General features: G+C 42.9%; 46 protein-coding genes (2 of these 46 running past the window's edge). 41 read left to right on the top strand and 5 right to left on the bottom strand.

Translation table 11 applies throughout. The annotated features are described in order from the left end of the window. From AB5627_RS02175 to AB5627_RS02040, 28 genes are all read left to right on the top strand, one after another. Positions 1-264: the 3' portion of a MarR family winged helix-turn-helix transcriptional regulator gene (locus tag AB5627_RS02175; RefSeq protein WP_022287282.1), read on the top strand. Its footprint begins 192 nt before the window's first position; the window shows 264 of its 456 coding nt (coding positions 193-456); its start codon lies off the left edge, out of view; it ends in the stop codon at positions 262-264. A 15-nt stretch (positions 265-279) separates the two neighbouring features. After that, complete coding sequence (locus AB5627_RS02170) at positions 280-2,037, top strand: ABC transporter ATP-binding protein (protein WP_022287281.1); 1,758 nt, start codon at positions 280-282, stop codon at positions 2,035-2,037. A 16-nt stretch (positions 2,038-2,053) separates the two neighbouring features. Then, positions 2,054-3,832, top strand: coding sequence for an ABC transporter ATP-binding protein (locus tag AB5627_RS02165; RefSeq protein WP_333634983.1), 1,779 nt, complete (start codon positions 2,054-2,056; stop codon positions 3,830-3,832). A gap of 220 nt (positions 3,833-4,052) precedes the next feature. Beyond that, positions 4,053-5,327 (top strand): diaminopimelate decarboxylase, encoded by a 1,275-nt coding sequence (locus tag AB5627_RS02160; protein WP_022287279.1) that lies wholly within the window; start codon positions 4,053-4,055, stop codon positions 5,325-5,327. 197 nt (positions 5,328-5,524) lie between these two features. Then, positions 5,525-5,803, top strand: a complete 279-nt coding sequence (gene gatC, locus AB5627_RS02155; protein WP_038671608.1) for an Asp-tRNA(Asn)/Glu-tRNA(Gln) amidotransferase subunit GatC — start codon at positions 5,525-5,527, stop codon at positions 5,801-5,803. 40 nt (positions 5,804-5,843) lie between these two features. Then, entirely contained in the window at positions 5,844-7,277 is a 1,434-nt protein-coding gene (gene gatA, locus AB5627_RS02150) for an Asp-tRNA(Asn)/Glu-tRNA(Gln) amidotransferase subunit GatA (protein ID WP_117856442.1), read from the top strand. Between the two features lie 14 nt (positions 7,278-7,291). Then, positions 7,292-10,165 (top strand): Asp-tRNA(Asn)/Glu-tRNA(Gln) amidotransferase subunit GatB, encoded by a 2,874-nt coding sequence (gene gatB / locus AB5627_RS02145; RefSeq protein WP_022287276.1) that lies wholly within the window; start codon positions 7,292-7,294, stop codon positions 10,163-10,165. Positions 10,166-10,295: 130 nt separating this feature from the next. Then, positions 10,296-11,543, top strand: coding sequence for a glycoside hydrolase family 10 protein (locus tag AB5627_RS02140; RefSeq protein WP_368369645.1), 1,248 nt, complete (start codon positions 10,296-10,298; stop codon positions 11,541-11,543). A 204-nt stretch (positions 11,544-11,747) separates the two neighbouring features. Further along, positions 11,748-12,581, top strand: a complete 834-nt coding sequence (locus AB5627_RS02135; RefSeq protein ID WP_022287274.1) for a sulfide/dihydroorotate dehydrogenase-like FAD/NAD-binding protein — start codon at positions 11,748-11,750, stop codon at positions 12,579-12,581. Continuing rightward, a complete protein-coding gene (gltA, locus tag AB5627_RS02130) occupies positions 12,581-13,966 on the top strand; it encodes an NADPH-dependent glutamate synthase (protein ID WP_038671613.1) in 1,386 nt (461 codons plus the stop codon). Before AB5627_RS02135 ends, gltA begins: the two co-directional genes overlap by 1 nt. Before the next feature lie 94 nt (positions 13,967-14,060). Then, positions 14,061-14,393 carry a preprotein translocase subunit YajC gene (gene yajC, locus AB5627_RS02125; protein ID WP_022287272.1) on the top strand — a complete coding sequence of 111 codons (333 nt, stop codon included), beginning with the start codon at positions 14,061-14,063 and terminating at the stop codon, positions 14,391-14,393. Between the two features lie 108 nt (positions 14,394-14,501). After that, a complete protein-coding gene (locus tag AB5627_RS02120) occupies positions 14,502-14,906 on the top strand; it encodes a TIGR04086 family membrane protein (protein WP_022287271.1) in 405 nt (134 codons plus the stop codon). A 98-nt stretch (positions 14,907-15,004) separates the two neighbouring features. Beyond that, positions 15,005-15,148, top strand: a complete 144-nt coding sequence (gene scfA / locus AB5627_RS02115; protein ID WP_013498654.1) for a six-cysteine ranthipeptide SCIFF — start codon at positions 15,005-15,007, stop codon at positions 15,146-15,148. A 118-nt stretch (positions 15,149-15,266) separates the two neighbouring features. Further along, positions 15,267-16,640, top strand: coding sequence for a thioether cross-link-forming SCIFF peptide maturase (scfB, locus tag AB5627_RS02110; RefSeq protein ID WP_022287270.1), 1,374 nt, complete (start codon positions 15,267-15,269; stop codon positions 16,638-16,640). 396 nt (positions 16,641-17,036) lie between these two features. Next, positions 17,037-18,050: a hypothetical protein gene (locus AB5627_RS02105; RefSeq protein ID WP_337399290.1), complete on the top strand. Its 1,014-nt coding sequence runs from the start codon at positions 17,037-17,039 to the stop codon at positions 18,048-18,050. A gap of 164 nt (positions 18,051-18,214) precedes the next feature. Further along, complete coding sequence (locus tag AB5627_RS02100; protein WP_337399288.1) at positions 18,215-18,961, top strand: EAL domain-containing protein; 747 nt, start codon at positions 18,215-18,217, stop codon at positions 18,959-18,961. An 18-nt stretch (positions 18,962-18,979) separates the two neighbouring features. Further along, positions 18,980-19,714, top strand: a complete 735-nt coding sequence (locus AB5627_RS02095) for a hypothetical protein (RefSeq protein WP_207732694.1) — start codon at positions 18,980-18,982, stop codon at positions 19,712-19,714. A gap of 44 nt (positions 19,715-19,758) precedes the next feature. Then, positions 19,759-20,418 carry a signal peptidase I gene (locus AB5627_RS02090; protein ID WP_278644863.1) on the top strand — a complete coding sequence of 220 codons (660 nt, stop codon included), beginning with the start codon at positions 19,759-19,761 and terminating at the stop codon, positions 20,416-20,418. A gap of 21 nt (positions 20,419-20,439) precedes the next feature. After that, the gene (locus AB5627_RS02085; RefSeq protein WP_333634979.1) at positions 20,440-21,723 is read left to right on the top strand and encodes a hypothetical protein; all 1,284 of its coding nucleotides are present in this window, start codon (positions 20,440-20,442) and stop codon (positions 21,721-21,723) included. A 33-nt stretch (positions 21,724-21,756) separates the two neighbouring features. Further along, on the top strand, positions 21,757-22,008 hold the full coding sequence (locus tag AB5627_RS02080) for a hypothetical protein (RefSeq protein ID WP_022286673.1): 252 nt from the start codon (positions 21,757-21,759) through the stop codon (positions 22,006-22,008). A 36-nt stretch (positions 22,009-22,044) separates the two neighbouring features. Next, a complete protein-coding gene (locus AB5627_RS02075; protein ID WP_265290451.1) occupies positions 22,045-24,078 on the top strand; it encodes a DUF2357 domain-containing protein in 2,034 nt (677 codons plus the stop codon). Between the two features lie 54 nt (positions 24,079-24,132). Next, positions 24,133-24,783 (top strand): signal peptidase I, encoded by a 651-nt coding sequence (locus tag AB5627_RS02070; protein WP_022286675.1) that lies wholly within the window; start codon positions 24,133-24,135, stop codon positions 24,781-24,783. After that, entirely contained in the window at positions 24,755-25,207 is a 453-nt protein-coding gene (locus tag AB5627_RS02065) for a hypothetical protein (protein ID WP_022286676.1), read from the top strand. Before AB5627_RS02070 ends, AB5627_RS02065 begins: the two co-directional genes overlap by 29 nt. An 18-nt stretch (positions 25,208-25,225) precedes the next feature. Then, a complete protein-coding gene (locus tag AB5627_RS02060) occupies positions 25,226-25,453 on the top strand; it encodes a hypothetical protein (RefSeq protein ID WP_022286677.1) in 228 nt (75 codons plus the stop codon). 14 nt (positions 25,454-25,467) lie between these two features. Beyond that, a complete protein-coding gene (locus AB5627_RS02055; RefSeq protein WP_022286678.1) occupies positions 25,468-26,418 on the top strand; it encodes a hypothetical protein in 951 nt (316 codons plus the stop codon). A gap of 35 nt (positions 26,419-26,453) precedes the next feature. Beyond that, entirely contained in the window at positions 26,454-36,167 is a 9,714-nt protein-coding gene (locus tag AB5627_RS02050; RefSeq protein ID WP_368369644.1) for a hypothetical protein, read from the top strand. 26 nt (positions 36,168-36,193) lie between these two features. Further along, entirely contained in the window at positions 36,194-36,889 is a 696-nt protein-coding gene (locus tag AB5627_RS02045) for a hypothetical protein (protein WP_022286680.1), read from the top strand. A gap of 32 nt (positions 36,890-36,921) precedes the next feature. Then, positions 36,922-37,896, top strand: coding sequence for a hypothetical protein (locus AB5627_RS02040; protein ID WP_022286681.1), 975 nt, complete (start codon positions 36,922-36,924; stop codon positions 37,894-37,896). A gap of 94 nt (positions 37,897-37,990) precedes the next feature. On the opposite strand, the gene AB5627_RS02035 is transcribed toward AB5627_RS02040, so the two are convergent. From AB5627_RS02035 to AB5627_RS02015, 5 genes are all read right to left on the bottom strand, one after another. Next, entirely contained in the window at positions 37,991-38,236 is a 246-nt protein-coding gene (locus AB5627_RS02035; protein WP_022286682.1) for a TIGR03905 family TSCPD domain-containing protein, read from the bottom strand. A gap of 12 nt (positions 38,237-38,248) precedes the next feature. Beyond that, entirely contained in the window at positions 38,249-39,421 is a 1,173-nt protein-coding gene (locus tag AB5627_RS02030) for an NADP-dependent malic enzyme (protein WP_022286683.1), read from the bottom strand. Between the two features lie 91 nt (positions 39,422-39,512). Beyond that, a complete protein-coding gene (locus tag AB5627_RS02025) occupies positions 39,513-40,385 on the bottom strand; it encodes a PHP domain-containing protein (protein ID WP_038671635.1) in 873 nt (290 codons plus the stop codon). Between the two features lie 206 nt (positions 40,386-40,591). Further along, on the bottom strand, positions 40,592-41,563 hold the full coding sequence (locus tag AB5627_RS02020; protein WP_368369643.1) for an RluA family pseudouridine synthase: 972 nt from the start codon (positions 41,561-41,563) through the stop codon (positions 40,592-40,594). An 8-nt stretch (positions 41,564-41,571) separates the two neighbouring features. Continuing rightward, on the bottom strand, positions 41,572-41,988 hold the full coding sequence (locus AB5627_RS02015) for a hypothetical protein (protein WP_195221674.1): 417 nt from the start codon (positions 41,986-41,988) through the stop codon (positions 41,572-41,574). Between the two features lie 703 nt (positions 41,989-42,691). Here AB5627_RS02015 and uvrB point away from each other — a divergent pair. The 13 genes from uvrB to thrC form a co-directional block, all read left to right on the top strand. Continuing rightward, positions 42,692-44,662 carry an excinuclease ABC subunit UvrB gene (gene uvrB / locus AB5627_RS02010; RefSeq protein ID WP_117923498.1) on the top strand — a complete coding sequence of 657 codons (1,971 nt, stop codon included), beginning with the start codon at positions 42,692-42,694 and terminating at the stop codon, positions 44,660-44,662. A 106-nt stretch (positions 44,663-44,768) separates the two neighbouring features. Further along, complete coding sequence (uvrA, locus tag AB5627_RS02005; protein ID WP_022286688.1) at positions 44,769-47,591, top strand: excinuclease ABC subunit UvrA; 2,823 nt, start codon at positions 44,769-44,771, stop codon at positions 47,589-47,591. Between the two features lie 617 nt (positions 47,592-48,208). Beyond that, complete coding sequence (locus AB5627_RS02000; RefSeq protein ID WP_337399264.1) at positions 48,209-48,661, top strand: peptidase M50; 453 nt, start codon at positions 48,209-48,211, stop codon at positions 48,659-48,661. 167 nt (positions 48,662-48,828) lie between these two features. Then, complete coding sequence (locus AB5627_RS01995; protein WP_267302046.1) at positions 48,829-50,682, top strand: TIGR03960 family B12-binding radical SAM protein; 1,854 nt, start codon at positions 48,829-48,831, stop codon at positions 50,680-50,682. Continuing rightward, entirely contained in the window at positions 50,669-51,370 is a 702-nt protein-coding gene (locus AB5627_RS01990) for a TIGR03936 family radical SAM-associated protein (protein WP_368369642.1), read from the top strand. Before AB5627_RS01995 ends, AB5627_RS01990 begins: the two co-directional genes overlap by 14 nt. A gap of 191 nt (positions 51,371-51,561) precedes the next feature. Further along, positions 51,562-51,906: a 50S ribosomal protein L19 gene (gene rplS / locus AB5627_RS01985; protein WP_022286692.1), complete on the top strand. Its 345-nt coding sequence runs from the start codon at positions 51,562-51,564 to the stop codon at positions 51,904-51,906. 446 nt (positions 51,907-52,352) lie between these two features. After that, positions 52,353-53,213, top strand: a complete 861-nt coding sequence (locus AB5627_RS01980; RefSeq protein ID WP_368369641.1) for a DUF6291 domain-containing protein — start codon at positions 52,353-52,355, stop codon at positions 53,211-53,213. Between the two features lie 118 nt (positions 53,214-53,331). Next, positions 53,332-53,967 carry a signal peptidase I gene (lepB, locus tag AB5627_RS01975; protein WP_117856351.1) on the top strand — a complete coding sequence of 212 codons (636 nt, stop codon included), beginning with the start codon at positions 53,332-53,334 and terminating at the stop codon, positions 53,965-53,967. Then, positions 53,964-54,533, top strand: a complete 570-nt coding sequence (gene lepB / locus AB5627_RS01970; protein ID WP_368369640.1) for a signal peptidase I — start codon at positions 53,964-53,966, stop codon at positions 54,531-54,533. Before lepB (AB5627_RS01975) ends, lepB (AB5627_RS01970) begins: the two co-directional genes overlap by 4 nt. 20 nt (positions 54,534-54,553) lie before the next feature. Further along, complete coding sequence (gene ylqF, locus AB5627_RS01965; RefSeq protein WP_022286696.1) at positions 54,554-55,450, top strand: ribosome biogenesis GTPase YlqF; 897 nt, start codon at positions 54,554-54,556, stop codon at positions 55,448-55,450. A 1-nt stretch (position 55,451) separates the two neighbouring features. Continuing rightward, the gene (locus AB5627_RS01960; protein ID WP_368369639.1) at positions 55,452-56,066 is read left to right on the top strand and encodes a ribonuclease HII; all 615 of its coding nucleotides are present in this window, start codon (positions 55,452-55,454) and stop codon (positions 56,064-56,066) included. Continuing rightward, positions 56,044-56,436: a YraN family protein gene (locus tag AB5627_RS01955; protein ID WP_242988907.1), complete on the top strand. Its 393-nt coding sequence runs from the start codon at positions 56,044-56,046 to the stop codon at positions 56,434-56,436. Before AB5627_RS01960 ends, AB5627_RS01955 begins: the two co-directional genes overlap by 23 nt. A 148-nt stretch (positions 56,437-56,584) precedes the next feature. Beyond that, a protein-coding gene (thrC, locus tag AB5627_RS01950; protein ID WP_022286699.1) for a threonine synthase crosses the window boundary here: on the top strand, positions 56,585-57,671 show its 5' portion. The gene runs 404 nt beyond the window's last position; 1,087 of the gene's 1,491 nt are visible here — the first part of the coding sequence; it begins with the start codon at positions 56,585-56,587; the stop codon falls past the right edge of the window.

Below are 57,671 nucleotides of genomic sequence, written 5' to 3'. Positions count from 1 at the left end.
AAGGCGGCACTTGTGTCTTTCCATGTAGAAAAGCTTGTGGAAGCAGGCTTTGTTGAAAGGCAGGCGGTAAAGGGCGACAGAAGAAAATGCCGTCTGGTTTGCACAGAAAAGGCCCAGCCTGTTATAAAAGAGGGCAGGGAGCTACAAAAAAAGTTTGCACAAAAGCTTATCGCTGGCTTTTCGGACGATGACATGGCACATTTCAGAAAATGCCTGCATATCGTTAGCGACAATATAGACAGCATTCTTAAAGAATGTTTGTAGAAGGAGGTAGCAACTATGATAAAACTGCTTAAAAAGATGGGCAAGCGTGAGGTGCTTATGGCTGTTCTCTGTACGATCCTTGTGCTGGGACAGGTGTATTTTGACCTGACACTGCCTGACTATATGACAGACCTGACCATGATGCTCAACACGGCAGGCAGTGAAACTTCCGATATCCTGAACGTCGGACTTAAAATGCTGGGCTGCACCCTTGCAAGTGCCGCTCTTGCTATCGGCTGCGGCTATCTTTCCGCAAAGACTGCCTCAGGCTTCAGCTACACTGTAAGAGAAAAGCTTTTTAACCACGTTATGGATATGGGAAGCGAGGAGATGCAGGACTTTTCCATACCTAGTCTTATAACAAGGACAACAAACGACATTACACAGATACAGATGATAATATCAATGGGCTTGCAGATGATAATAAAATCTCCTATCATGGCGGTTTGGGCTGTTATAAAGATACTTGGCAAGAGCTGGGAGCTTTCAGCGGTGACTGCGGCGTTCGTTGTGGTGATATGCGTATTCGTTCTTGCAGTTATGGCGACCTGCATACCGAGATTCCGTATCGTTCAGAAGCTAACTGATAAAATAAACCGTGTGGCAAGAGAAAATCTCACAGGCATAAACGTTGTCCATGCTTTCAATGCTGAGAAATATCAGAACGACAAGTTCGATGTTCCAAGCAAGGATATGATGAACACACAGCTCAAAAACCAGAGAATGTTCGCACTTATGATGCCAGTTATGAATATCGGAATGAATGGTCTGACCCTTGCTATCTACTGGCTTGGAGCAGTGCTTATCCAGCAGATAGCCCTGACGGCTGTTCAGGACAGGATAACGTTTTTCAGCAACGTGGTGGTATTCAGCACATATGCCACATACGTTGTAATGTCATTTATGATGCTCGTTATGATATTCATGATGCTCCCTGCGGCTCAGGTATCTGCAGAGCGTATCAACGAAGTGCTTGAGCGTGACGTGAACATAAAAGAGGGAAGCGTCGGCGAGGGAAGAGAGCAGGGTACTGTTGAGTTCAAAAACGTTTCTTTCAGATATCCTCATGCCTCTGAGGACGAGCTGAGCAACATAAGTTTCAAGATAGAAAAGGGTCAGACCCTTGCCATAATCGGCGCAACAGGAAGCGGCAAGACAACGCTTATAAGCCTTATACCAAGATTTTATGACGCAACAGAGGGCGAAGTCCTCGTGGACGGCGTAAACGTAAAAAACTACAAGTTTGACACCCTTTATGACAAGCTTGGATATGTCACACAGAAGGCTGTGCTTTTTGCAGGAAGCATAAGAGAAAATGTTTTCTTTGGAGAGAGTGCCGCTCCTGAAACTGACGAGGAGCTTAAAAACGCTATCGAGCTTTCTCAGGCGGAGGAGTTTGTGAATAAGCTTCCTGACGGCACAGAGCATATGATATCTCAAATGGGCAGGAACGTTTCAGGCGGACAGAAACAGCGTTTGTCTATTGCAAGAGCGCTTTCAAGAAAGCCTGAGATACTTGTATTTGATGATTCTTTCTCAGCCCTTGATTACAAGACAGACGCAAAGCTCAGAGAGGGTCTTAACGAGAAACTTAAAGACACGACAAAGATAATCGTCGCACAGAGAATAAGCACTATCCGTCACGCAGACAAGATAATAGTCCTTGACCGTGGCGAAGCCGTGGGCATGGGTACTCATGATGAGCTTATGAAAAATTGCGACGTATACAAAGAGATAGCACTTTCACAGCTTAGTGCGGCAGAGCTTGCATAGAAAGGGGGACTGCACAATGAGAAAATACGAAAAGTCTAGTAAGGGCGAAATGGCGTCCGCTATGAAAAAAATAATAGAGTATATGAAAGGCAGTGTAGGTATCGTTGCCGTGGCATTGGTTCTTGCGGCGCTTGGTGCGGTGCTGACTATTATAGGGCCTGACAAGGTGGGCGAGATAACCGACCTTATAGCAGACGGACTTATGACAGGCATTGACCTTAAAGCGGTGGCAAGGGTAGGAATTTTCCTTGGAGCGATATATATTTCAAGCTCGCTTTTTACCTTTATTCAGCAGTATATAATGGCGACAGTCACCCTGAAAATGTCATACAGAATGAGAAGCGACCTTTCAAGAAAGATAAACTGCGTTCCACAGAAGTATTTCAACTCACATTCACAGGGTGATATACTCAGCCGTATCACAAATGATGTATCAACTTTACAACAGGGTCTTACAAACAGTCTTCCGACCATAATCAGTGCAGCGGCACAGTTTGTGGGCTGTCTTATAATGATGTTCGTTACAGAATGGCGACTTGCACTCATCTCACTGTTCATCACATTTTTGGGACTTTTCCTGATAGTTTTCATAATGTCAAAGTCACAGAAATTCTTCCTTGACAGACAGGAAAGCCTTGGTAAGCTCAACGGCTATGTTGAGGAGATGTATTCAGGTCACGAGGTAGTAAGGATATCCCGTGGAGCAGATAATGTAAAGGAACATTTTGGTGGACTTAACGAGGCGGTATACAACGCAAACTGGAAGTCACAGTTTCTTTCAGGCATGATGCAGCCGCTTATGAACGTTATCGGAAATATTGCATACGTTGCAGTATGCGTGTTCGGCTCAGTGCTTGCACTTAACGGCACTATAAAGTTCGGCGTTATAATCTCATTTATACTTTATGTAAGACTTTTCACATCTCCTCTTGGTCAGATAGCTCAGGGCATGACAAATATGCAGACAGCTTCCGCCTCGGCTCAGAGAATATTTGACTTTATCGAAAGCGAGGAACTTTCAGACGAGAGCGACAAGAGCAGTGAAGTCCCTGAGGTAAAGGGCAATGTAAGCTTTGAAAATGTTCGTTTCAGCTATCCTGATACTCCTGACAAGGTGATAATAAAGAACTTCTCCGCAGAGGTAAAGGCAGGTCAGAAGGTGGCTATCGTCGGACCTACCGGTGCAGGTAAGACCACAATGGTAAATCTGCTTATGAGATTTTTCGAGATAAATAGTGGAAGTATCTCCATAGACGGCACGCCTATATCACAGCTCAGCCGTGAAACGGTGCACAATATGTTCAGCATGGTTTTGCAGGACACATGGCTTTTTGAGGGCACTGTAAGAGAAAACCTTGTTTACAACATGGAGGGCATAAGCGACGAGTCCCTTGAAAGAGTGTGCAAAGCCTGCGGTCTGGATAAGTTCGTTCACACTCTGCCAAATGGCTTTGATACAGTGCTTTCTGAAAGCGTGGCTATATCAGCAGGACAGAAACAGCTTCTCACTATCGCAAGGGCAATGCTCCAGAATGCGCCTATGCTCATACTTGATGAAGCAACATCTTCTGTCGATACGAGAACGGAGCTTCTTATCCAAAGGGCAATGGATAAGCTCACAAAGGGCAGAACGAGCTTTGTTATCGCACACAGACTTTCGACTATCAAAAACGCAGACCTGATACTTGTTATGCGTGACGGCGACGTTATCGAAAGCGGAAACCATGAAACTCTTATGGCAAAGGGCGGATTTTATGCCGAACTTTATAACAGCCAGTTTGATCAGGCTTCATAAAGCAGGCTTTTATATGCAAAGCACACGGCTTTTACGACTGTGTGCTTTGTGCTTTTTTTACTAAAATGGGTGTGACAGTGGTGTGGCTGTATTGAAAAATGACAATAAAGTGTATTTTATTTCTTAAAATCAGATATTTCACTTGACTAATCCGTATTAAAATGGTATGATAAATATGTATTTTTATAAAATATATTATTTGCAGAAGGATTGATATATAATGAAAACACCATTTATAACCAAGGAAAAGGCTGAGGAGATAATCAAGCAGTATCCTACGCCTTTTCATATCTACGACGAAAAGGGTATCAGACAGAGAGCCAGAGATCTTTACAAGGCATTTAGCTGGAACAAAGGCTTCAAAGAGTATTTCGCTGTAAAGGCTACTCCTAACCCATTCATTTTGAAAATACTCAAGGAAGAGGGCTGCGGCGTTGACTGTTCTTCTCTTACTGAGCTTATGATGAGCGACTGCTGCGGATTCAGCGGAAGCGACATTATGTTTTCTTCAAACGTAACTCCAAAGGCGGATTTTCTCAAGGCAAGAGAGCTTGGCGCTTATATCAACCTTGACGATTTCACTCACATAGATTATCTTGACGACCTTTGCGGTATTCCTGAAACTATCTGCTGCCGTTTCAATCCGGGCGGACATTTCGAGATAGAAACTCAGATAATGGACAACCCTGGTGAGGCTAAGTACGGCTTCACAAGAGAGCAGCTTTTTGAGGGCTTCAAGATACTTCAGCAGAAAGGCGCAAAGCATTTCGGACTTCACGCTTTCCTTGCTTCAAACACTGTTTCAAACGCTTATTATCCAAAGCTTGCAAGAATACTTTTCGAGCTTGCTGTTGAACTTCATGAAAAGACGGGTGCAGACATCAAGTTCGTAAACCTTTCAGGCGGTGTTGGCATAGCATATGAGCCTGACAAGCCACAGAACGATATCTTCGCTATCGGCGAGGGCGTTCGCAAGGCATTTGAGGATATAATGGTTCCTGCTGGTCTTGGGGACGTTGCTATCTTCACAGAGCTTGGCAGATATATGCTCGCTCCGTTTGGTCATCTCGTTGCTACCTGCACACATCATAAGCATACTTATAAGGAGTATGTTGGACTTGATGCTTGTGCCTGCAACCTTATGCGTCCTGCTATGTACGGTTCATATCATCACATTACAGTTCTTGGCAAGGAGAATGCTCCGTGCGACCACAAGTATGACGTGACTGGCGGTCTTTGCGAGAACAACGATAAGTTTGCGATCGACAGAATGTTGCCTGAGATAGACACAGGCGACATCATCGTTATCCACGACACAGGCGCACACGGCTTCTCAATGGGTTATAACTACAACGGAAAGCTCCGTTCAGCAGAGATACTTCTCCACGAGGACGGCTCTTTCGATATGATAAGACGTGCCGAAACTCCTGCTGACTATTTCGCAACATTTGATTTCACTGATATTTTCGATAAATATACAAAGAATAATAAGTAATGACGCTTAGATCCACAGGGAATTTCTCTGTGGGTCTTGCTGTTTTTGGGCGTTTGGTGAGCAAATATTAAAAAAATCGGAATTTATGTGATTTTTGCTTGCAAAATAGTATGAGATGTAGTATAATATTAAATTGAATTGGTGTATTTTTGCACCTAAGGCGTTGCCTTAATATTAAGAAAGGTCAGGGATTATATATGGATTTGAACATGGTCAAGTATCTGGCAGAGCTTAGCAAGCTGGAATATTCCGATAAAGAGCTTGCAGCCACAGCCGAGCAGATGACTGATATTATTGATCTTATGGATACCGTAAAGGAAATCGACATTACCTATGACGATCTCAAGGACAATCATGATGTTTACCTCAACGATCTGAGAAAAGACGAGGTCATCGAATCTATGCCTACTTCAAAGGTCCTTTCAAATGCAGTGAATACAAACAACTGCTTTGTAGTGCCTAAGGTCGTAGAGTAAATTTAACAGGAAGGTAGTGTGAAATTTGGACGTTTCTTCAATGAAAATCCGTGATATGCGTAAGGCTCTTGACAGTAAGGAAATTTCCGCTAAAGAGCTTGCACAGACATATTTTGAGAGAATAAAGAAATATGACGATAAGGTAAAGAGCTTTATCACTGTTACAGAAGAAAAGGCTCTGGAGCAGGCTGAAAAGGCTCAGGGCGTTATCGATAAGGGCGAAGCAAAGGCTCTCACAGGAATACCTGTGGCAGTAAAGGACAATATTTGTACAGAGGGCGTAAAGACCACCTGTGCGTCAAAAATGCTTGAAAACTTTGTTCCGCCTTATAATGCGACCGTTATGGAAAAGCTCGACGCTGAGAATATCGTAATGCTCGGCAAGACTTCTATGGACGAGTTCGCAATGGGAGGTTCTACACAGACCTCCGCTTTTGCAAAGACAAAGAATCCTTATGATCTTGACCGTGTACCTGGCGGCTCATCCGGCGGATCTGCTGCGGCTGTCGCTGCGGGACTTGCTCCTGTTGCTCTTGGTACTGATACAGGCGGATCTATCAGACAGCCTGCTGCTTTTTGCGGCGTAACAGGTATCAAGCCAACATACAGCAGAGTTTCAAGATTTGGTCTTGTGGCTTTCGCATCATCTCTTGACCAGATAGGCTCTATCGGTCTTGACGCTCATGACTGCGCTATCCTTCTTAACGAGATATGCGGCTATGACTTCCATGACGGCACAAGCTCAAAGCTTGAAGTGCCTGACTTCACCGCAAAGATAGGCGAGTCAATGAAGGGCATGAAGATAGCACTCCCTAAGGAGTTCTATGCAGAGGGCATCAATGATGAGGTAAAGGCTGCCGTTTTAAAGGCTGCTGAGGAATATAAGGCAATGGGCGCTGAGCTTATCGAGTGTTCTATGCCGTCGCTTAAGTATGCTGTTCCTTGTTATTATCTTCTTGCCTGCGCTGAGGCGGCTTCAAACCTGTCAAGATATGACGGTATCAAGTATGGTCACAGAACGCTCACAGCCGACAGCTATGAGGAGCTTATAATCAAGTCACGTTCAGAGGGCTTCGGCGAGGAAGTAAAGAGAAGAATACTTCTTGGAAACTACTGCCTGTCAAGCGGATATTATGACGCTTATTATAGAAAAGCAATGGCTCTCAGACAGCTTATAAGAAAAGAATACAACGATATATTCGAGAAGTGCGACGTTATTCTTACGCCGACAACTCCTGCTGTTGCATACAGCCCTGAGATGACTTCCGACCCTGTTCAGATGTATCAGGCTGATATATGCACAGTTACAGTAAATATTGCAGGTCTGCCTGCAATATCAACTCCTTGCGGCTATGACAGCAAGGGTATGCCTATCGGTATGTCTGTTATAGGCAGAAAGTTCGACGAGGCAACTATCATCAAGACTGCCGACGCATATGAAAAGGGCTTCAAGCCTGTTGCGCCAAAGCTTTAAGGGAGGTAAGACAAATGGAAAAATGGAGAACGGTCATCGGCCTTGAGATCCACGCCGAGCTGCTTACCAAAACTAAGATCTTTTGTAACTGCTCCGCTGAGTTCGGAGGTGCGCCAAATACAAGATGCTGTCCTGTATGTACAGGTATGCCTGGTACTCTGCCTATCATCAATCAGCAGGCTGTAGAGTATGCTGTAAAGGCAGGATATGCGCTCAACTGCGGCATCAATAAGTTTTCAGTATTCGACAGAAAGAACTACTTCTATCCTGACCTGCCAAAGGCATATCAGATATCACAGCTTTACAGACCTATCGTAGGTCCTGGATATGTGCCTATCGAGGTGAACGGTCAGAAGAAGAACATCAGAATAAACCATATCCACCTTGAGGAAGACGCCGGTAAGCTCGTTCATGACGCTTTCAACGGAATCTCAATGGCTGACTATAACAGATGCGGTATCCCGCTTATCGAGATAGTTACTGAGCCTGATATAGCTTCAGCAGAAGAAGCAATGGCTTTCGTTGAGCAGATATCTCTGCTTTTACAGTATGCAGGCGTTTGCGACTGTAAAATGGAGCAGGGCTCACTGAGATGTGACGTTAATATCTCTCTTATGCGTCCTGACGCTACTGAGTTCGGCACTCGTGCGGAGATAAAGAACATCAACTCTATCAAGTCTGTTGGCAGAGCTATCAAGTATGAGGAAAAAAGACAGGCGCTTCTTCTTGAAGCAGGCAAAAAGGTCGTTCAGGAAACAAGACGTTACAACGCAAACAGAGATAAGACAACTTCAATGCGTACAAAGGAAAACGCTAACGATTATCGTTATTTCCCAGAGCCTGATATTCTTCAGGTAAACCTTACAGACGCTCAGCTTGATGAGATAAAGGCTAAGCTGCCTGAAATGCCAAGCAGCAGATTCAAGAGATACACTGAGGAATACGGTATTTCTGAGATAGACGCAAAAACGCTTATCCAAACAAAGATAATCTCAGATTTCTTTGAGAATGCACTTAAGAGATATAACAATCCTAAGAGCGTGGCTGTGTTCATTCTCGGCGAGTTTATGAGAAGAGTAAATCTGGGCGAGATAGATATAAACAATATCAGCTTCACACCTGAGGAGTTCGCTGAGCTTGTTGAAATGGCTGATACAGAGAAGGTATCAAAGAACGACGCTAAGACCGTGTTCAGAGCAATGGTAGAAGAGGGCGGCAAGCCTATGGACATTGCAAAGAGCAAGGGTATGATAATCACTGTAGATACTGCAAAGGTTGAGGCAGGCGTTGACGAGATACTCGCTGCAAATGCCGCACAGGTAGAGCAGTATAAGAACGGTGAAACAAAGGTATTCGGCTTTATCATGGGTCAGTGTACAAAGGCTCTCAAGGGCGTTGCTACACCTAAGATAATCAAGGAAATTCTTGAAAGCAAGCTGAAAGCTGCCGCTGCAAGCGTTGCTTCTGACGCAGAGAAGAAAGAGGACGTAAAGGACAACGTTATCGACACTTCAAAGCTCACGAAGTATGAGAACGCTGATAAGTATGTACCTGAAAATGACGGCAAAATGCTTATGATAGATACGGCTGACGTCAAGAAAGAGTTTATGCTTGCTGACGCTAAGGCTAACATGGGCAAGGAAGTTGAGTTCTCAGGCTGTGTTCATAGAATAAAGAACATGGGCAGCATTGCGTTTATCGTTGTAAGAACCTCAAGAGATGTTATACAGACAGTTTACTCTGCCGACAACTGCAAGGATTCTATAGAGGGTCTGAGAGAGGGCTTCTTTGTAAACGTAAAGGGTATCGTCAAGGAAAACCCTAAGGATTTCAATGGTCTTGAAATAGAGCTTAATTCTATCAAGCTTATCTCCACAAACGCCGCTGAACTGCCTTTGAAGATATCACAGGGCAGACTTAACTGCACAATAGAAGTAAATCTTGACAACCGTGCCGCATCGCTGAGAAACCCTTATGAGAGAGCTATATTCAAGCTCCAGGAGGGTCTTGTTCAGGGTATGCACAAGTTCATGCAGGCAAACAACTTCACTGAGATACACTCGCCAAAGATTGTTGCTCAGGGTGCTGAGGGCGGCGCTAACATTTTCCGCCTTGACTATTTCGGCAAGTCTGCGTTCCTTAACCAGTCACCGCAGTTCTATAAGCAAATGGCTGTGGCATTCTTTGACAGAGTTTATGAGATAGCACCTGTTTACAGAGCTGAAAAGCACGCTACTTCACGTCATATCAACGAGTATATCGGTCTTGATTTTGAAATGGGCTATATCGACAGTATGTATGACGTTATGAAAATGGAGATCGCAATGCTCAAGTCCATTTTCGAGTATATCAAGGAGAACTATCAGAACGAGTTGAAGATACTTGACGCTGATGTTCCTGAGATAAAGGAAGTTCCGTCTATCAAGTTCGCTGACGCTATCGAACTGCTGAGAGGCGGCGAGGGAAGCGGCAAGAAGTTCGACCTTGACCCGGAGGACGAGGTAAACCTCGGCAAGTATGCCAAGGAAAAGTACGATTCAGACTTTATCTTTGTTACACACTTCCCATCATCGAAGCCTCCGTTCTATGCAATGAACTCCAGAGAAGACCCAAGAGAAGCATACAAGTTTGATCTGTTGTTCAGAGGACTTGAAATTACTTCGGGCGGTCAGAGAATACACGATTATAACGAGCAGGTAGAGAAGATGAAGGCTCAGGGACTTGACCCTGCTGACTTCAAGAACTATCTTGAGGCTCACAAGTATGGTCTGCCACCTCACGGTGGACTTGGTATCGGTCTTGAAAGACTTCTCATGAAGCTTCTTAACAAGAACAACATCAGGGAAACATCACTGTTCCCAAGAGATATCAACAGACTTCTTCCATAGTCTGCAAATATGTTTACCAAGAACGGACGGTTTTTCTGTCCGTTCTTTTTTTTCTTTTGAATACTGATTGAATATTTGTCCAATAAGAATAGTATAATTCATTGATGACTTATTCGGAGGACTGATATTCTTGAAAAAAATTCTTACTTTACTTATTTGTTTTTTGACCCTTTGCTCTTGCGGAGGTGAGGTAAATTCTCAGAGGGACAGGCTTGTGACTATGGAAAAAGCATCGGTGATACCTGTGTGCGGAGAGAAAAACTACACTGATGTGGAAACGTCACACAAGCTTAATTATACTGTGCAGAAAGCTATATGGATATCCTATATTGACCTTGCTGATATGCTCACCGGGAAAAGTGCCGAGGAGTTTCGTGTGAATTTTTCTCAGGCGTGCGACAACGCTTTGAGTATAGGTTGTAATACGCTGTATGTTCACGTCAGACCTTTTGGCGATGCTATATATGATTCGGAACTTTATCCTGCATCAAGATATATAACAGGCGTGGCAGGTGAGCAGGGAGGCTTTGACCCACTTGAAGTCATGATACAGACCGCACATGATAAGGGGCTTTCTTTTCACGCATGGATAAACCCTCTCAGGTGTGAGAATGAGGAGTGTTTCCAGACTTATGACAGAAGCTTTCTTCTGAAAAAGTGGTATGATGAGGGTGACGGCTACCTGGAACGGGTTGAGGGCGACAGCCATTTGTGGCTCGATCCTGCTTATGATGAGGTAAGACAGCTTATAGCAGAGGGTGCAGCGGAGCTTGCGGAAAATTATGATATTGACGGCTTGCACTTCGACGATTATTTTTATCCCACAACGGCTGAGAACTTTGACGCACAGTGCTTTGCGGCTCAGACGGAGTTTGACGATCTGGCAAAATGGCGGCTGAACAATATCTCCCTTATGGTGGGGGAGATATATAGTGCGGTAAAAGCAGTGGATAAGGATATCCTCGTGGGAGTTTCACCTCAGGGAAATATGGAGAATAACTATGAGTATATGTACGCTGATGTGAAAAAGTGGTGCAGCGAGGAGGGGTATGTAGACTATATCTGTCCGCAGATATACTTCGGTTATGAAAATTCTGTGAAACCTTATGAGGATACCCTACAGCAGTGGGCTGATATCTGCACAACTGATGTTACGCTGGTGGCAGGTCTGGGAGTATATAAGATAGACAGCGAGAGTGAATTTTCTGAAAATATCGGCATTATCGGCAGGCAGATAAATGACGCTGTAGTTAGTTATAACTACGCAGGAGCGGCGGTCTACGGCTATGCAAGCTTGTTTGGTGGCAGTGATAGAGGTGTTCAGGAGCAGGAGTGTATCGAAATTGCTTTTGATAAACTTAATACATCTGTAAAATGATATGTGATATATAAATTATGGTATGTTAAATGTAAACAAATTGTGATATATTATTATAAAATTTATGGAAGTAAACAAAAAACTATTGAAATTTCTTTTTAAATATAGTATAATGTTATATGCTGTAAGGCGATAATAGAAAATGTTTTTGTATTATTTGCCTAAAACAATATTATTTTGCTAATTATTCAGGGAGGGATTTTAGTGTACAAAATCGTAACAAGAAGACAGCTCAACGACGCTGTTGTTCTTATGGAGATCGACGCACCTTACATTGCCGCTAAGGCTGAGGCTGGTCAGTTCATCATCTACAGAGTTGATGAGAAGGGCGAGCGTGTTCCGCTTACTATCGCTGACTATGATAGAGAAAAGGGCACGATCACAATTATTTTCCAGGTAGTAGGTGCATCTACAACTGAGCTTGCAAGACTTAATGAGGGCGACTATATCCATGACGTTGTTGGTCCTCTCGGCGTTGCTACAGAGTATGACGAGGGTATCAAGAGAGTTGCAGTAGTAGGCGGAGGCGTTGGTTGTGCTATCGCTTATCCACAGGCTAAGAAGCTCCATAACATGGGCGTTGAAGTTGATCTTATCGCAGGCTTCAGAAGCAAGGATATCGTTATCCTCGAGGACGAAATGGGCAAGGCTTCTTCACATCTTCATATCTGTACAGACGACGGTTCATACGGCTATCACGGATTTGTTACAAACAAGCTTCAGGAGCTTATTGACGGTGGTGCTAAGTTTGACGAGGTTATCGCTATCGGACCAGTTCCAATGATGAAGTTCGTTTGCAAGGTAACAAAGCCTTATGATATCAAGACTCTCGTTTCACTCAACCCTATCATGATCGACGGCACAGGAATGTGCGGCGGATGTCGTGTAACTGTTGACGGCAAGATCAAGTATGCTTGCGTTGACGGTCCTGACTTTGACGGTCAGAAGGTAGATTTCGACGAGCTTATGAGAAGAAACTCAACTTATAAGGAGCAGGAAAAGGCTCACTTGTGCAGACTTACTGGAGGTGTAAGATAATGGCTAATATGAGTTTGACAAAGACTCCTATCGCAGAGCAGGAGCCAAAGGTAAGAGCTAGAAACTTCAAGGAAGTTACTTTGGGTTACACCCCTGAGCAGGCTATAGAAGAAGCTCAGAGATGTCTTAACTGCAAGCACAAGCCTTGTATGACAGGATGTCCTGTAAGCGTTAGGATTCCTGAGTTTATCGCAAAGGTAGCAGAGGGCAAGTTTGAAGAAGCTTATGCTATCATCAAAACAACAAATGCTCTGCCGGCTGTTTGCGGACGTGTATGTCCACAGGAGCATCAGTGTGAGGGCAAGTGCGTAAGAGGTATCAAGGGTGAGCCTGTTGGTATAGGCAGACTTGAGAGATTCTGTGCAGACTATATGATGGACAAGGCAGTTGCAGTTGAAAAGGCTGAGCCAAACGGTCATAAGGTAGCTGTTGTCGGCGGTGGTCCTTCAAGCCTTACAGTTGCAGGCGACCTTGCTAAGCTTGGTTATGACGTAACTATCTATGAGGCATTCCATACAGCAGGCGGCGTTCTTATGTATGGTATCCCTGAGTTCAGACTTCCAAAGGCTATCGTTCAGCACGAGATAGACAATCTGACAAACATGGGCGTACATATCATGACAAACATGGTTATCGGCAGAGTTCTTTCTATCGACGAGCTTATGGGCATGGGCTATGAGGCTGTATTCGTAGGCTCAGGCGCAGGTCTTCCAAGATTCATGGGTATCGAGGGCGAAGGTCTTGTAGGCGTTTACTCTGCTAACGAGTACCTTACAAGAATCAACCTTATGAAGGCATACAAGGACGATTATGAGACTCCTATCATGAAGTCTAAGAACGTAGCTGTAGTAGGTGGCGGTAACGTTGCTATGGACGCTGCTCGTTCTGCAATGAGACTTGGTGCTGAGCACGTTTATATCGTATACAGACGTTCAATGGACGAGCTTCCTGCAAGAAAGGAAGAAGTTCATCACGCTCAGGAAGAGGGCATCGAGTTCCTCGTTCTTAACAACCCAGTTAAGATAGTTGGCGACGAGAACGGTCATGTAAACGGCATGGAGTGCATCAAAATGGAGCTGGGCGAGCCTGACGCAAGCGGCAGAAGACGTCCTATCCCTATCGAGGGTTCAAACTTCATTCTTGACGTTGATACAGCTATCATGTCTATCGGTACATCACCTAACCCACTTATCAGAAGTACAACTCCTGGTCTTGAAACAAACGATCACGGCTGCCTTATCGTTGACGAGAACGAGTCAACAACTAAGGAAGGCGTTTACGCAGGCGGTGACGCTGTTACAGGCGCTGCTACTGTTATCCTCGCTATGGGTGCAGGCAAAAAGGCTGCCGCTGCTATCGACGAGTATATCAAGAACAAGAAATAATTTCTTGTAAATGAAAATTATTTGTTAAAAGGCTTGAAGTTTGTGCAAATATCTGATATACTAATATAGTATTATTAGATTTGGAGGTCTTTTGATGAATTTGTCAGCAATTATTTCAGTTTTGGCAGCTGAGCAGAGTTCACCTGCATCACTTGCCATGACTTTTATCCCACTGGTACTCATAATCGTGTTCTTCTATTTCTTTATTATCCGTCCGCAGAAAAAGCAGGATAAGAAAGACGCTGAGATGAGAGATAACCTTGAGATAGGTGACGAGGTCGTTACAAACGGCGGAATCGTTGGTATCGTGTTCTCTATCAAGGACGACACTGTTGTTATCGAAACAGGCGGAGACAGAAGCAAGATCCGTGTTAAAAAGTGGGCTATCGCTAAGAATGAAACAATTCATGACGGTGACGCAAAGTAAATATCGCTTTTAAGGGACGGGTAGTTTTATCCGTCCCTTTTTGTGTTCTTATTGTCTGTGGCTTTGAATATAATTTTCCTAGGGAATTTTGTATGCGGGGGTGCGGATATGAAAAATAACAGGTTTTTTGGGGGCAGAAAGCTGTCTGTGCTGTCATCAACGGCGTTGTCTGCCTGCGTGGGGTGCGGTGCGATATTTGTTGCTGTGCTTGCTTTTGCGTATGTTATCACTAAGATAGATGCCACCGATCTTATGCTGTCGGTGATGTCAACAGCGGCACTTGGTATCGGGGCGTATGCAGGGGGATATGTCTGCGGAAAAAGGCAACGTAGAAACGGTCTGCTGTCAGGTGTGCTGTGCGGAGTGTTCATTTTTCTTATCATTGTCATTCTCAGTGCACTGTTTTCAAAAGCTGCTGAAAGCTTTTCCGTGCCTGCAAAGCTTGTGCTTACCCTTGTGTGTGCAGGCGTAGGCGGAGTTGTAGGGGTAAATTCTAAAAGCAGCCGTTTTTGATAAGGATAAATATTTATACTGCATTAACTATTCGTTCATAAAACATAGTGAGATATGTGGTATAATTAGTGTAAATCAATTATTGGAGGTAAAATCCTATGAAACATATCAAGACGATCAATAAGGCTAATCTCAAGAAGACTGCTGCTAAGGGTGGCTGCGGCAAGTGTCAGGCATCATGTCAGTCAGCTTGCAAGACCTCCTGCACAGTTGCTAACCAGAAGTGCGAGAGAGAGGCTTAATATTCCGATCTTTCTGAGGCGTGCGAGCGTACACACGCCTTGCTAAAGGGACATTTTTATGTCCCTTTATTTTTGTATAAATTTGTATATGAATATAAATGCGAAAGGTGATTTTTAAATGATACACAAGTTTAAGCTTGGCGGCTTTAATGCACTGCTTGACGTGAACAGTGGCGGAGTACATATTATAGACGATCTGACATATGATTTGTTAGACAATGTTGAGCCGCCTTTTGAGGAGAAATGTCCTGAGGACGTTGTAAGAAAGCTGTCAAAGATGTATGACAGCAAGGATATCGAGGATTGTTATGAGGAGATAGTTTCTCTTTACAATGACAAGATATTGTTCAGCGAGGACGATTACGAGAAGTATGCCCTGTCTGCTGTGGCTTCACCTATCAAGGCGATGTGTCTGCATATCGCTCACGACTGTAACCTGAGATGTAAATATTGTTTTGCTTCAACAGGCGATTTCGGTCAGGGCAGAATGCTCATGGATTATGAAACAGGCAAGCGTGCTATAGATTTTCTTATAGAGCGTTCAGGAGACAGAAAATTTCTTGAGGTGGACTTCTTCGGCGGTGAGCCGTCACTGAATTTCGGTACGGTAGAAAAGCTTGTTGAGTATGCACGTTCACAGGAGGAGCCTCACAATAAAAAGTTCAGATTTACTGTTACCACAAACGGTGTACACCTCACTGACGAGATGATAGACTTCATCAACAAGGAAATGTACAACGTTGTTCTGTCTATCGACGGAAGAAAAGAAGTCAATGACAGAATGAGAGTGCGTGTTGACGGTTCAGGAAGCTATGACAGGATTATCCCTAACTTCAAGAAGCTTGTTGAGAAACGTCCTAAGAACAAGGATTGGTATGTAAGAGGCACTTACACAAAGTATAATCTTGACTTCTCAAATGATGTAATGCACCTTTATGATCTGGGATTCGACCAGATATCCGTTGAGCCTGTTATGGCTGACCCTAGCGAGCCTTATGCTATCACTGAGGCTGACCTGCCGAGGATCTTCAAGGAGTATGAGATACTTTCTGAGAAGATACAGAAGATAAGGGACGAGGGCAAGTTCATAAACTTCTTCCATTTTATGATAGACCTCGATCAGGGTCCTTGTGCGATAAAGAGACTTAGGGGCTGTGGAAGCGGAAACGAGTATGTTTCTGTTACTCCTGACGGCGATATTTACCCATGTCATCAGTTCGTTGGTATCACCGAGTTCAAAATGGGCAATCTCTATGACGGCACATTTAACGAGGAAATGAAAGATATGTTTGCTCACGCACACGTTTACAACAAGCCAGAGTGCAAAAAGTGCTGGGCAAAGTTCTATTGCAGTGGCGGTTGCAATGCAAACAACTACATTTACGCAGGTGATATCCACAATGCGCACAAGCTGTCATGTCAGATACAGAAGAAGCGTCTTGAATGTGCTATCATGATGAAGGCAGTTAAAATGCTCGACAGCGCAGAATGAATATAAATATTTTGTAAATTTCACGCATGGTAACTTTTATGTACATATATAAACTTAATATGTACAAAAACGTTTGAAGTTTAACAAAAAAATTTATTGAATAATCGGTTTAAAAAGCACGGAATAACAAATGACGTTATTCCGTGCTTTCTGCTGTTATTGCATAGTATGATCATGTCGAAAAACAGCAAAATGTGTCTGTCATATTAATAAGTATTAAGATAAATATAATGTATACTAAGCTGGTAGCTTATTGACAAAGCGGGTCGAATTTAGCATAATATTGACATAAACAAAAGGTGCTTGGCGGTCATGTTACCGCAAATCGGCTATAACGAGCGCCCTCTGTATCGGACAGGATAAACCGACAAATTATTATGAAAAGGACGAAGAGATATGAAAACTAATGAAAAGAAGAATACTTCTGCTAAGAAGAAACTTATACCTGCAGTTGCAATGCTCACAACTTCCGCTGTAATGCTTTCTACTGCTACTTATGCTTGGTTTACGATGAGCAGAGAAGTTGAAGTAACAGGCATTAAGCTTACTGCTACAACTCCACAGACTATTGAAGTTTCACTTGGAAGGGCTACAACACAGGCTACTATAGATAATACTACTTGGGCTACTGCTCCTAAAAATGATGCTGCTGATACAGACCTCTGGTCAAACAAGGCTGCTACAAGCTCTGTATATGCAAGCTTTGGTAAGCTTATCCCTGCTTCATCAACGGACGGAACAAATCTCTATTATACAACAAAAGCTAAGGAGAATGGTAAGTCTGTTGATATAACAGGTGCGAATGCTTTTACACAAGCTACTGAAAATAACAATGCTGGTTGGACATTCCAAACTGCTGGAGCTTCTTCTGAAACAGAAAGCAATCTTACTGCAGATACAAAAGGTGAGGGTTACTATCTAGATATCCCTGTTTGGTTTAGAACTACAAATGTTGAAGATGTAAAGCTTGGTGTTGATGTTACTGTTGAAGACCCTAATAAGGATAATGATGACACTAAGGGTGACTTGTATAAAGCAACTCGTGTGGCTATATTGAATGAGGATAGAAGTGCTGCTAATGGTGGAGTTTTCCTTGGCGCAGAAACTGATGTAGACACAGGATATTATAAGAAAAAGGCTGTTAAAGCTAACACTGGTACAAGTGAAAATGAATATTATGGTGCAGTTACCACTGCCACAGAAGTAATTGAAAGTAATGGAAAGGTCACAAATACTGCTACTGAGGTTGCTACTGTAAAAGGTGTTGGTACTGGAAAAACTGGTTATGGTACGCCTACAAAGTATTATATCAGAGTTTGGCTCGAGGGCGAAGATGTAAACTGCTGGAATGCTAATGCAGGTCAGAGCTTCACTGTAGATCTTAAATTCTATGACTTGAGCAACAAGTAAAATTTATTACATAACAAAAAAGACGCCGAAGAAATTCGGCGTTTTTTGGTAAATGGGCATAAAAAATAATTTTCCATATTTGGGGAGATTCCCCAACTTTTCTTTGCTTTTTGTCGAAAATATGCTATAATAATATATTGGAACAGGAAAGGAAGTGACCTGCTTTGAACGGTAATTCAACAGTTGACGGCGTTCGTGCTGTGGAGCTTTTCTATAGACCTATAAAAAATACCGACAGTGGCAGGGTTACTTTTTTGCAGTCGCAAACAAGGCTCAATTCACCTGCTATGGGTACGCTCATGCCTGCGGATTATCTCCCTGTGGCTCAGCTTTCCGACCGATGTGTTAGCATTTTCAAGCTTGCTTTAGTTCAGCTCTTGCAGGCTTTGGGCAAGTTTCACGAAAGGGAAGTTGACGTTGATTGGGCAAGCGTGTTCATGCCTGCAAGATTTTTAAGGCAGACGGAAGCTCCGAGAGTTGTGGCAGATTATTGCGATAAGTTTGGCGTGAAGTTTGAGCGTGTCTGCTTTGAGTTGTCGCCTGATGTGCTTGATGAAGCTGACAGCACAGCGGCAGATAACGTGGCTCTTATGAGAAGACAGGGCTTTCATTTTCTGCTTACAGGCTTCGGCACTGAGGGCTTTAAAATGCTTAAGACCGCTGAGTTCAAGGTAGATAATATCATGCTTGACGGCTCAGTGGCTCAGGTTCTTGGTAAGAGCGACAGGTATGATACCTGCGTGAACTCTCTGCTGAATTTCGTTTTTGACCTTAATGCTGAGGTCATAGCTGACGGCATTACTGATGATAAGCAGGTGAAACAGCTCAGCGGTATGCAGTGCCTTTACTATTCGGGAGAAAATGCAGGAAAATATATTGCGGAAAGATACGTTCGCAATAGAAATGAGTAATAAACGGGTGATACGGTTTTGGACGGTAAAAATATAGATAAAAATACAAGAGTAGTCGATACCCTTGCACTTCGCAGGACCGCCAAGGAAGCTAAACGCTATGTGGTATTGATGAGATTGCTTAAAATTCTTGCCATTATACTTATCGCTATCGTGGCGGCGGCTTATGCGGTGTCTTATTTTTACGACAAGTATGGTAGCTTTACAGTTAAGATAAGTAAGTATGATATGATAAATCAGGGGCTTACTCTTTCGGAAACTCCTGACTATACCACGAGCAATTCAAGGCTCAATGCGGATATCCTCTATGATATGACAAATATCAGTGGCGAAGATCTCCCTGATAATATCGACAAGATAAACGGCAGCCATAATGGCGAGGGGTATATAGCTTATACTTTCTATCTCATAAATTCCGGTAAAGACACACTTAGCTATGACAGCGAAATGACTATCGAGAACGTCACGAACGGTGTTGATGAAGCTATCAGAGTGGAGCTTTTCGTGAATGGCGAGAAAACCGTTTATGGTAAAACAAAGTCTGACGGCAGCGGTAAGGAAAGCGATTGCGACAAGGAGTTCGCCTCCTCTACTGAGGTCATGAAGGATCGACGTGAAAAGCTTGGTCCTGGTGAGAAAGACAAGTATACAGTGGTCATATGGCTTGAGGGAAATGACCCTGATTGTGTTGACAAAATAATCGGTGGCACAATGAAGCTTGGTATGAATTTCAAGATCGTTGAAACAACTTAAAAAATTAGAAGGGAGGAAGCCTCGGGTTTCCGAGGTTTTGAATTATGAAAAAAGCTTTGAAGATCGTTTTTAATGTTATCGCATGGGTGGTGCTTATCTTTGCACTGCTTATAACAATTCTCGTGTTCTCGTCTGATAAGAATAATGGTACGGCAAGTCTGCTGGGATATGTCCCGCTCACAGTTGAATCTGACTCAATGAAGCCAACTTTCAAAAAAGGCGACCTTATTATCTCAAAGGAAATAGACGATATCAATTCTCTGAAAAAGGGCGACGTTATCACTTTCTGGACTCTTATAGAGGGCAAAAAAGAGAAGAATACCCACCGTATCGCAGAGGTACTCAATGATAACGGCTCTGTAGGCTTTATCACACGAGGCGATGCTAATAACGTAGATGATACATACACTGTTTATGCAGGTGATATAATCGGTCAGTGGAACGGTGCAAAAATAGGCGGTTTCGGCAAGGTAATGGATTTTCTCAGAACAAAAACGGGATTTTTCATTTGCATACTTTTGCCGATAGCACTGTTTTTCCTCTTTGAGCTTTATAAGCTTATCGCAACCATAATCGAAATAAAGCGTCCTGCTATCACAGAGAGCGATGAGGAAGAAATAAAAAGACGTGCAGTTGAGGAATACCTTGCACAGCAGAAGAAAAAAGAAGAGGAAAATGCACAGCAGGAGAAAAATGACAAATAACTGCTGCTTGGGTGATACATTATGAATGGATTTCTGAAATGGTTTTTTGTTTTCATGTCGTCAATGCTTGCAGGCTTTGGACAGATCTTCAAGGGCCTGTGGAACGGCATAAAACAGATCTTCAATATAAAAAACTACATAAGGATATTCAAGACCTACTCGGCAGACTTTGGTGCGCTGGGCTGGGTACTTTCTGTGCTTGCAATTATCGTTGTTGTGGCTATCTTTGTGCTTATTATTTTTATGATAGTGCTTGCTGTGAGAAAGTACATAAGATTCAGACACTCTATCGTCAGCAACGAGGATCTTATCGAAGAAATATCTGACCTGCAGCGTCAGGTGGTCAAAATGACCAAGGAAAAAGATGAGATCATGGCAATGAAGGTGGCTCAGCTTGGCGTATATGATAACACCGCTCTTGCAGAGGGTGAAACAAAGCTTGCAGAGGGCGAGCAGATGCCTGCACAGGGCGAAGTTCAAACCACTGTGGACGGCGTTGTTCAGACAGCAGATTGCCGTTTTTCAAAGCTTATCGAGGTGGACAATTTCTACAAGACATACGAGCCGCCTGCTTACAATAATGACATCACCCTTAGCGGTATCTGCGAAGCATACAGAAACTTTGCCTGCTCAAGAATGCACCTTTATTATGACATAAAAACTATCCGACTTTTCATTGCAGGCATGGCTTCAACAAAGCTCATTATCCTGCAAGGTATCTCTGGTACAGGTAAAACATCATTGCCATATTCATTCGGTAAGTTCTTGCAGAAAGATACTACTATTGCTTCTGTTCAGCCGTCATGGCGTGACAGAACTGAGCTTTTTGGCTACTTCAACGAGTTCACGAAGAACTTTAATGAAACAGAAGTCCTCAAAAGAATTTATTCTTCTGAATACAATGACGATGTAAACTTCATACTCCTCGACGAGATGAACATTGCGAGAGTAGAATATTACTTTGCAGAAATGCTCTCGATTCTTGAAATGCCTGATCCTGCCGAGTGGGAGCTTGATCTTGTTCCTAATGTGTGGAGCACCGACCCTGTTCGCCTGGATAAGGGCAAGCTGCGTATTCCGCAGAACATTTGGTATATCGGTACTGCCAACAACGACGATTCCACGTTCACTATCTCAGATAAGGTATACGACCGTGCACAGCCTATCAATCTTGACGCAAAGGGAGTTGCCTTTGACGCACCTGACACGCCGCCTATGAATTTAAGCTTTGAACATCTTGACACACTCTTCAAGGAAGCTTTTCAAATGTATCCTGTTTCACAGGACAGTCTGAAAAAGATCTAGCAGCTTGACCTGTGGGTAATTGAAAAGCTGAGAGTGGCTTTCGGTAACCGTATACTTAAACAGATGAACTTGTTTGTTCCTGTATATGTTGCCTGCGGCGGAGAGGAACTTGACGGCATTGACTATGTGCTTGCCACAAAGATATTCAGAAAATTTGAGTCGCTTAACTTGGCAATGCTAAGAGAAGAGCTGAAAGAGCTTTGCACATATATGCTGAAGCTTTTTGGCAGAAACACTATGAAAGAATCTATAGCATATCTTGAAAGATTGCAAAAACTGTACTAAAATTTGTACTCATAAACTTTGAGAGGAGGGACGGGCATGAGCGAATACAACGAACAGCGTGCAGCTTTTGACAAAGCTGTAAAGACGTTTGACGGCAATAACAGCTTTGCGGCAGCCCGTGCCTTGCTTCTTTCGGGCGAAAAAACTGTATCTTTTAATCGTAAGATAATCGAGAAGAATATAGATTCGTCCTGGCTCACAGAGATAGAAAAAGCTCTGCCACATCTTGATACGGTAATAAGAAATCCCAGAAACACCATTAAAGAAGTGGAAGAGATCGTGCCTATCGCTATGTCAAGGAAGATAACGGTAGAGTCCATAAAACATCTAGGACAGCACACCGATCTTATTCAGGATATCGACAAAAAGACCGGAAAGATAACTCCGTCAAAGATACTCAACATTCATAAAGAGGAAACTCTCGATACATATGAAAATAGATTTGTAAATACCCTTATCGACAGGCTATACATTTTTATAAATATAAGATACAATAAGCTTGTCCAGACCGCAGAGGCGCAGGAGGCTTATTCTTTTAATTACGATACCGTGGCTGACAGCGGCGACGGCAGAAAGGTCAACATTAGTTTTAAGATAGAAACTGTTGACAGTCTTGTCGGCGGCAGCAATGATACTGACGTTTGGGCAAGGCTTGAAAGGGTCAAAAAGGCTATCGAGGGCTATAAAGGCTCAGTGCTTTGTACCACTCTTGGCAACGCTTTTATCAGACCGCCTGTTATGAGAACAAACGCTATCACTAAAAATGTGGACCTTATGGCGTGTCTTACCCTTTGGCAGTTTATCGAAAGCTACGATAAGGCAGGCTACGAGGTCAACGTTTCTGATACTGCACAAAGACCTGATGATTCTTATATCGAGGATATATATGGTCTGACCGCAATGAACTATATGCTTTTCCGCTCCTATACCCATGGGGCAGACAAGTCGGAGGAGCTTAAAACCATAAAAAACAAGACCCTCGCACCAAAGGTTGTCAGGCGTTTTGATAAGCAGACATCTGATAAATATGATGTCATAGTTGGCGAGGGTGAACAAAGTAGTGCAAGTAAGACAGATATGGGTATGACTGCTGAAGAGGCAGGAAACCTTACGGCTGCAGAAGCTGAAAGAAAGCGTGCCGAGCAGGAGGAACTGGAGCGTCAGCGGCGTGAGGAAGAAGAGCGCATAAGGCTGGAGCATGAGGAAGCTGAACGCAGAAGATTGGAGCTTATCCAAAAACAGCAGGCGGAGCAGGCTGCAAGAGAAAAGGCGGAGCGTGAGGAACGTGAACGCCGTGAAAAAGAGGAAGAGATCAAGCATATCGCAAGACGCAAAAGGCAAATGGAGGAGCGCCAACGCCGTGAAGAGGAGCAGCGTGTCCGTGAGGAAAGAGCTAGGATCCGAGAGGAGAAAAAGCTCGTCCGCAGCAGCCTTGGATCTGCTATGGATCAGCAGATCAGCACGAATGAAGAAGCCGTGTCTTCAAGCTTTGTGTCAGAGTATGAGTCCCCTGAGATCGCTGCAAAAAAGGCGAAAGAAGCACAACAGCAGCGTGAGCAGGAACGTCGTGAGCGTGAACGTGCTGAGCGTCTTAAAGCTGAACGTGAAAGCTTTGAAAATAAAAATATCAATGAGATATTTAAAGAATATTCCAAAAATCCATATTACATGGCAAAACGTGGCATAACATATGTTCTGGCTCACGCATTTGGGATCATACCTGTTGTGACGGATAATCCAGACTATATCAGAATGTTCAAAGTCAAGAAGGAAAAAGAACTGGCTGAGGCAGAGAGAAAACGTGCAGAGCGTGAAATTGAGATCATCTATGAAAAATATGCTCCGTATCTTAAATATGATGTAAAGAGGCGTATCAAAAACAGGCAGTTTAAAAAGAGAAAACGTCTTGAGCGAAAGAACAGACCGCCAAGACCATATATTCCGCCACAGCGCACCGCTGAGGAGCAGAAAGCTATCGACACTGAAATGAAACGACTCTATAAGGAGTATCATGTTTCAGCAGTTGGCAGAATGGCAAGGCATTTGAAAGAGAAATATAGGAAACAATAACACGGAGGGAGAGTCGTTATCATCGGCAAGGCGTTGAGGATAGTAAAAATAGCTTTGACAATACTTGGCTCTGCCGTGTTTGCGGCACTGCTGAGTGTGACGGTGTACATAATGGTCTGTGGCTGTATCGGCAAAACAGCAAGCATTTTTGGTTACAGCGTACTGAAGGTCGTGAGCGGAAGTATGGAGCCGTCTATACATGAGGGCGACTATATTTACATCAAAAGGACAGATACTGACAGCTTAAAGGCAGGGGATATCATTTCGTTCTACTCTCAAGATGATAGTATTAAAGGCGAGATAAATACTCACAGGATATCTGAGGTTTTGAGCGACGGCACTTTTGTTACTAAAGGCGATGCTAACAAAATAGAGGACAGCGTGACGGTGCAAAAAGTCAGCATTATTGGAAAATACTATGGGAAACTCAGATTTTTCAAGTGGCTTGGTTCATTTGCATCAACAAAGAAGCTCCTCATACTGTTTGTGATAATCCCAACAGTTTGCATGGCGGTGTATGAGGTAAAAACTATCGCTGAGATAAAAATATATTCAAACCGTGAGGAAGCTTTGAAAGCGGCTGAGGAAGAAAAGGAAAAGCTTATGCGCGAGGCTGTTGAAAAGGAAGTTCAGCGGCTGAAAATGCAGGAAAACGAGAAAAAGGAGGCGAACAGCTTTGAATCAGGAAAAGATAATGAAGGCTAAAATGATAACGGCTATCGTTATTTGTATTGCGGCACTTGCAGGGCTGTTCGTTTTTATCGGCCTTTATATGGACAAGTCCGAGGAAGTCAGAAAGACTTACATTGCTAAGTATATGGAAAATCTGTCTGCCGCCTCTGAGGAGATAGACACTTATCTTGAAAGCGGCAAGGATCTTCCAACGAGATATAACATGATACTTTCGGCCATGGGTGCGGCAAGGTCGCTGGTATTTCTTATCGACGATTACACTGATGAGCAGAAGGCTATAAATGAGCTTCATTATTGCTTTGTGAAGTATCCCGAACAAATGCAGGGCAAACTTGAGGACGTAAAAAAAGCACTTGACCATATCACCGAAGATCTTGACAAAGGCTATAGGGAAGTCAACGAGATAGTTGATTCGGTTGATAAAATGGGAAATTAATGCAAGGAGGACAATAACGTGAGCAGTAAAGGGCAGCTTAAAAGAGAAATAAAGAAATGCAGACTTACTATTGAGGAAATAGAGCGTAAGAGATCACGTTCACAATCAGCACTTGTTCAGGCAATTCTTTTGCAGGAAGAGCCTAACGAAATGGACGTTGAGTGGTTCAACAAATACACAGGCGAGATAACCGCTTGCAGAAACCACATGATAGAATTGCAGAAAGAGCTTGACTCGATGAAATAATGGAGGTCGCCAAAGTGGCTGAGCATAAAGTGATAGAGAAAGCAGACAGCGAGGAAGAAAAGAAGAAACGCAAACTGCTTATTATAAAAATAATACCAGTTGCAGTACTGGCATTTATACTTATTGCGGTCAGCTTGGCTTGGTTTACCATTGATAAAGCCCTTGATCTTGATTCATTTGGAATGAAAAGCGTAGATTCGCCATTTGAACTGAAAACAGTAGGCAGTGCCAATGTGCTTAAAGCTGAGATACTTGACAGCAATGACTACTCTAAGGTGTCTGATGGGAGCAACATCACTTCTGACGAGAACAACAAGATCTACTGGCTTCTTGATGAAGAAAGCGGTATGACGAAAGGTATTAATCCTGGTAGTCATGGAAAGCTTACTTTTTATGTTGTCCCGAACCAGTCGGGGGAAATGGAGATACAGTTCAAGTTGAGTATCACGGGGTATGCAGAGAATAAAAACGAAGACGCTGTTTCTTATGAAAAGATTACTGAAGAAGAAGTAACTAGATTTATGAATGGACATATCATGTTTTTTGAGAAATATGATGAGAACAATCACACATATTCCGATTTTCTTCATGATGAAACATTCACAAGGACGCTTAAAGATTGTAAAGTAGGCGTTCCGCAGGAAGTGAACGTATATTGGGTGTGGCCGAACACGCTTGGTCAGATACTAATGAAAAGCACAGATGAAAATCTGACAGAGAAAAATGTGCTGTTTGATGATGACAGTAAAGAACGTTTGAATTTTGCGGAATATATGAAGGGTAATTTAAGCTTGTTCTTGTCAGGTGATGCTGATAAAGAACAAAATAAAAAGGCTATTGAGAATATACTTAATGGTGATAAATACAGCACAGCACAGTTATCATCACTAAGCTCCATGTATAATGACGCTGACGAAAAGATAGGTACAAAGGTGCAATATATCCTTGTTGAACTAAACGTATAGATAAGAATATTAACTTTGCACGGAGGCAGTTGAAAGTGAAAGCTAATAGAAATCAGAAAATTAATAGAATATGCCACAAGCTTTACAGCAAGTATCGCAAGAATGTTATTTCTTTAGTTACCGCTGCCGTATTGCTTGTCACGAGTATGCCGCTTGCAGACATTTCAGGTGTTGTGTCTAAAATGGTATCAACTGTCACCAATGCTATTACGGCTATGGCGGCAGATACATATACTGACATTTCTAATGATATCAAAAATGGCGTTTTTACGATACAGAATGCAGACGATTTTAAAAAGCTTCTTAATGCAGACCCTGCTGACTATCAGAAAATCACAATATTGTTTTCAAACAACCAATCTCAGTTTAAGGCTTCTGATTTTACAGGAATAGAAAAAGGACTAGGCAATGAAGAATATCCTTTCATGGGAACAGTCAAAGCTAATGAGGGCTCAGCTATTAATCTTCCTATTAATTTTGCTCTGTTTGAATATCTTAGTGACAGTGCAAATTTAGATACTATTATTTTTGCTAGACCGGAAGACAAAAATTCAGCTTTGCTTGCTGAGAATGTTATACACGGTGATGTGGCTTCAGCTAATAAGTGGAAAATAAAAGCTGATCCTGTAGATGATTCAGGTGCTACAATTTATAAATCCTTCACGTCTGCTATAGGCAATATGAAAAATGGAGCAAAGGTCGATCTGGATATCACTCTAAGTAATGATGTCAAGGTGGAAGTATCAGGTGGGGATAATGCAGGCCTTGCTTGCGGCACTATGGACGAAAACACAAGTCTTGCTGTAAGCCTGTCAAGCGGTTTGCTTGACGTTTCAGGCAAGTCGAACGCAGGTACATTTGTTGGAAAAATGAGTGATAGTGCAACGCTGAACATTGACAAGTGCAACACCTTGACAGATGTAAATGTATCCGCAAAAAACGCGGGTGGACTTGTGGGTAGTGCAGAGAATGCAGAAATAAATGTTGGCGAAGGTGTCACCCTTACCATGACCGGATGCGTTACAGGCTCTGTAACTGCGGGCGGTCTTTTCGGCTCTTATACATACAGTAAAGACAACGAAAAGACATTTGACATTTCAAAATTCAGTGGCATGAAAATGGCACTTGCTTGTTCATCAGGAGATACCGCTGACAGTGCGGCTGTTGGTTCTGTTTTCGGAGTGCTGACAAACAGCGCAGATAGTGCAAAAATTAGTATCACAGGCACCGCTAATGATATTATTACTTCAAACTTCAATGGCACTGTCAGGGCAGGCTTTTATGGTGGTATTGTCGGAAGATATTCTGCCAATGCTCTTAGCTCTGAACTAGCGCTAAGTGATATCACTGTAAATGTGACTGGCTTATGCAATGCCCTTGATTTTGGCGGCCTTATTGGTAAGATAGGTGATAACAGTAAGGCTTATGTAAGCGTCAAGAATACCACTATAAGTATTAATAATCCCACATCCTCACAAAATAATTATGGCGGACTTGTGGGCTATGCAGATCAGGCTTTTATTAATGTTGGCGGCAATGTTACAGTTACGGCAGCTGATGTTTCTGCAAACCAGAGCGTAGGTGGCATTGTTGGCAAATTTAATAAAAATGGCGTTGTAAGGCTTGGCGGTGAAACAGACCTTTCAGACTTTTATCCTAAAGACCCTAACAAAAACAGATGTCAGATAGTAGGAAATAGAGGCAATGCTTTGATCTATAGCTTAAGCGGCTGGTCATTTAAAAGGACATCTTCAAAAGTCATAGACGATATGGATTGGGGCGGAGTGCTTCGCCTTAATGATTCCGATCTGCTTGAGAGTGCTGACAGTGTTCTGTCTTTTGATGGATCGGGGCATACTGTTACAATAAATGGATTTCCTAATAATAATATAACCATAAGCAATAGGGCAGATTTTGCCCGTGCAGCTTTGATAATGCAGCATGAAAGCAATGATTTTGTTAAGTATAGCGGTGCTAGCAGGGCAGATATGCTTGCGGCAAATATCAGCCTTAGTGCAGATGTTGATATAAGCGACACAGGTCTAACCGGCTTTATGCGTGATAATGATGAGGGTACATTCACAGGCACTCTGAATGGCACTAGTCATAAACTTACCATGACAGTGGGAACAGAAAATGATAAGATAGTTTTCCATACTCACAACGGACTTTTTGCAAAGACAAGCGGTGCAAAAATAAGCAATATAATGCTTGTTTCAAACTTTAATATTGTCGGTGATAATGTTTCTGGCGGTGATGCTTGTTATATTGGTTCTGTATCTGCATACAACAGCGGAGCTTTGACTATTGACAGCGTGACCGCTGATGTGACCGCATCTCCAAGTGGTGCGTATACTAATTTTGTCGGAGGTCTGGTTGGATATGTTGCTGACGCCACAAGTGAAGTTTCGTTCACTAATTCTGCTGTAACAGCAAATCTTACATACGATAATAGCACAACAAAGGTAGATTGTACTTGTCTTGGCGGAGTTATCGGAATGGTAGGCGCTGTTACATCAACGCCTACAACCGGTATTAAGTTTGATAATGTCACTGTTGGCGGAAATATAACTGACAAACACACAGGAAGTAACTCCAGAGTTGGTGGACTCATTGCAGAGGTCGGTGCTAAGGATAATTCAGCTTCTGTTGTACCTAATAAGGTATCTATCACCAATGTTAATATTAATGCTTTAACAATAAATTCTAGTGGTAAATCAAATAGCGGTGGATTTTTAGGGCATAACTGGTATAGAGTAGAAATTGATCTGAATAGTTTGAATGTAAACAATTCAAGATTAACAGTGAACAATGGCACAGAACTGGGCGGTCTTGTACTTTCCACAACAGGTTATTGGAGCATAAAAGAGGTTAGCTTTGACGGTGTGACAGTGAAAGCAACAAAATGTATAAATTTCGGCATGCTTGCCTCAACTCTTTTTGGTAGAGATTATGACTCTTATGGCTTTGACTATTTTAAAGGTGAAAATGTCAATAATTACAGAAGCTCACGAGATGCAACTTATTTTGAACTTACTAAACCTAATGGATATAAGATCTCACAAGATACTAAGATAAATATAAGCCCAAGCTATTCGTATTTTGATGAGATAGCTCGTTGTAGTATTTATTATTCTTCTTCAGCTAGTTTTATGTCTAATCGTCAAGCCATAATTTCAATTCCTGCTGTTACAGCGGACGGAGAGCGTTTGCTGTATATGGACGGAAAGAACTGCAATACCTATCAAAATCAAACAACAAATAATGGTGCTGTGTGGAAAAATAATTCTTGGGCAAGATATTATTATAACCTTGATGTATATAAAAACGGTAAAGCCACCACAGGCGGAGCTAAGGCTGTTGAGTGGAGCGCAAAGCTTTTTGCGGCAAATAATATAAAAGCATATATTAATAGCACAAATATAGATTTTCCAACAGATCCAGAAATAGATTTGACAGGATATTCATTTTATCCAGTTGATACAAATGGTTGTAATATAAAATCAAATTCAACTATTACTTTTGAAAATAATGGCTTTAATCAGTCTGAAATGGTATCAAGCAGTAATAGTGACAATTATGCCCGTACAACTGACGGAATAGATGGAACAAATTTAACTAATGACCATAATCAACATTACATGATGCAATGCGGACTTTTCAGGAATGAAAATGGAGCTGTTACCATAAGTGGTAAACTGACCTTTAAGGGAAATATCGGTAAGGTGAATGGTGGTTCAGGTGCATTGGTTTGCGGCTCGGTTGCTGACGACACCAATACTACAAAAAAATCTGTCAAAATTACCGGCAGTATCGTTCTTGATGATCTGTATGTGAATGATACTTCTTTAAGTTTAAATGGTGAAAATTCTTATGCCCCTTTGCTTATAAATAAGATAGGCAACATGACAGAGATCACTATACAGAATGTGTCACAGAAAAAACACAGTATGACTGCTGAAAAATATTACAAAGGCGATCAGAATTATGCTGCAACAAGCCTTATAGGCAATGTAGGAAGCGAAAAGGGTCAAAATATATCTCTGACTTTCTCAAATATCAAGCTTGACGCAAGTAATAAAAATTCAATTTTCAAAAATGCTACTTTGCTTGAGAGTTTTCAGCATTCTGACGGAGCAGGCTCTTCTGCAATATACAATTATAAATGGGACGACGATTGGGGTACAGAAGAAAAGCATAATGTAACCTACGGAAAAGAAGTGTCTGACACCATAAAGAATAGTCTAGATAATGTGAGCAGGCAGAATAAGTATCATGGTGATTGGAGTAGGGATGACAGGTATACTTCTCCTGACCAAAATAACGCAACAGAGGAATATAGCTTTACTGAATACAAGCCATATGTTGCTATATCGTATGATACCACCCAAAACTATGATGAGATAGACGTAAACCTTGAGCGACCATATTTGGACGAGGGTTGCGGAACATACTCTGATCCATATATCCTTGACGCTTCCACACTTGCAGAGGTCGCACGAGTTATCAGTACAGCCGCACCTACAAATGGCTGGGAAGTAAACTATAATGCAAATGTTTCTGCCGATAAATCGACTATTAATGCTAATAGTGCTTTTTGTAAAGGCACTAATCATAAAACTTATACTTATGATGGAACAGGCAATTTCGTAAGCGGAAAGGAAAAAGTTTCAAAAGATAACATGATCAAATATCTTTGCGAGGCTTATTACAAGATAAATGATGATATAGTTCTCGGCAGTTCTTTTGCAGGTCTTGGCGGAACATCAAACAGTTACGTTTTCAGGGGCGTTATAGTTGGACAGCAGAGATCCGACGGAACATATCCAACTATCACCAATAATTCTGCAAGCCCGCTCATCAGGTTCAGCAGCGGAAGTGTTGTAAAAGATATCAATATAGAATATACCAAAGAAGTAACGCTTTCAAAAAACAATAATAATAAATTAAACTATAGTACCGGAAAGACGGAGTATTATGGTGGTTTTATGGGCGTTGTGTTCGGTGGAGATAATATCATTGATAATGTCAAGGTAACAAATCCTAATATAACATTTGCAAATAACGATAACAGCAAACAACATCTCATTACTGCAGGCGGATATGTTGGCGCCATAGTTTACGGCGGCGTTATTTTCAGAAATATGGACATCGTTGCCAAAGATAGTGCGCTTACAACCAACAATACTGAGGCAGTGGGTGAAGACGTATATACCAATCTTTTTATCAATCCATATATAGGCAGAGTTGTAAACGGCTTTGCTATCGAAGAGGGAACAACGTTTGGTAAGTCAACTAACCTTAACAATGGCAGGAAAAATTATCTCATCACGCAGTTTAAGAGTGAGCTAAGTGATGGTGAGAAATTAAATGTTATTGCCGGCACGACCAATACCATTGAAGTGCCTAATGCACAGGCGTTGTTTATGCTGTCTATCATATCACAGTCTGGTATGGGATATACAGACCGTAGAAACAATACTTGCGGATATGGTCACTATACTTTTACTCGAAATGCAGACTATTCAAAAGTTGGCACAGCTACATTGACTTCTGATGATAAAGATTACAAAACTGCGATCTCAGATTATCAAAGACTTGAAAAGGCTACAAGCAGGGAATATGAAAAGAAAAATTCTGTAATGCTAAAAAAATATACAAAGCCAAGTGAAAAAGGTCTTTATGAAGCAAAGTGGGCACACGAATTAAATAAGAACTTTACTGTTAAACTCACAGGAAATAAAACCTATGACCTCACCGAAACCGGTTTTCGTGGTATAAATCAGTTGTTTGATGCAAAGGATAGTAACCTTGGCGACATTAAATGTGATTATACTTTATCTTTGACAACTATCCAGGGAAATGATAAGACTATAAAGCTCGATACAGATATAAAAGCCTATGCTGTGAAAATAACAGATAACAAGAGCGGTAACACTATTGAATTCCAAGATATGGATAACTATAAATATCGTACCGCATTTGCCTCCGTAAAAGGAGTTGGGTTGATAAACTGTTCAACGTATGCTTTAACTGTAAAAAACCTTAAGCTTTCCGGCAAGATCAGCGTTAAGACGTATAACTACGATGGACAATCGCATGTTAATGAAGACCTTTCTACAGGTGGTATTGTTGGCGGAGTACAGAGTTCTTGCACGTTTATCGGAATAACATTGACTGATCTTGAAATATATGGCGCATATACTGTGGGAGGACTTATAGGAAAGTCAACAAATAATATCAATATAAGTAACGTTAAGTCTGAAAACAGTGGCGTTTATGTGTATGGCGGATTTGAAACAGGTGGTCTTGTGGGAAATTCTCAGAAAGGCAACGAATTCGCTGTTAAGGATTCTAAGATAAAAATTAATAAAGTTGAATTTGCTAATCTTGATAAAGGCACAAAAACTTGGTTTGGCGTAGGTGGAATCGCAGGTTCTGCAAATATCAAAACGACAATAAGCAATGTTCAGCTTACAGCCTATAATAAAGACAGCTTTATCGGTTCAAAAAAAGACAATAAACCCCTTGCAACCCAGACAATGAACGAGGGCGGTCTTATAGGACTGTCTAACGGAGCATGCACAATAACAAACACAAGCGTCAGCGTCGATGTTTATGGTAGTAATGCCGGTGGATTCGTTGGAATAAACAAAAACCAGTTGTCTATCAATGACTGTTACTATGGAGGAACATCTGAAACATCAGCTTGCGGTGTTTATGGCTATACAAGTTCAGGTGGAATGGTCGGCATACAGAATGCGGCTGCGACCTTATCAAAGTCTGCTGTAAAAAATGCAACGATAGGTATACCAATTGCTAAAACTGGTGATGCAGGTATCGGAGGTTATGTTGGTATAAAAGCTAATGGTGATCTGAAGATATCTGATTGTGAAGTCAACAATGTTACTCTGTCAGCAGAAGATAAGTCCAATGGTGCAGGTGCAGGCGGTGTGATCGGTCATAATGACCGTGGAAGCACATATGCTTATGATATTCTCATAAATAAATTAAGCTATGTAAGAGGCAACAACAGCGTGTCTGTTTCTAACTTGATAGGTTGGAACAAGGATGAAAATCTATCATCTAAATTTATTGGAGTATCGGTAAATAACACGGATTGTTTACCTGATATACAGTATAATGCTTCACAGATACCTGCCAGCTTCACCGCAGTTCACTCCGACTACAACGGTACTCAGGACAATACCAAAAATATCGGCGAGGGAAGCGGCACGCACGTTGATATCTATTCACCTTATGTCAATATAAACCCAAGCAAAACCATTGGAGATAAAATTTTCACAGGCGATCTTGTTGGCGGAAATATGCAGACTATCATTAGTGACGCTGCTTCTTATACGAATGGCACAGCCAAAAAATCCTATGGCATAAACAGTACCATAAAGACATATGCAGAGGATCTGGCTAATTCAAAGCTTACAACATTTCGTCAGGCCTCTGAGCTTGATGTTCAGGAGCTGAACGATCTTCCAGTTTTGCTTGTAGATGATAACTCATCGTTGAATATTACACAAATGCTCGCAAAGTATATCTCAGTTCTGACAAATTGTGATGTTTGCGACAGCAGTTCAAATAAGCTGAAAACAACAGATCTTATGAATGTAAGCACAGCGACTTATGTGTATGATAACGATGTTTTGAAAAAATCAGACAAAAGCACTCTTACGTTTAACAGCAAGACAGGATATTTCAAGGTCACAGACGGTCAGTATGACAATGACGGCACAAACAGATTTACTGTCATTACTCTTGATTATATCGACCCAACGGGAAGTGGCAAAACTGCTCTTAGACTTCATATTCCTGTTTTTGTAAGAAAGGTGCTTGATTTCAGCTTTCAATCTTACGTTATCTCAGGCACAGACTATAACCATTCTCACTATACGGATAAAACAAAGCTTGCTTTTGAGAGCTTTGATGCACCTGTTACTACTTATTTTAAGTATTCCTATTACAAATCTGCTAACGAATGGGAAAAAATGCTCAATAACGGTGACAGCCTGCTTTGGAGCTTTGATAAAAAGCTTTATCTTATTGGTGATAATGCCACTGACAGTGGTGTGCTTACCGATGATACAAAGCTAACTCTTGTTGATGCAAATAACAATGACAAGACTTATCATTCTACCGCAAGTGATGCTAAGTTTAATAAAACAACCGGTGAGCTTGACTTGACAAATATAAGTGGCTTTAAACCGGTTACAATGAATGATGTACTGTTAAGATATGCGTCGGTAACAGCTATAGAAGCATCTGACGGAACTCTTGTTGAAGCTGATGAAGCTACAGCTACTGTAAAAACGAGCGACGGCAAGTATTATAGACCTGCTGGTGAGAATGAAACAGGCACTTATAAGATAACTGTTTCAGCGAATAGTAATACACCAAAAAATGATAATGACGAAATGATAATAAGCGAGAACTATTATCTCACTATCAATATTCCGGAAACGGGAAGCACAAAAAAAGTCATCAAAAACTTTGTGAATTATTATAGCGGTAATAAGCCAAGAAAGCTCAATGGCAATATTCCTACAAATCTTGTCCAAGTGACAAATAATGACACTGGTGCATATGTTATTGCAAACTTTTTTACACAGCTAGTAAGTGTGACGGCTCATGACCCAGAGGAGATAACAGCGTCAAATAATTTTGTCCGTGCGACAATGACGTCAAAGATAAACATTGATCAGAGCCTTAGAGATACATTTAATGGCTATAAGAGTGACGATTTCAATATGTATCAGGCGTTTAAATTCTCTATGAAGAACTTTGATGAAAACGATGCGGGAGCTAATGCAAAGATCATTGCAGGAACTTCGGTGAATGTTGATTACAGCATTTTAAACAGTTCAGACACAGAGTTATCAAACGCAAAAATAAGCAAGACTGAGACACTTTCAGAAGCTAAAGACAGCTATATGCTGATGTATCCCGATTCGGTCTACGATTATATCAATAGTGACACAAATGGCTCTATAACTGTCAAGGCTGATATCAGCTTAACTTATGGTACTGCAGGGATCATAGATCAGTTTCCTGAGCGTAAGGACGGGGATACCAAAACCGGTATAGGAGTAAATGCGGCGTCTTATGTTGCATATAGCCAGAACAATATTGAGAACAGCTCTATCTCTGCAAGTGGAGTTATGCCTGCCAGACGCTACTATAGAAAGGCAATGACGGTGGCACAGCTAAACTATAACGTTGCAGAGTCAACGGTTCTTGAGTCGAAGGATTCACCATTTTCGCAGCTTGGTATCAATGCCAAAGATATGACTACAGGAGAAATGGCAATAACAGCAAATGCTATCTATGATCTGTCTGCTTTGAGTCGATCAACAAAGGACAGCGGCAAAAAAATACAGTATACAATGAGGTTGTATGTTAAGGACAATAGTGGCGATTATAAGCAGACAAACGATATTAGTAAATACCTCAGTAGCTTTACTTTGGAAAACGCCACATCAAGCAGCGGCCTGAATGGTAAGGAGTGCGTTTTTACCGCTGACTATAATGGCGAAGAACAAAACACAGCCGTTACGAAATTTACAGTAAAAACAGGCAAGGCTTTTGAGGAGCAGGGACTTACCTATGCGAACTATAGAGTTGAGCTTACCGCAGTATTGCTTAATGACAACAACTCAGTTGTTAATGGAACTACCTCAAGCGACTATGTTGTTTACACAAACGCAAAAATAGAAACAGGCTTTATAAATTCATAATAAGCAGGCATTTTCAGGAGAAAATTATGACAAAAAGCATTTTTGGAAAATTCAGAAAATTAGAAAAAAAGAAGAAGCTCCAGCTAGTCATAGCAGTATCCATCTCGGTGGTACTGCTTGTGGCACTGCCTGTTTATGCGTGGTTTACTCACAAACGTTCTATTGCTCTTACAACAAAAATAAATGCCCCTACTCAGCTTTATATCACCGCAGGAAACAAAGAATCTGTGGCAAATCTTGAAATGGCAGATATAGACGTTGAGAACGGCAGTTATAAAGACTTTGTTTTCGGCATAGGCGGGGCAGACGTGCAACAATATCAAATACAGCTTGCACATACAACGAATATCCCTTTTGAGTATGAGATATATCGTGCGAAAAGCGTCAGTGAAACTGAAAAATCAGAAGCTGTCGTTTATGTTTCAGATAGTGACGGCACGTTTTATTATGATAAGTCAGGCGATAGTCCAATAAGCGGAAAGTATCTTAATAGAGACGGCTCGGAGATACTTGCTAACAGCACACTTCACGAAAAGTCCTATGACAGCTACGGCAATGTTCAGAAAAATTCCGAAGCACTTTATTGGCAATCGGATACACTGACGGTAATTGACAATAAAGATCCGTTTTGCGATTATTTTATAATCAGAGTAAAATGGAATAAAAACGTCCAAAACAATAAAGAAACTGATATGGTCTACCTGACAGTTCAGAGAAAGTAATAAATCACAAAATAGAGAGGAGGGTGGCTGTTATGAAAGACAAATTTATAAAAAAGCTTAAAAGATCGTGGCTTGCAATATGGATAGCTTTTGCGGCAGCCGCACTCAGTACTATTGGCGTCCTGGCGGCTTATACCAGCGTTTCAAGTGTAAAGCGAGTTGTGTCCACACAAAAGGGAGCTGGTATGCTGTTTTCATCTAATTATCTTACAACAGATGAAAATGATCTTCCAAGGACGATAACTTTTAGCAGTATGGAAAACTCGCCTTGTGTTACAGTCAATGTGTGCAACTATCCGCAAACATTGATAAAGCATAATGACAAGGATATCACATACACTTTGAAAGTCGAGCTTGTGGACAGCAACGGAAATGCCGTTACCGGAGAAGAAACTGCAAAATATTCAGTTGAATATAACGGTGAAAAAAAGACTTTTGGAAGCAATTCAAAAATAGAGTTTTCACTTCTGAAACTTATGGCTGACGATTTCAACAAGCATGAATTTGTGCTGACTTTTGATAAGTCACAGCTCACAAAGTCTGACATATACATGAGAGTGACAGCCACTCCTACAAATCAGGCAGAGTTGAAACCGCTCTCCGCAAAGCTTGGCGTTATTTATATAAATAATAACACATCAGCAACATGGACAGGCACATTCATCGACAATGCTACCTCGCCTAAAGATCTTGACAGCTTCAACTACCGCCTGTCAGGCAGTGGCGAGGGTACTGTCACCCTGACTTGGAATACGAACTATGTTGATATCAGCCCATGGTTTAAGAATACTTATGATCTGACTATTTCAAAGGACAGTTCTGGCATAGCCACTGCAACTTTGAAAGTCAATTCTGCTGAAAAAAATCAATATGACATTCAGTTCTATCGAACGAACGGCATTAACAGTGCAGAGCAGTGGTCTGACGGTAATCATACCAATATTACGGTGACTGGTACGGGATTTGTTTCAATGAGTTTCACTCAAAGCACAGCGACTGAAAATTAGAATATGTACAAAAAAACGGACTGCAAACAAAATGCAGTCCGTTTCCTTTTGTAGGGGCGAACAGTGTTCGCCCGTTTCTTGGTTTGGTGTTAAATTAGAGTGCAGACTTCAAAGCCTCAGCAAGCTGGGCAGGACATGATGTGCCACGTCCGTTGCAGTCGATGCCCTCAAGTCTGTCAATAACGTCTTGAACCTTCATGCCCTCAACAAGCTTTGATACACCCTGTGTGTTGCCGTTACAGCCACCTGTGAAATGCACTTTCTTTACGATACCGTCCTCGACCTCGATATCAATTTTTCTTGAACATACTCCCTTTGGAGTGTAGCTGATAGTTGCCATTTGAAAAACCTCCTAAATTCTTGCTACGCCTGTTTCTCTTGCAGCCTTTGCCACAGCCTCAGCCACAGCGACAGGTACTGACCTGTCAAAAGAGTTAGGCAGAATAAATTCCGCACTGAGCTTGTCCTCAGGCACACAGCCTGCGATAGCCTTTGCGGCAGCCATTTTCATTTCCTCGTTGATGTCAGAAGCCCTTACCGCAAGCGCACCCTTGAAAATGCCAGGGAATGCGATAACGTTGTTTATCTGGTTAGGGAAGTCTGAACGTCCTGTGCCCACGATAAACGCACCTGCCGCCTTTGCTTCGTCAGGCATTATCTCAGGAGTCGGGTTAGCCATTGCGAAAAGTATAGGCTTATCATTCATGGATTTAACCATGTCAGCGGTCACAAGCTTTGGCTTGGAAACGCCCACGAAAGCGTCTGCACCCTTGAGTGCGTCAGCAAGAGAGCCGTGGAGCTTGTTCTTGTTTGTGACCTTAGCCATTTCAGCGTGAGCCTCGTTAAGATAATCATCGCCCTCGCAGATTATTCCCTCACGGTCTACCATGATAAGGTTGCCGATACCAAGAGAAAGCAAAAGCTTTCCGATAGCACAGCCGGCCGCACCTGCGCCGTTTATAACAAGCGTGATATCCTCTATCTTCTTGTTTGCTACCTTGCAGGCATTCATAAGTGCCGCACCGACAACGATAGCAGTTCCGTGCTGATCGTCATGGAAAACAGGAATATCAACTTTCTCTTTAAGCTTAGCCTCTATCTCAAAGCACCTTGGAGCGGCGATATCTTCAAGATTTATACCACCGAAACTGTCTGATATCATAGCGATAGTGTTTACTATCTCGTCAACGTCATTGGACTTTATGCAAAGTGGAAAAGCGTCAACGTCTGCGAACTCCTTGAAAAGTGCGCATTTTCCCTCCATAACAGGCATACCTGCCAGACCGCCAATATTGCCAAGACCAAGCACAGCAGAGCCGTCTGTGATAACAGCCACAAGATTTGCACGTCTTGTAAGCTCATATGAAAGGTCAGGATCTTTCTGTATCTCAAGGCAAGGCTGTGCAACGCCTGGTGTGTAAGCCAGCGTCAGGTCTTTTGCATTGTTTACCTTTGCTCTTGAGCAGACCTCTATCTTGCCTTTCCATTCTCTGTGTTTCTGTAGGGATTCTTCCATTACGTTCATTTTATACAGTCCTCTCTATTACAGCCAAACTAGGCTTTGTTACGCATTAAAGGAACATTACCGCATGATAATGTCCCTTTATTATACCATATTATTTCTCCGTTTTCACAGCCGCTTTGTTAGCTTTTTGTGAATTTATATGAATGAGCTTGAACAGCTTATCAAGATTTTCCTTGTCAGTGGTCATGCTTCCGATATGTGTCATAGTCTCATTATACAGACCGTGGAAGTCAGAGCCACCGGTCACTATCAGGTCATGTTCCTTTGCGATATCCACAAGCTTCTGCTGTTGAGTTGGAGTAGCAGAGTAATGATAAGCTTCAATTCCGTCAAGTTTGCCTGCCTCGATAAGCTCAAGTAGCAGCTCGGTGTTGTTGAACATAACAGGGTGTGCCATAACAGCAATGCCCTTTGCGGAGTGTATAAGGTCAAGCACAAAGTTTACGTCAGGATATTCACGGGTCACAAGACATTCGCCGTTTGGATATGCAAAAAGCTTGTCGTTCACAGAGCCGTAAAGCTCAGTGGCATAGCCGTAATTTACCAATGCTCTCATGATATGCTGTTTAAAAATGCTCTTTGAGCTTTTTGTGTAGTGCAGTACAGCGTCGGCAGGGATAGGATATCTTGCCATTACATTTTCTATCATTTCCTTTGCACAGTCTTTTCTTATCTGGCATGACTTCAGGCAAAGACCTTCCAGCCTGTCAGGTTTCTGCGGTGCATAGCAAAGAATGTGTACTTTTGAATTGCGCTTCTTGTCCCATGCGGAAAGCTCTACCGCAGGAATGACCTTGACCCCATAACGTTCGCCAAGTATTTGCGCTCTGTTTGATGATGAAAGAGTGTCATGGTCTGTTATCGCAAGAAAGTCAAGTCCCATTCTCTTCGCCTGAACAATGACCTCTTCTATACCCAGCGAGCCGTCAGACAGTGTTGTGTGACAATGCAGATCTCCTGTCATACCTTTGTTCCTCCAAATCTATAAAATATATCTGTCATTTTCTGTATGTATAGTACAGTCGTTAAATTTGACTAAATAATTATAACATATTTTATATACATTTGCAAGCACTTTTGAACAATTTACACAAAATTTGCATGAAAATTATATTATTTTGTCGTATATGACAAATCCACAGTGTCGAAATAGTGCGATTTAACGAAATATCAGAGCTTATATCCAAAGAATTTTTCGCAAAACCATACGTCTTTAACCTGAAAGCTCTTGCCGTTTAGATATTCAAGTATGCCTGCTTCAGTGGTGAATTTAAAGGTGAGCTTGTACGAATAAAGTGCCTGCGTTTTCACATTGTATGCACGATTGACTTTATTTATTCCGTATTTGCCGTCACCAAGGAGAGGATGACCAATGTGAGCAAGATGCGCCCTTATCTGATGCGTCCTGCCTGTGATGAGGTCAACTTCGAGAAGTGCAAGATCATCAGCCTTGTTTTCCGCAAGCACACGATACGATGTTATCATAGTGCGACTGCCCTGAAACTTTTTGTCAGATACCCTGACGGTCTTTGTCGCCTCGTCCTTTTGATGATAAGCCGTGAGCCGAGCAGACTTTTCCTTTGGTATGCCCACTGTCACACAAAGATAAAGCTTTTCAAGTTCTCTGTCTTTAACTTTCTGATTAAGCACACGCAAACTTTCAGCATTTTTCGCACATATTACAATGCCGCCTGTGTTGCGGTCGATCCTGTTGCAAAGGGCAGGAGCAAAAGACAACTCCTCCTCAGGACGGTATTCGCCCTTGTCATATAAATAGTGCTGTATCCTGTTTATAAGTGTGTCTGTCGAGCCGCTTTCGTCCTCATGTACCACAAGTCCGCACTTTTTGTCGCAAAGGATAATATTCTCGTCCTCGTAAATAATATTCAAAGACGTTGGCGCACTGAGAAAAGCAGGTCTGTCAGCAACTTCGCCCTCGAAAAATTCGTCATTGATGTAAAGCTGCATAACGTCACCGCAAGCAAGCCGTGTGGATATCTCACAGCGTTTGCCGTTGACCTTGATACGTTTTAGACGCAGATATTTGTACAGCAGATTTTTAGGTAGCTTCGGCACAGCTTTTGTGAGAAACTTGTCAACACGCTGACCTGCGTCATTCTGATTTATGGTAAATTCTCTCATGTCATACCTCAGAGCTTCACACGAGCGGAGAATCCTCCGTCAATAAGCTCGTCAAGACCTGAGCTGTCAGCACCGCTTTCACGGAGAAGCAGAAGAATTTCTGACATATCGCAGGCTTTGCCTTTACGGCGAGATATCTCCTCTTCACATTTGATAGCATATTGTAAAGGCTTTTTGTCAGCAGGGAAGTTCACATCTGACCCTTGAGCGATGAGCCATTTGATGAAATCAACACTTCGCTTGTCAGGCTTGAGAACGCCGTCCTGCTCAACAAAGTCAGCACTTTCGATAGCAGTGAGCAAGAAAGTCAGACCGTTGCTGTCAGTGTCGTTGTAGTCCACATCATCAGAGATGAATAAGAATTTAAGCTCTTCCAGTTCACGCTTTGAGAGGGTGTAGTTGTATTCGTCATATGATCTATTCATGTTACGTCCTCCTGAAATTATTACTATAGTGATATTATAACCTAAAGTGTGGGAGAATGCAAGGGGGGGAGCGGTATTAAGTGAGGAGTGAGGAATGAGGAGTGAGGAATGGGCAAAGCTGAACAAAGATGTGGACAAGCATCGAGCGTAGCGAGCACTTAAACGCAGGCTCAAGCCCGGCGTTAGAGGGCTTGTGGGTTCTTAGGGCAAAGCCCTGAGCGGAGTTTGAGGCAGAGCCTCAATAGGCGTAAGCCTACTAGGTGCAGATTGAATTATAAAAAGCAGAAGAAGGTTGTGCTCTATTATAAAGTAATATCGGAGCAAAAATCTGCACCGCTTACCATTTCCCTAATCAAATGTAACCCCGCAAAGAGCGTAGCGATTTTGCGGTAGTAGAACCTATCCCGAACCACTGTAGGGGCGAACAGTGTTCGCCCGTGCTCAGGATTTGCTGTAAATTCAGAATTGTCGGGGAGAATTTTTTGCTGCCGAACCTTGTTGTTACCGTGGGTTTGTTTCTTCGACGGGCGAACGGTGTTCGCCCCTACACATACATCGAGCTGATACCGCAGGTTGAGTAACAATACCAGTCCGAAAAATCGTACATATACGCAAATTCAAAAAATATTGATAAAAAAGCCTTTACAATTAAAAATAATTGTAATATAATGATTAAAACAACTGTTCGATTGAGGAGGTATTTATGGATAAGTTTCAGCTTGTTTCAGATTATAAGCTTTCAGGTGATCAGCCCGAAGCAGTGGACGCTCTGGTAAAGGGTATCGAAAGCGGTATGAGAGAGCAGACCCTTATGGGCGTTACTGGTTCCGGCAAGACCTTTACTATGGCAAACGTTATTGCTAGGATAAACCGTCCAACGCTCGTGCTTGCCCATAATAAGATACTTGCCGCTCAGCTTTGCTCTGAGTTCAAGGAGTTTTTTCCGAACAATGCCGTGGAATATTTCGTGTCCTACTATGACTATTATCAGCCTGAAGCCTATGTGCCTAGCAAGGACGTTTATATCGAAAAGGACAGCTCCGTTAATGACGAGATAGATAAGCTCCGCCATTCCGCTACCTCCGCTATCGCTGAACGCCGCGACGTTATTATCGTTGCCAGCGTTTCTTGTATCTACTCCCTCGGCGACCCTGAGGAGTATAAGTCCATGGTGGTGTCTATCCGCCGTGGTATGGAGAAATCCCGTGACAGGCTTATCGCTGACCTTGTGGGTATCCAGTATGAGCGAAACGATATAAATTTTGTGAGAAACAAGTTTCGTGTCAGGGGAGATGTGGTGGAGATATTTCCTGCAAATTCTACTGATACAGCTATCAGAGTGGAGTTCTTCGGCGATGAGATAGACCGTATCACTGAAATAAATGTGGTGACCGGCGAGGTGCTTTGCTCACTTGCTCACGCCGCAATTTTCCCTGCGTCACATTATATCGTCAGCCGTGACAAAATGCACGACGCTATCGAGGAGATTAAGCAGGAGCTTGACGAGCGTATCAAGTATTTCAAAGACAACGATATGCTTATCGAAGCTCAGCGTATCGCACAGCGTACCAACTATGATATTGAGATGTTGGAGGAGATAGGCTTTTGCAGCGGTATCGAGAACTATTCCCGTGTGCTTGCAAGACGTCCCGCAGGCTCTACGCCGTTCACTCTCCTTGACTTTTTGCCTGAGGATTTTGTGCTTTTCGTGGACGAGTCACACGTTTCTCTGCCGCAGGTAAGAGGTATGTATGCAGGCGACAGAGCACGAAAACAGACCCTTGTTGACTACGGTTTCAGACTGCCGTCAGCAATGGATAACAGACCGCTGACCTTTGATGAGTTCTATTCTCATATCAATCAGGCGGTTTTCGTGTCAGCTACCCCAGGACCTATCGAGCAGGAAAAATCACAGCAGATAGTTGAGCAGGTAATAAGACCGACAGGTCTGCTTGACCCTGAGATAATCGTAAAGCCGACTGAGGGTCAGATAGAGGACTTGCTCAGTGAGATAAATATGCGCACAGCTAAAAATCAGCGTGTGCTTGTTACTACTCTTACAAAGAAAATGGCTGAGGATCTTACAAACTATCTCAAGAGCTTTGATGTCAAGGTGAGATATATGCACCACGATATCGACACTATCGAGCGAATGGAGATAATCCGTGACCTGCGTCTGGGCGAGTTCGATGTGCTTGTTGGTATCAACCTTTTGCGTGAGGGTCTTGACCTGCCTGAGGTAACTCTTGTGGCTATACTTGATGCCGATAAAGAGGGCTTCCTGCGTTCTGAAAGCGCACTTATACAGACCATAGGCAGAGCCGCTCGAAACGCCGAGGGCAAGGTAATAATGTATGCCGACACCGTGACACGTTCAATGGAAAAGGCTATCACCGAAACGGAGCGCCGACGTGCAATACAGATGAAGTTCAACAAAGAACACGGCATAGTTCCGAAAACTATCGTCAAGGATATAAGAGATGTAATAGAGATATCCACCAAGGAAGAGGTGGAATACGAAGCAAGGCAGAAAACAAAGCTTTCAAAGCAGGAAACTGCAAAGCTTATAGAAAAGCTCACAAAGGAAATGAAAGAGGCGGCAAAGCTGCTTGAATTTGAGCACGCCGCATTCTTGCGTGATAAAATTGCGGAGTTAAAGGGTGAGAAGAAATAAAAAGCCTTGCGAAACATAAAACGGATATATATCCACAAAACGTGTGTAGCCCGCCTGCATACCAATATGTGATTTTTCAATACCAAAAGGAGAGTAAAGAATACCAATGCCAATTAACGAGATAGTTATAAAAGGTGCAAGAGAGCATAATCTCAAAAATGTTGATGTTACCATACCGAGAGATAAGCTTGTTGTTATGACAGGTCTTTCGGGTTCGGGTAAATCTTCTCTTGCATTCGATACCATATACGCTGACGGACAAAGACGTTATGTTGAGTCGCTGTCATCTTATGCGAGAATGTTTTTGGGTCAAATGGATAAGCCTGATGTTGACAGCATAGAGGGACTTTCACCTGCTATATCCATAGATCAAAAGACTACCTCCAAAAATCCACGTTCAACTGTTGGAACAGTCACCGAGATATACGACTATCTCAGATTGCTTTACGCCCGTATAGGCGTGCCACATTGTCCTGTCTGCGGAAGAGAGATACGTCAGCAGACTGTTGACCAGATAGTGGATAAGATAATGGAGCTTGAAGAGGGTACAAAGATTCAGCTTTTAGCTCCTATCATCAGAGGACGCAAGGGCGAGCATACAAAAGAGCTTGACCGTGCAAGAAAGTCGGGCTATGTGAGAGTGCGTATCGACGGCATAACCTATGACCTTTCAGAAGAGATAAAAATAGAGAAAAATAAAAAGCACACTATCGAGATAGTCGTTGACCGACTTGTTATCAAAGAGGGCATAAAGTCCCGTCTTACCGACAGTATCGAAACTGTTTCATCGCTTACAGGGGGACTTGTAGGAGTTGACGTTATCGGCGGAGAGGAAATGCTTTTTTCACAGAATTATGCCTGCCCTGAGCATGGTGTTTCTATCGACGAGCTGACACCGAGAATGTTCTCATTCAACAATCCTTTCGGTGCTTGCGAAAAGTGTACAGGTCTTGGCGTGTTCAAGAAGATAGACCCTGAGCTTATTATCCCTAACAAGGACCTTTCCATAAGGCAAGGCGCAATCAAAGCCAGTGGCTGGAACAGCCTTGAAGAAGGCTCTATCGCCATGATGTATTTCAACGCAATTTCTGAGACCTACGGCATATCCCTTGACGAGCCTGTGAAAAATCTCGACAAGGACGCTATAGACATTTTCCTTTACGGCACGCAGGGTCAGAAGCTTCACCTAAAGCGTGGCAATAAGTTCTATAAGGCTGACTATCAGGCAGAATTTGAGGGCGTTATACCAAACCTTGAAAGGCGTTACAAGGAATCCAACAGCGATTGGGCAAAGGCTGATATAGAAGCTTATATGAGCGATGAGAAGTGTCCTGCCTGCCATGGTGAAAGGCTGAAAAAAGAAAGCCTGAGCGTTACAGTTGGCGGAATAAATATCGCAGAGCTTTGTCACAAATCGGTTGCAAAAGCCCTTGAATTTTTCGAAAACCTTGAGATAAGCGACCGTGACAAGCTTATCGGTGAGCAGATAATAAAAGAGATAAAGTCACGCCTTGGCTTTCTCAAAAGCGTTGGACTTGAATATCTCACCCTGTCACGTTCCGCAGGCACACTCTCAGGCGGTGAGAGCCAGCGTATAAGGCTTGCAACGCAGATAGGCTCATCACTTGTGGGTGTGCTGTATATCCTTGACGAGCCGTCTATCGGTCTGCACCAGCGTGACAATGACAAGCTTATCGCAACCTTAAAAAGGCTTCGTGATCTTGGCAATACCCTCATAGTGGTAGAGCATGACGAGGACACAATGCGTGCGGCAGATTTCGTGGTTGACGTTGGACCAGGGGCAGGCATTCACGGCGGCGAGATAGTCTGCGCAGGAACTGTTGACGATATAATGAAGTGCAAGCGTTCTATCACAGGACAGTATCTCAGCGGTGCAAAGAAAATACCTGTCCCTGAAACACGCAGACAGGGCAACGGCAAGTATCTGAAAGTTATCGGTGCAACACAGAACAATCTAAAAAACATAGATGTTGAGATACCACTGGGCACTTTCACCTGCGTAACAGGTGTGTCAGGCTCAGGCAAATCATCACTTGTGAACGAGATAATCTATAAGGAGCTTGCGGGCAGATTAAACCGTGCGAAGATACGCTCTGGAGCATTCAAGGAAATGCAGGGGATAGAGCATCTTGATAAGGTAATAGATATCGACCAGTCGCCTATCGGTAGAACGCCAAGGTCTAATCCTGCCACCTATACAGGCGTTTTCACTGATATCAGAGAACTTTTCGCTCAGACCGCTGACGCAAAGATGAAAGGCTACGGTGCAGGACGTTTCTCATTCAACGTCAAAGGCGGAAGATGTGAAGCCTGTGAGGGCGACGGTATAATCAAGATAGAAATGCACTTTTTGCCTGACGTGTATGTACCGTGCGAGGTATGCGGCGGAATGAGATACAACCGTGAAACGCTGGAGGTAAGATACAAGGGAAAGAACATCTATGACGTGCTTGAAATGACAGTGGAAGAGGGCGTTGAGTTTTTCAGTGCTATCCCTAAAATAAGCCGTAAGCTTGAAACACTGTATGAAGTTGGTCTTGGCTATGTGAAGATAGGGCAGGCGGCTACAACGCTTTCAGGCGGTGAAGCACAAAGAGTCAAGCTTGCCACAGAGCTTTCAAAAAGAGCCACAGGCAGGACGATATACATTCTTGACGAGCCGACTACAGGACTTCATACTGCTGACGTGCATAAGCTTATAGAGGTATTGCAGAAGCTTGCAGACGGGGGAAATACAGTGCTTGTTATAGAGCATAATCTTGATGTAATAAAGACCGCAGACCACATTATAGACCTTGGTCCTGAGGGTGGCGACGGCGGCGGAACTATCGTTTGCACAGGAACGCCTGAGGAAATTGCGGCTTGCGACAGGTCTTATACGGGACAGTATTTGAGGAAGATGCTGTAACAAATGAGGAATGAGGAGTGAGGAATGAGGAATTGGCATAGCTACACCTTGCGGCTCTTCAGCACGAGGTAAATGTATGCACTTTGTTTGTTCTGCTATATGGTGCAGAGGGGTGCAGAAATGAAACTACCAAACAAAAAATAATCAAAGCGGTGTCGAGAAATAAAACTCGCACCGCTTTTTCTATAACTCAAACAAAGCACCAGCAAAGAGCGTAGCGATTTTGCGGCAGTAGAACCTTTCCCGAATAAAATGTAGGGGACGACGCCCTCGGCGTCCCGCTATCCCTCGCCTGCGGAATTATTGGCAAACGTCACAATAATGTATCCCGAATAATTCGGCATCAGGGGTGTGATAATCACAGCGTTGCCCCTCCATTTAGCAACCAAAAAATCCCAATATCGAAGATATAACAGTTATGGTGTTATCTCTCCGAGCGGGACGTCGAGGGCGCCGTCCCCTACACATTATTTTAGCAAATACCGAATATAAATATCTCGGTGATGAACTTGTTTAAGCTAAAAATCAAAAATACGACTTATGGAATTTCATTCAGCTTTTTCTTTGTTATAGCCCTCGTGACGATATGCTCTGCGACCCAAACGGAAAAATTGCTCATGACCCTTGTTAGTTGCGCACTCCACGAACTTGGTCACCTCGTACTTATGACCGCTTTCGGAAGCTCACCGCAAGAAATTGTTGTCTATGGAGGCGGTATCCGCATTACTCCTGATAATAAACAGCTTTCTAAAAATCACGAGCTTGCTGTGCTTTTCGGTGGTGCAGCAGTAAATTTTGCTCTCTGCCTGCTGTCATATCTAACAAGTGGCGGTGGCTTTTTCTGTCAGGTGAATTTTCTTCTTGGTGTGCTGAACCTATTGCCATTTCGCTATTTTGACGGTGGCAGGATACTCGTCCTGCTGGCGGACGGCAAGATTTGTGAGCTTTTCAGGGCGGTATTTATACTGCTTACAGCGGTGGCTATGATACATATGATTCTCCACGGCACTGTGAGCATATCATTTGCCGCAACTTTTTGTTTTATCGTCCTCTCCGAAGTCATATATTAACACTTTGCTTATTGCTTTTGTAATATATTTTTGGTATAATAATATGAAATGCTTATGTATCTGTAGGGGAGAACAGTGTTCGCCCGTTTCACCTCACTTTGTGTATTGCTCTCGCTTTACTGGGTGCGGTGAGATAGTACAGACATTCAATATCGGAGGATAAAACGTTGGAAGAATTAAAAAAGAAAATAGAAAAGCTGTTGCTTAAAGTGCAGCGTCCGTCAAGGTATATCGGCGGCGAGGTGGGCAGCGTTGTAAAGGATAAGGATAAGGTGGACGTGCGCTTTGCCTTCTGCTTTCCTGATACCTACGAGGTGGGTATGTCACACCTTGGCATGAAGATACTTTACGGTCTGAAAAATGCCCGTGAAAATTGGTGGTGCGAGCGTGTCTTTATGCCTGAAGAGGACTACAACAAGCTTATGCGTGAGAACGATATCCCACTTTACGCTCTTGAGAGCCTTGACCCTATAAAGGATTTTGATTTCATCGGCTTTACGCTCATGTATGAGCTTTCTTATAATAATGTGCTTGAAATGCTCGACCTTGCAGGCGTGCCGGTGCTTGCAAAGGACAGAACTGAGCTTACACCTCTTGTTATCGCAGGCGGTCCGTGTGCCTGCAACCCTGAGCCTATGGCTGACTTTTTCGACCTGTTCATTCTTGGCGAGGGCGAAGAGGTCAACGTGGAGCTTCTTGAACTTTATGAGAGAATGAAGCCTTTGAAGCCTACTAAGCAGGAGTTTCTAAGAGAAGCCGCAAAGCTGGAGGGTGTTTATGTTCCGTCTTTCTATGACGTTGATTACAATGAGGACGGTACTGTGAAGTCTATCACGCCAAACGTCCCTGAGGCACCTGCTAGGGTCAAAAAGCGTGTTATAAAGGATTTTGATAAGGTATATTACCCCGAGGGCTTTGTTGTGCCGTTTACTCAGATAGTCCATGACAGAGCGGTGGTTGAGGTACTGAGAGGGTGCATAAGAGGCTGTCGATTCTGTCAGGCAGGCTTTATCTACCGCCCGTTCAGAGAGAAAAGTATCGACACCATAAAGAACGAAACAAAGTCCCTTTGCGAGCAGACAGGCTATGAGGAAGTTTCTCTTTCGTCACTGTCAACAAGCGACTATACAGAGATAAACAAGCTTTTGGAAAATCTTGTGGAATACACCGACGGCGAGCAGATAAACCTTTCACTGCCTTCGCTGCGAATAGACAATTTCAGTGAAGAACTTTTGGAGAAAATAAAGTCCGTAAGAAAAAGCGGTCTGACCTTTGCACCTGAAGCAGGCACTCAGCGTCTGCGTGACGTAATAAACAAAAACATAACCGAAGACGAGATAATGCGTACCTGTCGCACTGCCTTTGAGGGCGGTTACAGCACTGTAAAGCTTTATTTCATGCTTGGTCTTCCAGAGGAAACGCTGGAGGACGTTGAGGGTATCGCAAAGCTTGCACAGAAAGTCCTTGACCTTTATTACGAAACACCAAAAGAAAAGCGTGGCAAGAGCGTGCAGATATCAGTTTCTACTGCAACATTCGTACCAAAGCCTTTTACTCCGTTCGAGTTCGAGCCACAGGCAACTCCCGAGGAGATAAAAGTGAAACAGGAACACCTTTTCAAAAGTCTTACAAGCCGTAAGATACGCCTTAGCACTCACCAATCCTATACATCTATATTGGAAGCAGTTCTTGCAAGGGGTGACAGGCGTCTTGGTAAGGCGATATACACCGCATGGAAAAAGGGTTGCTATCTTGACGGCTGGGACGAGCATTTCAAGGCTGACAAGTGGCAGGAAGCATTTGAGGAGTGCGGGCTTGACACAAGCTTTTACGCACATCGCAGACGTTCTTATGACGAGATAGCGCCGTGGTCGCACCTTGATTATCTTGTGAGCCACGAGTTTTTCGTTCGTGAGAACAAGAAAGCACATCAGGCAGTGACTACAAGAAACTGCAAAGAGGGCTGTTCAGGCTGTGGCATAAAATGCGAATACGGAGGTGTTTACTGTGGCAAACGCTGAGCCGAAGAATGTAAATCTCCGTTTGGAGAGATTTGAATACAGAGCGGTATTTTCAAAAACAGGCAGGGCGAAATACATTTCTCATCTTGACCTCATGAGAGCCTTTCAGCGAGTGTTCAAAAGGGCGCACCTGCCAATATGGCACACTCAGGGTTTCAATCCTCATGTGTATATAATGTTCCCACTTGCATTGCCCCTTGGCACTGACAGCAGGGTAGAGATAATGGACTTTGCTCTCACTGAGGATATCCCATACAACGAGGTCTTGGAGCGAATGAACGCACAAACGCCTGTTGGTCTGGAGATAGTGAGCGTTTCAAAGCCTGAGCATAAGCATACCGACATTACAGCGGCGGAGTATGTGGTGAGGCTGAAAACAGATAAGAGCGTACATGAAGTGGCGGAGCTTTTCGACAAGTTCATAGCACTTGACAAGATAGAGATAGAAAAGCGAACCAAGAAAAAGACTATCAATCTTGTGGATATAAAGCCACATATCACAGTGCTTGACAGCAAAGAGCTAGAGGATAGTTTTGAGGTGACATTAAAGCTGCCGTGCGGAAGCTCCTTCAATCTTAATGTGAACGTAGTCATAGACACGTTCTGTGAGCGTTATGGTATAGAAATATCGGAAATTTATACAGAACGTACAAAAATACTCATGACAAATGGCGAAAATTTTATATAAACATCCTTGCAAAAGGTTTTGAGATGTGGTATAATATTAAAGCATTTGAATTACCGTCGGTTCTTCCGACGAGAGTTAATGCCACGCCTTTGAACGAAAGGCACGACATTAAAGCGGGCAGTCCTCTGGCTTTGCAGCGATAGCTGCTATAAAGCGAATGAATGTCTGAAAATATTAAGGAGGAATTTAAAGTGGACGCTTTAAAGCAGATTTCTAATTCAAGCCTTAAATCCGAGGCACCTGTTATCAATGTTGGTGATACAGTAAAGGTACACGTAAGAATTACAGAGGGTGACAAGTCCAGAATCCAGGTATTCGAGGGCACAGTTATCGCTAAGAAGCACGGTGGAATCCACGAGACATTCACAGTTCGTAGAGTAGCTCACGGCTGTGGAATCGAGAGAGTTTTCCCTGTTCATTCACCTGTAGTTGAAAAGGTAGAGGTTGTACGCAGCGGTAAGGTTCGCCGTGCTAAGCTCTATTATCTCCGTGACAGAGTTGGTAAGGCAGCTAAGGTCAAGGAAGCTATCAGATAATTCTTTCTATAAAAACGAGTCGGCTTTGGTCGGCTCTTTTTTTATATCCACGACTGAGTTGTTCGCACGATATACGGTAGGGGCGAACAGCGTTCGCCTGCATATATCGCCCGACAATTTTATGATATTCGTACATTCGTTATATTTTCACAAACCATGTAGGGCGTCGTCCCTACAGTTCTGAATTTGTACAAGTTCTGAGCATGGGCGAACACTGTTCGCCCCTACAGATTATTTGGGATAGTTTGTCTTGCCGCAAAATCACATGACATTTCACCGTCACATTGCACAAAATATCAGCACTTGATTTGTATAAACAAATGATTTATATTTTAATTTGGCAACATTTCTGCAATTGTTGCATTTTTTATGCAACAAAACGCCCTTTTTTCTGGATAAGTAGAGGGGGATAATTTCCTCTGCTTCACAGAGAAAGGACGATAAAAATGGCAAAGAATTTTCACACAGACAACAAAGCGTTCATGCTTTACAAAGACTGGGAGGACATTTTTCAGGCGCTTGACAGCAGCGAAGAGATAGGCGAGCTTGTCATGGCGCTGTTTGCTTATGCAAAGAGGGGAGAAACACCAAAGCTGTCAGGCGGAACAAAGATAGCGTTTCTTATGATGAGGGCTGCTATCGAGCGTGACGGCATTGCATGGGAAGAGGTGTGTGCTCAAAGGAGCGAGTGCGGTAAAAAGGGCGGCAGACCTAAAAAGTATGATGAGTCAGGGAATACTGATGAAAAAGCTGAGCAGACAGCTGCATCAGCAGATAATGCAGAAGAAAAACCTCAGGGTATAAATGATACCGCAGAAAAACCAAAAGCTTTTTCACAAACCGAAAGGTTTTCAGAAAAAGCAAAAAAAGCTGATAAAGATATAGATATAGATAAAGACAAAGATACAGATATAGATATAGACAAAGATACAGATAAAGATACAGATAAAGACAAAGATAAAGATAAAGCTATAGATAAAGAGAAAAAGAAAGACGCAGGGACAGCGAAGTCTGTCGTCAGGTCTTTCGGCACACACAAAAATATAATGCTCACATCAGAGCAGTATAACGAGCTTGAAAGCAGGTGTCGGTCTGTCGGTCTGTCTTTAGAGAGCTATATATCTAAATTATCTCAATGGCTGTTTACCAAGGACAGGCACTGCACAGACCCATACCGCATAATCTCAGGCTGGCTTGACAATGATTCAAAGAGAAAGACTGCGGCAAAGCCCAAAGAAAAACAAGGCTGCGATCTGTCGTGGTATGATGACTTTGCCATGAATTTTGATCTGTCAAAGTTTTTTTAGGCAATATCAAAAAGAAATTTATCTCACCCCCTTGTAATTTGTTTTGAAATTTGATATAATAAATCTATATGAGTATTTGACGGCTTTTGCCGCCTTTGGATAAAGGATCGAGGCTTTTATGGACGATAATAAAAAATTCGGCGACGTTTCTCAGGAGGATATTGATAAGGCTAAAAAAGCCGCCCCTGACGACCTAAAGGAAAAACAGCCCGTGAATGTTATGGACGAGGTCTTTGAATGGGCTGAATCTTTCGTGTTCGCTATGTTTGTGGTGATCCTGATATTTACTTTTTTCTTCAGGATAGTTCTTGTTCAGGGTCCTTCTATGCGTGAGACCTTGCAGGATCAGGACAGACTTATAATCACTCACATAAATTATACACCGCAAAAGGGCGATATCGTTGTTATCAACAGCGAAAAGCTTGGCAAAACTATCATCAAGCGTGTTATCGGCACCGGTGGAGATAAGGTGGTCGTTGATTATAATAACAACACCGTTACAGTAAACGGTAAGGTCATTTCAAATGACAATATCAGGGAAGCTATGTATAACACTAACCTCTTTGATGAGAAATATGAAGTGGAAGAAAATGTTTTTGAGTATGATGTGCCTGAGGGCAAGCTGTTCGTCATGGGTGATAACAGAAATAATTCCACAGACAGCAGAAGGATAGGCTTTATCGACCCGTCTGACGTGCTTGGTAAGGCAGTTTTAAGGCTTTATCCATTTGACAGCTTTGGTAAGGTAAGTTGAAAAAGCAGGGTAAAAGAGCTGTTGATAATCTGTTCGACTTTCTTGAGATCATAGTCATGGCAATGTTCGTGGTCGTGCTTGTTTTTACTTTTGTGTTTAGAACAGTGAATGTACAAGGACAGTCAATGCAGGACACTCTTTTTGAAAATGATTCTCTTGTTATATCAAAACTGCTTTATACGCCAAAGCAGGGTGATATAGTTGTGGTCAACTCGTCTGTTCTTGACAATAGGATAATCAAACGTATCATTGCCTTAGAAGGGCAAAAGGTCGAGATAGACAACAAGTCGGCTATAGTCAAGGTCAACGGAGCAGTGCTTGATGAGAGCTATATTAAGTGCGACGGCAGCTTTGATGACGAGTATTTTGATGAAAGATACTATAATAAAGAAAGTGAAGTTTATGAATATGAAGTGCCTGCAGGATGTTGCTTTGTAATGGGCGATAACCGAAATCATTCCACAGACAGCCGTGTAATAGGATATGTGCCTTATGACGAGATAGTCGGCAGAGTGCTGTTTCGATTTGCGGCAGGCAATGATGAGGGCGTTGGTAAGGTAGATTGAGTTAGAGTAAGGAGGAAGATATGAGCGAAGTATCTCACGTTCAGTGGTTTCCTGGACATATGGCAAAAACGCGCCGCATAATGGCGTCAAATCTAAAGCTTGTGGACGCAGTGGTGGAAATAACTGACGCTCGTATCCCGTTTTCAAGCAGAAACCCTGAAATGAAGCGTATCGTAGGCTCAAAGCCAAGGCTTGTGCTTCTCAACAAGGCTGATTCAGCCGATCCGGAAGTAACGGCAATGTGGCTCGACTATTATGCAAAACAGGGAATCACAGCACTTGCTACAGATTGTAGGAGCGGCAAAAACGTAAGCAAGTTTTATGGAAAGCTCAAAGAGCTTTTAAAGGACGATATTGAGAAATGGAATGCCAAGGGTATGTCTGGCAGACCTATAAGAATAATGATAGTCGGTATACCAAACGTCGGCAAGTCGTCATTTATAAACAGACTTGCAGGGTCAAGGCTTGCAAAAGTTGAGGACAGACCCGGTGTTACAAGAGGCAAACAGTGGGTAAAGCTTGACGAGGGCTTTGAACTTTTGGATATGCCGGGTGTGCTGTGGCCTAAGTTTGAGGATAAGCTTGTTGGCGAAAGGCTCGCATTTACAGGTGCAGTCAAGGACGATATCATGGACATGGAATATCTCGCCTGCCGTCTGCTTGAGTTTTTGAAAGAGAACTATCCTGAGCTTATCGAGAAACGTTATGGCATCAGAACAGATGATATAGAGCCTGCTGACGAGGAAACTATCGGCTGTGTTGTAGGCTTTGAGCTTCTTGAAAGAATAGGCAGAAAGCGTGGCTTTTTAGTTTCCGGCGGAGAGATAAATACCGAAAGGGCAGCCATTACAGTTATGGACGAGTTCAGAAACGGTACTCTCGGCAGACTTACTCTTGAAAAGCCAAAGGGGTATTGATATGACGCTCAGTGAGTTTGACAACGAGATAAGAAAAAATCATAACGTGGTGTGCGGCTGCGATGAAGCTGGCAGAGGTCCTCTTGCAGGAGATGTGTTTGCAGCGGCTGTGATATTTGATAAGGACACAGTTATAGAGGGGATAAACGACAGCAAAAAGCTTACAGCGAAAAAGCGTGAGGAGCTTTTTGATGAGATAATGGAAAAAGCAGTTGACTTTTCTATACAGACCGCAACAGTGGAAGAGATAGAGGATATAAATATACTTAACGCCGCAATGCTTGCAATGAAAAGAGCGGTGGAGGATATGGACACAAAGCCTGACGTTTGCCTTATCGACGGCAACAAGACCCCTGAGGGGCTTGAGTGTCCTGCCATAGCGGTGGTAAAAGGAGATGCCAAAAGTCAGGCAGTGGCGGCGGCTTCAATTCTTGCAAAGGTCGCAAGGGACAGGTATATGGAGCAAATGGCTGAACAATATCCTGAGTATCGGTTTGAGAAGCATAAGGGCTATGGCACAAAGCTCCACTATCAGATGATAGACCAGTATGGACCATGCGGGATACATAGAATGAGTTTTCTCAAAAAGTATTATGCAAAGAAAAATGGGCATTGACCATACCCAGCGCCGAAAGGCGGGCAATATCGGGGAGGACGCAGTTTGCGGCTTTCTTGTAAGACACGGGTATGAGATAATAAAGAGGAATTTTACCGTCAGAGGCGGTGAAATAGATATAATCGCAGAGAAAGCGGATATCATAGCTTTCGTGGAGGTCAAAACTAGGGAGCATGGCTCTCTTACCTCCGCTGAAGAGGCTGTCGATCCGGTCAAGCAGCGGCATATCGTTCAGACAGCACAGGCTTTTTGTAAGGGGATTTTAGAGCCTGTGTGCTGTCGGTTCGATGTTGCGGCGGTGGAGCTGGAGAACGGCAGAGTCAAAAAGCTGAGATATTATGTGAACGCTTTTGATGCAAGTATGAAATAAAGACCATGGGTCGGATATGCCGAATGAACTGTGTCTGTAGGGGCGAACACTGTTCGCCCGTGACGTGGAATGTTAGACGTTATCTGAACAAATGGTCTGTAAATAGCCGACACCTGTCGGACATCTAAAACAAGAAGGGTTGTTGTTTATGTTTTACAAAAGTACAAGAAACAGCGAAGTAAAGGTTTCGTCTGCACAGGCGATAGCACAGGGCATTTCTGAGGACGGCGGTCTTTTCGTTCCGTCTGAGATACCTGCCATAACACTTGATGATATCAAGGCTCTTGGCGAAAAAAGCTACGCTGAGAGAGCATTTTTCGTTTTCTCAAAGTACCTCACAGATTTCACAGAGGCTGAGATACGCTACTGTGTAGAGGGTGCTTACAACACAAAGAATTTCGACACTGACAATATTGCAGAGCTTGCTCACCTTTTTGACGGCACTTATATGCTTGAACTGTGGCATGGTCCAACTTGTGCATTTAAGGATATGGCTCTCCAGATACTTCCATATCTGCTCACAACTTCTATCAAGAAGCTTGGCGTTGACAAGAAGGTAGTTATCCTCGTTGCTACATCAGGCGACACTGGCAAGGCTGCTCTCGAGGGCTTCAAGGACGTTGAGGGTACAGAGATACTCGTGTTCTATCCAGAGGACGGCGTTTCAGCTATGCAGAAAAAGCAGATGACAACTCAGGAGGGCGGCAACGTCGGCGTTTGCGCTATCAAGGGCAACTTTGACGACGCTCAGACAGGTGTTAAGACTATCTTCACAAGCAAGGAAACTGCCGACAAGCTTGCTGAGAACGGCATGATGTTCTCCTCTGCAAACTCTATCAACTGGGGCAGACTTGCACCACAGATAATCTATTATGTATCTACATACGCTCAGCTTGTTGCTGACGGCGAGATAGAGCTTGGCGATAAGATAAATATCGTTGTTCCAACAGGCAACTTCGGTAATATCCTTGCAGGCTACTATGCAAAGCATATGGGTGTTCCTGTTAATAAGCTTATCTGCGCTTCAAACGCAAATAACGTCCTCACAGACTTTATAAAGACAGGTATTTATGACAGAAATCGTCCGTTCCATACAACTATCTCACCTTCTATGGATATCCTTATCTCTTCAAACCTTGAAAGACTTCTCTATCACCTTAGTGGCTCTGACGACGCTCAGATAAGAGAGTGGTTCGGCAGCCTTTCCAAGACTGGCAGATATGAGGTAACAGACG

The organism is Ruminococcus sp. RTP21198st1_G1_RTP21198_201120 (genome assembly GCF_040924265.1).
GTDB classification, from domain to species: Bacteria; Bacillota; Clostridia; order Oscillospirales; family Ruminococcaceae; genus Hominimerdicola; species Hominimerdicola aceti.
The sequence above is the reverse complement of the archived record's forward strand: the minus strand, read 5'-3'. Positions and strand labels throughout refer to the sequence as shown.

Bases quoted from the DNA above. Each gene is read 5' to 3' on its own strand.
- AB5627_RS02035 (WP_022286682.1), bottom strand. From the start codon at position 38,236: ATGGCAACTATCAGCTACACTCCAAAGGGAGTATGTTCAAGAAAAATT.
- AB5627_RS02120 (WP_022287271.1), top strand. From the start codon at position 14,502: ATGAAAAATAACAGGTTTTTTGGGGGCAGAAAGCTGTCTGTGCTGTCA.
- AB5627_RS02000 (WP_337399264.1), top strand. From the start codon at position 48,209: ATGACCCTTGTTAGTTGCGCACTCCACGAACTTGGTCACCTCGTACTT.
- gltA (WP_038671613.1), top strand. From the start codon at position 12,581: ATGGCTAATATGAGTTTGACAAAGACTCCTATCGCAGAGCAGGAGCCA.
- AB5627_RS01955 (WP_242988907.1), top strand. From the start codon at position 56,044: ATGCAAAGAAAAATGGGCATTGACCATACCCAGCGCCGAAAGGCGGGC.
- yajC (WP_022287272.1), top strand. From the start codon at position 14,061: ATGAATTTGTCAGCAATTATTTCAGTTTTGGCAGCTGAGCAGAGTTCA.
- gatB (WP_022287276.1), top strand. From the start codon at position 7,292: ATGGAAAAATGGAGAACGGTCATCGGCCTTGAGATCCACGCCGAGCTG.
- AB5627_RS02165 (WP_333634983.1), top strand. From the start codon at position 2,054: ATGAGAAAATACGAAAAGTCTAGTAAGGGCGAAATGGCGTCCGCTATG.
- AB5627_RS02090 (WP_278644863.1), top strand. From the start codon at position 19,759: ATGAAAAAAGCTTTGAAGATCGTTTTTAATGTTATCGCATGGGTGGTG.
- uvrA (WP_022286688.1), top strand. From the start codon at position 44,769: ATGCCAATTAACGAGATAGTTATAAAAGGTGCAAGAGAGCATAATCTC.
- AB5627_RS02105 (WP_337399290.1), top strand. From the start codon at position 17,037: ATGAAAACTAATGAAAAGAAGAATACTTCTGCTAAGAAGAAACTTATA.
- AB5627_RS02030 (WP_022286683.1), bottom strand. From the start codon at position 39,421: ATGAACGTAATGGAAGAATCCCTACAGAAACACAGAGAATGGAAAGGC.
- AB5627_RS02025 (WP_038671635.1), bottom strand. From the start codon at position 40,385: ATGACAGGAGATCTGCATTGTCACACAACACTGTCTGACGGCTCGCTG.
- AB5627_RS01960 (WP_368369639.1), top strand. From the start codon at position 55,452: ATGACGCTCAGTGAGTTTGACAACGAGATAAGAAAAAATCATAACGTG.
- AB5627_RS02045 (WP_022286680.1), top strand. From the start codon at position 36,194: ATGACAAAAAGCATTTTTGGAAAATTCAGAAAATTAGAAAAAAAGAAG.
- ylqF (WP_022286696.1), top strand. From the start codon at position 54,554: ATGAGCGAAGTATCTCACGTTCAGTGGTTTCCTGGACATATGGCAAAA.
- AB5627_RS02020 (WP_368369643.1), bottom strand. From the start codon at position 41,563: ATGAGAGAATTTACCATAAATCAGAATGACGCAGGTCAGCGTGTTGAC.
- AB5627_RS02160 (WP_022287279.1), top strand. From the start codon at position 4,053: ATGAAAACACCATTTATAACCAAGGAAAAGGCTGAGGAGATAATCAAG.
- scfA (WP_013498654.1), top strand. From the start codon at position 15,005: ATGAAACATATCAAGACGATCAATAAGGCTAATCTCAAGAAGACTGCT.
- AB5627_RS01980 (WP_368369641.1), top strand. From the start codon at position 52,353: ATGGCAAAGAATTTTCACACAGACAACAAAGCGTTCATGCTTTACAAA.
- AB5627_RS02085 (WP_333634979.1), top strand. From the start codon at position 20,440: ATGAATGGATTTCTGAAATGGTTTTTTGTTTTCATGTCGTCAATGCTT.
- gatC (WP_038671608.1), top strand. From the start codon at position 5,525: ATGGATTTGAACATGGTCAAGTATCTGGCAGAGCTTAGCAAGCTGGAA.
- scfB (WP_022287270.1), top strand. From the start codon at position 15,267: ATGATACACAAGTTTAAGCTTGGCGGCTTTAATGCACTGCTTGACGTG.
- gatA (WP_117856442.1), top strand. From the start codon at position 5,844: ATGAAAATCCGTGATATGCGTAAGGCTCTTGACAGTAAGGAAATTTCC.
- lepB (WP_117856351.1), top strand. From the start codon at position 53,332: ATGGACGATAATAAAAAATTCGGCGACGTTTCTCAGGAGGATATTGAT.
- AB5627_RS02170 (WP_022287281.1), top strand. From the start codon at position 280: ATGATAAAACTGCTTAAAAAGATGGGCAAGCGTGAGGTGCTTATGGCT.
- AB5627_RS02075 (WP_265290451.1), top strand. From the start codon at position 22,045: ATGAGCGAATACAACGAACAGCGTGCAGCTTTTGACAAAGCTGTAAAG.
- AB5627_RS02040 (WP_022286681.1), top strand. From the start codon at position 36,922: ATGAAAGACAAATTTATAAAAAAGCTTAAAAGATCGTGGCTTGCAATA.
- AB5627_RS02015 (WP_195221674.1), bottom strand. From the start codon at position 41,988: ATGAATAGATCATATGACGAATACAACTACACCCTCTCAAAGCGTGAA.
- uvrB (WP_117923498.1), top strand. From the start codon at position 42,692: ATGGATAAGTTTCAGCTTGTTTCAGATTATAAGCTTTCAGGTGATCAG.